This window comes from Meiothermus hypogaeus (assembly GCF_003574035.1).
GTDB lineage: Bacteria > Deinococcota > Deinococci > Deinococcales > Thermaceae > Meiothermus > Meiothermus hypogaeus.
The window spans coordinates 1-52,622 of the sequence record NZ_QWKY01000008.1; the positions used below are offsets into that span (position 1 = coordinate 1).

65 protein-coding genes and 2 pseudogenes (1 of these 67 running past the window's edge) are annotated in these 52,622 nt (G+C 62.1%); 38 read left to right on the top strand and 29 right to left on the bottom strand.

Annotated features, from left to right (window positions below; translation table 11 throughout):
- Nucleotides 1–356 precede the first annotated feature (356 nt).
- Complete coding sequence (locus Mhypo_RS03375; RefSeq protein ID WP_119339899.1) at nt 357–1,163, bottom strand: enoyl-CoA hydratase/isomerase family protein; 807 nt, start codon at nt 1,161–1,163, stop codon at nt 357–359.
- Nucleotides 1,164–1,367: 204 nt separating this feature from the next.
- On the opposite strand from Mhypo_RS03375, the gene truB reads away from it, so the two are divergent.
- Nucleotides 1,368–2,297 carry a tRNA pseudouridine(55) synthase TruB gene (gene truB / locus Mhypo_RS03380; protein WP_119339900.1) on the top strand — a complete coding sequence of 310 codons (930 nt, stop codon included), beginning with the start codon at nt 1,368–1,370 and terminating at the stop codon, nt 2,295–2,297.
- A gap of 31 nt (nt 2,298–2,328) precedes the next feature.
- Here truB and Mhypo_RS03385 read toward each other — a convergent pair whose 3' ends face one another.
- On the bottom strand, nt 2,329–2,778 hold the full coding sequence (locus tag Mhypo_RS03385; RefSeq protein WP_119339966.1) for an Lrp/AsnC family transcriptional regulator: 450 nt from the start codon (nt 2,776–2,778) through the stop codon (nt 2,329–2,331).
- Between the two features lie 109 nt (nt 2,779–2,887).
- On the opposite strand from Mhypo_RS03385, the gene ald reads away from it, so the two are divergent.
- The 6 genes from ald (at nt 2,888) to Mhypo_RS03415 (ending at nt 8,887) form a co-directional block, all read left to right on the top strand.
- The gene (gene ald / locus Mhypo_RS03390; RefSeq protein ID WP_119339901.1) at nt 2,888–3,991 is read left to right on the top strand and encodes an alanine dehydrogenase; all 1,104 of its coding nucleotides are present in this window, start codon (nt 2,888–2,890) and stop codon (nt 3,989–3,991) included.
- A gap of 118 nt (nt 3,992–4,109) precedes the next feature.
- Nucleotides 4,110–4,784 carry a DUF3108 domain-containing protein gene (locus Mhypo_RS03395; protein WP_240637092.1) on the top strand — a complete coding sequence of 225 codons (675 nt, stop codon included), beginning with the start codon at nt 4,110–4,112 and terminating at the stop codon, nt 4,782–4,784.
- 180 nt (nt 4,785–4,964) lie between these two features.
- A complete protein-coding gene (locus Mhypo_RS03400; protein ID WP_119339902.1) occupies nt 4,965–5,306 on the top strand; it encodes an Asp23/Gls24 family envelope stress response protein in 342 nt (113 codons plus the stop codon).
- A complete protein-coding gene (locus Mhypo_RS03405; RefSeq protein WP_119339903.1) occupies nt 5,299–6,897 on the top strand; it encodes a DAK2 domain-containing protein in 1,599 nt (532 codons plus the stop codon). The genes Mhypo_RS03400 and Mhypo_RS03405 overlap by 8 nt, the downstream gene beginning before the upstream one ends.
- 367 nt (nt 6,898–7,264) lie before the next feature.
- The gene (locus Mhypo_RS03410; protein ID WP_240637093.1) at nt 7,265–7,702 is read left to right on the top strand and encodes a 3D domain-containing protein; all 438 of its coding nucleotides are present in this window, start codon (nt 7,265–7,267) and stop codon (nt 7,700–7,702) included.
- A 57-nt stretch (nt 7,703–7,759) separates the two neighbouring features.
- Nucleotides 7,760–8,887, top strand: coding sequence for an ABC transporter permease (locus Mhypo_RS03415; protein ID WP_119339904.1), 1,128 nt, complete (start codon nt 7,760–7,762; stop codon nt 8,885–8,887).
- On the opposite strand, the gene Mhypo_RS03420 is transcribed toward Mhypo_RS03415, so the two are convergent.
- Nucleotides 8,884–10,086: an adenylosuccinate synthase gene (locus Mhypo_RS03420; RefSeq protein ID WP_119339968.1), complete on the bottom strand. Its 1,203-nt coding sequence runs from the start codon at nt 10,084–10,086 to the stop codon at nt 8,884–8,886. The genes Mhypo_RS03415 and Mhypo_RS03420 overlap by 4 nt on opposite strands.
- Nucleotides 10,087–10,374: 288 nt before the next feature.
- Nucleotides 10,375–11,163: a hypothetical protein gene (locus Mhypo_RS03425; protein WP_119339905.1), complete on the bottom strand. Its 789-nt coding sequence runs from the start codon at nt 11,161–11,163 to the stop codon at nt 10,375–10,377.
- 504 nt (nt 11,164–11,667) lie between these two features.
- Here Mhypo_RS03425 and Mhypo_RS03435 point away from each other — a divergent pair.
- The gene (locus Mhypo_RS03435; protein ID WP_240637094.1) at nt 11,668–13,509 is read left to right on the top strand and encodes a transcriptional regulator; all 1,842 of its coding nucleotides are present in this window, start codon (nt 11,668–11,670) and stop codon (nt 13,507–13,509) included.
- 354 nt (nt 13,510–13,863) lie between these two features.
- Here Mhypo_RS03435 and Mhypo_RS03440 read toward each other — a convergent pair whose 3' ends face one another.
- Genes Mhypo_RS03440 through Mhypo_RS03450 form a run of 3 tightly spaced genes read right to left on the bottom strand, consistent with a single transcriptional unit; the run spans nt 13,864 to nt 15,390 of the window.
- Nucleotides 13,864–14,130: a glutaredoxin family protein gene (locus Mhypo_RS03440; RefSeq protein WP_119339906.1), complete on the bottom strand. Its 267-nt coding sequence runs from the start codon at nt 14,128–14,130 to the stop codon at nt 13,864–13,866.
- Nucleotides 14,131–14,188: 58 nt separating this feature from the next.
- Nucleotides 14,189–15,091, bottom strand: coding sequence for an ROK family protein (locus tag Mhypo_RS03445; RefSeq protein WP_119339907.1), 903 nt, complete (start codon nt 15,089–15,091; stop codon nt 14,189–14,191).
- Nucleotides 15,088–15,390, bottom strand: a complete 303-nt coding sequence (locus tag Mhypo_RS03450) for a hypothetical protein (RefSeq protein WP_307724521.1) — start codon at nt 15,388–15,390, stop codon at nt 15,088–15,090. The genes Mhypo_RS03445 and Mhypo_RS03450 overlap by 4 nt, the downstream gene beginning before the upstream one ends.
- 112 nt (nt 15,391–15,502) lie before the next feature.
- Here Mhypo_RS03450 and Mhypo_RS03455 point away from each other — a divergent pair, with 112 nt between their 5' ends.
- Nucleotides 15,503–16,993: a YifB family Mg chelatase-like AAA ATPase gene (locus Mhypo_RS03455; protein ID WP_119339908.1), complete on the top strand. Its 1,491-nt coding sequence runs from the start codon at nt 15,503–15,505 to the stop codon at nt 16,991–16,993.
- Nucleotides 16,994–17,079: 86 nt separating this feature from the next.
- Here the strand turns inward: Mhypo_RS03455 and Mhypo_RS03460 are convergent, their stop codons facing one another.
- Genes Mhypo_RS03460 through lanL form a run of 3 tightly spaced genes read right to left on the bottom strand, consistent with a single transcriptional unit; the run spans nt 17,080 to nt 21,635 of the window.
- Nucleotides 17,080–17,862, bottom strand: coding sequence for an ABC transporter permease (locus Mhypo_RS03460; RefSeq protein WP_119339909.1), 783 nt, complete (start codon nt 17,860–17,862; stop codon nt 17,080–17,082).
- Complete coding sequence (locus tag Mhypo_RS03465; RefSeq protein ID WP_240637095.1) at nt 17,831–18,817, bottom strand: ABC transporter ATP-binding protein; 987 nt, start codon at nt 18,815–18,817, stop codon at nt 17,831–17,833. Before Mhypo_RS03465 ends, Mhypo_RS03460 begins: the two co-directional genes overlap by 32 nt.
- Nucleotides 18,818–18,836: 19 nt before the next feature.
- Nucleotides 18,837–21,635, bottom strand: coding sequence for a class IV lanthionine synthetase LanL (gene lanL / locus Mhypo_RS03470; RefSeq protein WP_119339910.1), 2,799 nt, complete (start codon nt 21,633–21,635; stop codon nt 18,837–18,839).
- A gap of 569 nt (nt 21,636–22,204) precedes the next feature.
- On the opposite strand from lanL, the gene Mhypo_RS03475 reads away from it, so the two are divergent.
- The 5 genes and pseudogenes from Mhypo_RS03475 to Mhypo_RS18855 all read left to right on the top strand — a co-directional run.
- Nucleotides 22,205–22,585, top strand: coding sequence for a helix-turn-helix domain-containing protein (locus tag Mhypo_RS03475; protein WP_170148203.1), 381 nt, complete (start codon nt 22,205–22,207; stop codon nt 22,583–22,585).
- 5 nt (nt 22,586–22,590) lie between these two features.
- A complete protein-coding gene (locus tag Mhypo_RS03480) occupies nt 22,591–23,244 on the top strand; it encodes an IS630 family transposase (RefSeq protein ID WP_240637105.1) in 654 nt (217 codons plus the stop codon).
- Nucleotides 23,245–23,322: 78 nt separating this feature from the next.
- Complete coding sequence (locus tag Mhypo_RS18490; RefSeq protein ID WP_240637096.1) at nt 23,323–23,928, top strand: transposase; 606 nt, start codon at nt 23,323–23,325, stop codon at nt 23,926–23,928.
- Nucleotides 23,915–24,226 carry a hypothetical protein gene (locus tag Mhypo_RS03490; RefSeq protein WP_240637097.1) on the top strand — a complete coding sequence of 104 codons (312 nt, stop codon included), beginning with the start codon at nt 23,915–23,917 and terminating at the stop codon, nt 24,224–24,226. Before Mhypo_RS18490 ends, Mhypo_RS03490 begins: the two co-directional genes overlap by 14 nt.
- A 33-nt stretch (nt 24,227–24,259) precedes the next feature.
- Nucleotides 24,260–24,475 (top strand): annotated as a pseudogene (locus Mhypo_RS18855) (IS256 family transposase); the annotation flags it as partial.
- Here Mhypo_RS18855 and Mhypo_RS18495 read toward each other — a convergent pair.
- Genes Mhypo_RS18495 through Mhypo_RS03500 form a run of 3 tightly spaced genes read right to left on the bottom strand, consistent with a single transcriptional unit; the run spans nt 24,454 to nt 25,270 of the window.
- A complete protein-coding gene (locus Mhypo_RS18495; protein ID WP_240637098.1) occupies nt 24,454–24,582 on the bottom strand; it encodes a transposase in 129 nt (42 codons plus the stop codon). The pseudogene Mhypo_RS18855 and the gene Mhypo_RS18495 sit on opposite strands and share 22 nt — an antisense overlap.
- A complete protein-coding gene (locus Mhypo_RS03495; protein WP_119339913.1) occupies nt 24,579–25,022 on the bottom strand; it encodes a type II toxin-antitoxin system VapC family toxin in 444 nt (147 codons plus the stop codon). Before Mhypo_RS03495 ends, Mhypo_RS18495 begins: the two co-directional genes overlap by 4 nt.
- Nucleotides 25,019–25,270 (bottom strand): AbrB/MazE/SpoVT family DNA-binding domain-containing protein, encoded by a 252-nt coding sequence (locus Mhypo_RS03500; protein ID WP_119339914.1) that lies wholly within the window; start codon nt 25,268–25,270, stop codon nt 25,019–25,021. The genes Mhypo_RS03495 and Mhypo_RS03500 overlap by 4 nt, the downstream gene beginning before the upstream one ends.
- A gap of 225 nt (nt 25,271–25,495) precedes the next feature.
- Here Mhypo_RS03500 and Mhypo_RS18500 point away from each other — a divergent pair, with 225 nt between their 5' ends.
- Together Mhypo_RS18500 and Mhypo_RS03510 are read left to right on the top strand one after the other, a co-directional pair.
- Nucleotides 25,496–25,954, top strand: coding sequence for an excalibur calcium-binding domain-containing protein (locus Mhypo_RS18500; protein ID WP_240637099.1), 459 nt, complete (start codon nt 25,496–25,498; stop codon nt 25,952–25,954).
- A complete protein-coding gene (locus Mhypo_RS03510; protein ID WP_119339915.1) occupies nt 25,944–26,243 on the top strand; it encodes a cytoskeletal protein beta 5 in 300 nt (99 codons plus the stop codon). Before Mhypo_RS18500 ends, Mhypo_RS03510 begins: the two co-directional genes overlap by 11 nt.
- On the opposite strand, the gene Mhypo_RS18860 is transcribed toward Mhypo_RS03510, so the two are convergent.
- A complete protein-coding gene (locus tag Mhypo_RS18860; protein WP_420845994.1) occupies nt 26,192–26,665 on the bottom strand; it encodes a transposase in 474 nt (157 codons plus the stop codon). The two genes, Mhypo_RS03510 and Mhypo_RS18860, sit on opposite strands and share 52 nt — an antisense overlap.
- On the opposite strand from Mhypo_RS18860, the pseudogene Mhypo_RS03520 reads away from it, so the two are divergent.
- The 4 genes and pseudogenes from Mhypo_RS03520 to Mhypo_RS03535 form a co-directional block, all read left to right on the top strand.
- Nucleotides 26,551–26,919, top strand: a pseudogene (locus Mhypo_RS03520) (magnesium chelatase subunit ChlI family protein); the annotation flags it as partial. The gene Mhypo_RS18860 and the pseudogene Mhypo_RS03520 overlap by 115 nt on opposite strands.
- Before the next feature lie 43 nt (nt 26,920–26,962).
- On the top strand, nt 26,963–27,208 hold the full coding sequence (locus Mhypo_RS03525; protein ID WP_119339918.1) for an AbrB/MazE/SpoVT family DNA-binding domain-containing protein: 246 nt from the start codon (nt 26,963–26,965) through the stop codon (nt 27,206–27,208).
- A complete protein-coding gene (locus tag Mhypo_RS03530; RefSeq protein WP_119339919.1) occupies nt 27,208–27,642 on the top strand; it encodes a PIN domain-containing protein in 435 nt (144 codons plus the stop codon). The genes Mhypo_RS03525 and Mhypo_RS03530 overlap by 1 nt, the downstream gene beginning before the upstream one ends.
- Before the next feature lie 38 nt (nt 27,643–27,680).
- Nucleotides 27,681–28,091, top strand: coding sequence for a hypothetical protein (locus Mhypo_RS03535; protein WP_371862150.1), 411 nt, complete (start codon nt 27,681–27,683; stop codon nt 28,089–28,091).
- Here Mhypo_RS03535 and Mhypo_RS18025 read toward each other — a convergent pair.
- The gene (locus Mhypo_RS18025) at nt 28,072–28,212 is read right to left on the bottom strand and encodes a hypothetical protein (protein ID WP_170148204.1); all 141 of its coding nucleotides are present in this window, start codon (nt 28,210–28,212) and stop codon (nt 28,072–28,074) included. The two genes, Mhypo_RS03535 and Mhypo_RS18025, sit on opposite strands and share 20 nt — an antisense overlap.
- A gap of 230 nt (nt 28,213–28,442) precedes the next feature.
- Between Mhypo_RS18025 and Mhypo_RS03540 the strand changes: the two genes are divergently transcribed.
- The 6 genes from Mhypo_RS03540 (at nt 28,443) to Mhypo_RS03565 (ending at nt 32,410) form a co-directional block, all read left to right on the top strand.
- A complete protein-coding gene (locus Mhypo_RS03540) occupies nt 28,443–28,763 on the top strand; it encodes a hypothetical protein (protein ID WP_147075568.1) in 321 nt (106 codons plus the stop codon).
- Between the two features lie 110 nt (nt 28,764–28,873).
- Nucleotides 28,874–29,596, top strand: coding sequence for a radical SAM protein (locus tag Mhypo_RS03545; RefSeq protein WP_170148205.1), 723 nt, complete (start codon nt 28,874–28,876; stop codon nt 29,594–29,596).
- A 25-nt stretch (nt 29,597–29,621) separates the two neighbouring features.
- Nucleotides 29,622–30,014, top strand: a complete 393-nt coding sequence (locus Mhypo_RS18865) for an SPASM domain-containing protein (RefSeq protein WP_119339922.1) — start codon at nt 29,622–29,624, stop codon at nt 30,012–30,014.
- On the top strand, nt 30,011–30,694 hold the full coding sequence (locus Mhypo_RS03555) for a class I SAM-dependent methyltransferase (protein WP_119339923.1): 684 nt from the start codon (nt 30,011–30,013) through the stop codon (nt 30,692–30,694). Before Mhypo_RS18865 ends, Mhypo_RS03555 begins: the two co-directional genes overlap by 4 nt.
- Before the next feature lies 1 nt (nt 30,695).
- Nucleotides 30,696–31,946, top strand: a complete 1,251-nt coding sequence (locus Mhypo_RS03560) for an MFS transporter (RefSeq protein WP_170148206.1) — start codon at nt 30,696–30,698, stop codon at nt 31,944–31,946.
- Nucleotides 31,943–32,410, top strand: a complete 468-nt coding sequence (locus Mhypo_RS03565; RefSeq protein WP_119339925.1) for a GNAT family N-acetyltransferase — start codon at nt 31,943–31,945, stop codon at nt 32,408–32,410. The genes Mhypo_RS03560 and Mhypo_RS03565 overlap by 4 nt, the downstream gene beginning before the upstream one ends.
- Nucleotides 32,411–32,765: 355 nt before the next feature.
- Here the strand turns inward: Mhypo_RS03565 and Mhypo_RS03570 are convergent, their stop codons facing one another.
- The 3 genes from Mhypo_RS03570 to Mhypo_RS03580 all read right to left on the bottom strand — a co-directional run bounded on the left by Mhypo_RS03570 (nt 32,766) and on the right by Mhypo_RS03580 (nt 34,746).
- On the bottom strand, nt 32,766–33,359 hold the full coding sequence (locus Mhypo_RS03570; RefSeq protein WP_119339926.1) for a glycerol-3-phosphate acyltransferase: 594 nt from the start codon (nt 33,357–33,359) through the stop codon (nt 32,766–32,768).
- A gap of 50 nt (nt 33,360–33,409) precedes the next feature.
- Nucleotides 33,410–34,372, bottom strand: coding sequence for a prohibitin family protein (locus tag Mhypo_RS03575; protein ID WP_119339927.1), 963 nt, complete (start codon nt 34,370–34,372; stop codon nt 33,410–33,412).
- A 122-nt stretch (nt 34,373–34,494) separates the two neighbouring features.
- Nucleotides 34,495–34,746, bottom strand: coding sequence for an FmdB family zinc ribbon protein (locus tag Mhypo_RS03580; protein ID WP_119339928.1), 252 nt, complete (start codon nt 34,744–34,746; stop codon nt 34,495–34,497).
- A 150-nt stretch (nt 34,747–34,896) separates the two neighbouring features.
- Here Mhypo_RS03580 and Mhypo_RS03585 point away from each other — a divergent pair, with 150 nt between their 5' ends.
- A complete protein-coding gene (locus Mhypo_RS03585; RefSeq protein WP_119339929.1) occupies nt 34,897–35,442 on the top strand; it encodes a 5-formyltetrahydrofolate cyclo-ligase in 546 nt (181 codons plus the stop codon).
- Nucleotides 35,443–35,511: 69 nt separating this feature from the next.
- Here Mhypo_RS03585 and Mhypo_RS03590 read toward each other — a convergent pair whose 3' ends face one another.
- From Mhypo_RS03590 to Mhypo_RS03605, 4 genes are all read right to left on the bottom strand, one after another.
- A complete protein-coding gene (locus tag Mhypo_RS03590) occupies nt 35,512–36,507 on the bottom strand; it encodes a LysM peptidoglycan-binding domain-containing M23 family metallopeptidase (RefSeq protein WP_119339930.1) in 996 nt (331 codons plus the stop codon).
- Nucleotides 36,508–36,603: 96 nt separating this feature from the next.
- Complete coding sequence (locus tag Mhypo_RS03595; RefSeq protein ID WP_119339931.1) at nt 36,604–37,998, bottom strand: serine hydrolase domain-containing protein; 1,395 nt, start codon at nt 37,996–37,998, stop codon at nt 36,604–36,606.
- Between the two features lie 19 nt (nt 37,999–38,017).
- Nucleotides 38,018–38,383 (bottom strand): HepT-like ribonuclease domain-containing protein, encoded by a 366-nt coding sequence (locus Mhypo_RS03600; RefSeq protein ID WP_119339932.1) that lies wholly within the window; start codon nt 38,381–38,383, stop codon nt 38,018–38,020.
- Between the two features lie 7 nt (nt 38,384–38,390).
- Complete coding sequence (locus Mhypo_RS03605; RefSeq protein WP_119339974.1) at nt 38,391–38,681, bottom strand: nucleotidyltransferase family protein; 291 nt, start codon at nt 38,679–38,681, stop codon at nt 38,391–38,393.
- A 93-nt stretch (nt 38,682–38,774) separates the two neighbouring features.
- Here Mhypo_RS03605 and Mhypo_RS03610 point away from each other — a divergent pair, with 93 nt between their 5' ends.
- From Mhypo_RS03610 to Mhypo_RS03620, 3 genes are read left to right on the top strand one after another with little or no spacing between them, the layout of a single operon-like run.
- On the top strand, nt 38,775–39,338 hold the full coding sequence (locus Mhypo_RS03610) for a cob(I)yrinic acid a,c-diamide adenosyltransferase (RefSeq protein WP_119339933.1): 564 nt from the start codon (nt 38,775–38,777) through the stop codon (nt 39,336–39,338).
- Nucleotides 39,339–39,362: 24 nt separating this feature from the next.
- The gene (locus Mhypo_RS03615) at nt 39,363–40,148 is read left to right on the top strand and encodes a cobalamin-binding protein (RefSeq protein WP_119339934.1); all 786 of its coding nucleotides are present in this window, start codon (nt 39,363–39,365) and stop codon (nt 40,146–40,148) included.
- The gene (locus Mhypo_RS03620; RefSeq protein WP_119339935.1) at nt 40,145–40,450 is read left to right on the top strand and encodes a hypothetical protein; all 306 of its coding nucleotides are present in this window, start codon (nt 40,145–40,147) and stop codon (nt 40,448–40,450) included. Before Mhypo_RS03615 ends, Mhypo_RS03620 begins: the two co-directional genes overlap by 4 nt.
- On the opposite strand, the gene Mhypo_RS03625 is transcribed toward Mhypo_RS03620, so the two are convergent.
- Nucleotides 40,440–42,203, bottom strand: coding sequence for a WD40 repeat domain-containing protein (locus Mhypo_RS03625; RefSeq protein ID WP_240637101.1), 1,764 nt, complete (start codon nt 42,201–42,203; stop codon nt 40,440–40,442). The genes Mhypo_RS03620 and Mhypo_RS03625 overlap by 11 nt on opposite strands.
- Before the next feature lie 148 nt (nt 42,204–42,351).
- Between Mhypo_RS03625 and Mhypo_RS03630 the strand changes: the two genes are divergently transcribed.
- Both Mhypo_RS03630 and Mhypo_RS03635 read left to right on the top strand, forming a co-directional pair.
- Nucleotides 42,352–43,269: a biotin--[acetyl-CoA-carboxylase] ligase gene (locus tag Mhypo_RS03630; RefSeq protein ID WP_119339975.1), complete on the top strand. Its 918-nt coding sequence runs from the start codon at nt 42,352–42,354 to the stop codon at nt 43,267–43,269.
- A gap of 12 nt (nt 43,270–43,281) precedes the next feature.
- Nucleotides 43,282–43,878, top strand: a complete 597-nt coding sequence (locus Mhypo_RS03635; RefSeq protein ID WP_119339937.1) for a biotin transporter BioY — start codon at nt 43,282–43,284, stop codon at nt 43,876–43,878.
- On the opposite strand, the gene Mhypo_RS03640 is transcribed toward Mhypo_RS03635, so the two are convergent.
- Together Mhypo_RS03640 and aroQ are read right to left on the bottom strand one after the other, a co-directional pair.
- Complete coding sequence (locus tag Mhypo_RS03640) at nt 43,850–44,113, bottom strand: hypothetical protein (protein ID WP_119339938.1); 264 nt, start codon at nt 44,111–44,113, stop codon at nt 43,850–43,852. The genes Mhypo_RS03635 and Mhypo_RS03640 overlap by 29 nt on opposite strands.
- Nucleotides 44,110–44,550 carry a type II 3-dehydroquinate dehydratase gene (gene aroQ, locus Mhypo_RS03645; protein WP_119339939.1) on the bottom strand — a complete coding sequence of 147 codons (441 nt, stop codon included), beginning with the start codon at nt 44,548–44,550 and terminating at the stop codon, nt 44,110–44,112. Before aroQ ends, Mhypo_RS03640 begins: the two co-directional genes overlap by 4 nt.
- Nucleotides 44,551–44,709: 159 nt before the next feature.
- On the opposite strand from aroQ, the gene Mhypo_RS03650 reads away from it, so the two are divergent.
- The 6 genes from Mhypo_RS03650 to Mhypo_RS03670 all read left to right on the top strand — a co-directional run bounded on the left by Mhypo_RS03650 (nt 44,710) and on the right by Mhypo_RS03670 (nt 50,478).
- A complete protein-coding gene (locus Mhypo_RS03650; RefSeq protein ID WP_119339940.1) occupies nt 44,710–45,285 on the top strand; it encodes a LutC/YkgG family protein in 576 nt (191 codons plus the stop codon).
- A gap of 190 nt (nt 45,286–45,475) precedes the next feature.
- Nucleotides 45,476–46,897, top strand: coding sequence for a sigma 54-interacting transcriptional regulator (locus tag Mhypo_RS03655; protein WP_119339941.1), 1,422 nt, complete (start codon nt 45,476–45,478; stop codon nt 46,895–46,897).
- 59 nt (nt 46,898–46,956) lie between these two features.
- On the top strand, nt 46,957–48,174 hold the full coding sequence (locus tag Mhypo_RS03660) for a vWA domain-containing protein (RefSeq protein ID WP_119339942.1): 1,218 nt from the start codon (nt 46,957–46,959) through the stop codon (nt 48,172–48,174).
- Nucleotides 48,175–48,574: 400 nt separating this feature from the next.
- On the top strand, nt 48,575–48,820 hold the full coding sequence (locus Mhypo_RS03665; protein WP_119339976.1) for a hypothetical protein: 246 nt from the start codon (nt 48,575–48,577) through the stop codon (nt 48,818–48,820).
- Between the two features lie 73 nt (nt 48,821–48,893).
- A complete protein-coding gene (locus Mhypo_RS18030; protein WP_170148207.1) occupies nt 48,894–49,061 on the top strand; it encodes a hypothetical protein in 168 nt (55 codons plus the stop codon).
- 55 nt (nt 49,062–49,116) lie between these two features.
- Nucleotides 49,117–50,478: a hypothetical protein gene (locus tag Mhypo_RS03670; RefSeq protein WP_119339943.1), complete on the top strand. Its 1,362-nt coding sequence runs from the start codon at nt 49,117–49,119 to the stop codon at nt 50,476–50,478.
- A 43-nt stretch (nt 50,479–50,521) separates the two neighbouring features.
- On the opposite strand, the gene Mhypo_RS03675 is transcribed toward Mhypo_RS03670, so the two are convergent.
- From Mhypo_RS03675 to Mhypo_RS03690, 4 genes are all read right to left on the bottom strand, one after another.
- Entirely contained in the window at nt 50,522–51,106 is a 585-nt protein-coding gene (locus tag Mhypo_RS03675) for a hypothetical protein (protein WP_119339944.1), read from the bottom strand.
- A gap of 96 nt (nt 51,107–51,202) precedes the next feature.
- A complete protein-coding gene (gene paaD / locus Mhypo_RS03680; RefSeq protein WP_119339945.1) occupies nt 51,203–51,697 on the bottom strand; it encodes a 1,2-phenylacetyl-CoA epoxidase subunit PaaD in 495 nt (164 codons plus the stop codon).
- 1 nt (nt 51,698) lies between these two features.
- Entirely contained in the window at nt 51,699–52,457 is a 759-nt protein-coding gene (gene paaC, locus Mhypo_RS03685; protein ID WP_119339946.1) for a 1,2-phenylacetyl-CoA epoxidase subunit PaaC, read from the bottom strand.
- Nucleotides 52,447–52,622, bottom strand: the final stretch of a protein-coding gene (locus Mhypo_RS03690) for a phenylacetic acid degradation protein (protein ID WP_119339947.1). The gene runs 385 nt beyond the window's last position; the window shows 176 of its 561 coding nt (coding positions 386–561); its start codon lies beyond the right edge, outside the window; its stop codon occupies nt 52,447–52,449. Before Mhypo_RS03690 ends, paaC begins: the two co-directional genes overlap by 11 nt.

Here is a 52,622-nt window from a genome sequence, read left to right on the forward strand (position 1 = left end):
CCGGCGCTAGCCGGGGGCCGATGGCCCTTCACTGTCGGTCGGCGAAGAAAGCGTCTCCCTTCCAAGGGGCGGTATCGCCCTCCGCTACGCGGATAACTTCCAAGGGGCGGTATCGCCCTCCGCTACGTGGATAACTTCGGTCGGGTTAGTTCGTCACCAAAGGGTGACGAACTAACCGAATCTGGTATTATCATTTGCCTGGAAGCATTGGTTGTAGCCCTCTTACCCGGCGACACCGGGTTGCCATCAGAAGTGTCCTGTTGGGCAAAACGAGCACCAGGCTAACCGCCGACGACGCCACCCCTACCACAGGGGGAGAGGAATAAGAGAAAACGATAAGAGCCTGATCGCTATTGTTACAGCGGAGACTTCTTTTGAAACCTGGGCCTGCGCTTTTCCTGAAGGGACGCCAGCCCCTCTTTGGCGTCGGGGCCCAGAAAGCCCATAAACTCCAGCGCCAATGAAGTGTCGAAGTTGGGCCCCATCATGCGCAACCAGTTGTTGAGGGCATACTTGGTGAAGCGAATGGCGGTGGGGGAGCCCTGGGTCAGCTTCTGTGCAATTTTGAGCGCTTCGGCATAGACCGCGCCATCTTCCACGCAGCGGGACACCAGCCCAATGCGCTCGGCTTCCTCCCCCGAGAGGGGCTCGTTGAGCAAAAGGTAATACTTGGCTTTGCTGAGCCCACACAGCAAAGGCCAGACCATTACCGAATGGTCGCCTGCTGCCACTCCCAGCCGCACATGCCCATCCACGATGCGGGCAGTTTTGCCGACCACGCTGATGTCGGCCAGCAGTGCCACGGCCAGCCCGGCCCCCACCGCCGGGCCTTCGATGGCCGCCACGATGGGCTTCGAGCAGTTCACCACCCCATATACCAGGTCGCGGGCTTCCTTCCAGACCCGCAGTAGGGCCTCGTAATCGCGGATCATCTCCTCGATCATCTCGAAGTCGCCGCCGCTGCTGAAGGCCCCGCCCTCACCCCGCACCAGCACCGCGCCAATATTTTCATCGGCATCGATATCCCGCCAGACATAGGCCAGCTCGCGGTGCATCTGGCTATCGGCGGCATTCAGGCGGCCTGGATTGGAGAGGATGACCTCGAGCACCCCTTCACTGGGCTGGTCAAACTTCAAACGCTGGTAACGCTGTTGCCAGTTCATGCCAGCAGTTTACGCAATTGGCTGAAAGCCGAAAGCGGAATGTATTGCGGCATCCTGGGTAGGATGGGGAGCCTTATTTTTTTGCGGCAGTAGTTCAATTTTAGAACATGGTGCATCTTCTAGCTTTTACTACTTTCGGCCTGCGGCTTTTGGCGACTTACTGAGCCTACCCCTTTTGGGGGTTTCTGGGTAGAATCCGCTGGCATGGCCCTATTTGCCGTGAACAAACCATTGGGCCGCACCTCGCACGACGTGGTAGACATGGCCCGAAAACTGCTGGGCACACGCCGGGTGGGCCACACCGGCACCCTCGATCCATTGGCTACTGGGGTCTTGATCCTGGCATCGGATGTTTCGACTAAGCTGGTACCATTTTTGTCTGCAGAAGAAAAGGAGTATCTCGCCTGGGTTTCTTTTGGGGCGACTACCAATACTCTAGATGCTGAAGGGCCCATTGTAGAAGAAAGTTCTCGGCGTCCAACCCAACGCGAGATTGAAGCGGCCTTGCCTGCATTTTTGGCCTTGATGGAGCAGACGCCCCCGGCTTACTCGGCGGTGAAGGTGGGGGGCATCAAGGCCTACGAGGCAGCGCGTAAAGGACAGGCGCTAAAGCTCGAGGCCCGCCCGGTCAAGTATCACGAGGTGACCCTGCTGGCTTACGACCCGGCCCCCATTGCCTACCGCATTGCCCACTCGGCAGCGGGCTGGCAACTATCGGAACGGGGTCGCCAGGTGGAGTTGCCTAGGCCCCTTGGCGCCTACCCGACTGCGGTGATACGTCTGGTGGTAGGGCCTGGTACCTATATACGCTCGTTTGCTCGAGACCTGGGCGAACAACTGGGCAGCAAGGCCTTCCTTTCGGGGCTGGTGCGAACCCGGGTAGGCAGGATTGGCCTCGAGCAGGCCCAGGAGATCGATCGCCTGGACGTGAATAAAACCCTGGACGAGCTCGAGGCCCTCTCCTGTCCCAGCGTGGAGCTGTCCCACACCGAGACCAAACGGGTGATGGAGGGCGTACCGCTGCCCATCCCGGCCAAGGGACTGGTGGCCCTGGTTGGCCCCAAGGGCCGCCTGGTGGCCATGGCCGAGGGGGATGGTTTCAAGCTGCGCATCAAGCGGGTATTCAAGGAGTAAGCATCTAATCTCAATCGGCCCTCTACAGCCTTCAACCTACCTCGAAGGTCTCCTTGATAATGGGCTGGGATAAGACCACCGAGGTACGGGTGCTGCCATAGAAGCCAAGCTGCTGGATGAGTTCTTGCAGGTGCTCCACTGAAGGTGTTATGACCTTGGCCACAAAGGAAGATTCGCCGGTCACAAAATAGCATTCGCGCACCGCAGGGGTGGTACGGGCAAACTCGAGCATCTGCTGGTAGCGGCCCGGCGGGGTAGCCACTTCGATCAGGGCGGTGATGGTGTAACCCAGGGCCCCGGGATTGATCCGCGCCCCATAGCCGGAAATAATGCCGACATCCTCCAGGCGACGCACCCGCTCGGTGGCGGCGGGGGTCGAGAGCCCCACCCGTCGGCCGAGCTCGCTATAGGAGATTCGGCCATCTTTTTGTAGTTCATTCAGGATGGCGATGTTGATTTTGTCAAGCAGTTTGGAAGCCATATCGATCATTATGGCTTAAGTACGTAAAGCTAAAGTCCTTATAGTCCATAAAAACTTGCTTTTCTTTGACAGCAGACCGGTCTAAGCTTGAAAAAAACAGGAGGTAGCTATGGTGATTGGTGTGCCCAAAGAGATCAAGACGCTCGAGAACCGTGTAGCCCTTACACCCGGGGGTGTGACCAGCCTGGTACGGCGGGGGCACAAGGTGCTGGTACAGCAGAGCGCCGGGGTGGGCTCGGGGATATCCGATGCCGAGTACCAGAAAGCCGGGGCCGAAATTGTAAGTGCTGCGGAGGCCTGGGCCGCCGACCTGGTGGTCAAGGTCAAGGAGCCCATTGCCGAGGAGTATAAGTATCTGCGCAAGGGGCTCATTCTCTTCACTTACTTACACCTGGCTGCCGACGAGGCCCTCACGAAAGCCTTGCTCGAGGGGGGTACCACCGGCATTGCCTACGAAACGGTGCAGCTCGAGGATGGTTCGCTGCCCTTGCTGCTGCCCATGAGCGAAGTGGCTGGGCGCATGGCCCCCCAGGTGGGTGCCGCAGCACTGGAGAAACCCCACGGCGGGCGCGGCGTGCTCCTGGGGGGGGTGCCGGGAGTGGCGCCGGCGAGCGTGGTGATTATCGGCGGAGGCATTGTGGGCACCAACGCCGCCAAAATTGCCCTGGGCATGGGCGCTCAGGTGACCATCCTGGACGTGAGCAAGGCCCGGATGCAGTACCTCGACGATGTCTTTGGTGGGCGGGTGATTACCCTTTCTTCCACCGAGGCCAACGTGGCGGCTTCCATTCGCCACGCCGACCTTCTTATTGGGGCGGTGCTGATTCCCGGGGCCAAAGCCCCCAAGCTGATTACCCGAGAGATGCTTTCCACCATGAAGGAGGGCGCGGTGATTGTGGACGTGGCGGTAGATCAGGGCGGTTGTGTAGAGACCATTCACCCCACCACCCACGCCGACCCCACCTACGTGGTGGATGGGGTGCTGCACTATGGCGTGGCCAACATGCCGGGGGCGGTGCCGCGCACCTCTACCTTTGCCCTGACCAACCAGACCCTGCCCTACCTGCTCAAACTGGCTGAGAAAGGTTTGGATGCCCTTCACGACGACCCGGCCCTGATGCTCGGCCTCAATACCCACCAGGGCAAGCTGACCTGCTTGGGCGTAGCGGAAGCCTTCGGGTTGCCCTACACCGAGCCCAGGGCAGCTCTATAACAGTCCTGTAGCGTGTTTGTTAGTACTTTTTTGGGAGCGGGGGCCCTTAATAAAACGTGCCCCTGCACCCGCCCTACCCGGAACATCGCAGGCGCTTGCTGTACGCTGGGGAAAGCCTATGCGCTATCGAGGGTGGTTTCTATTGTGGGTGCTGGCGATCCTGGGCCCGCCCGCCCTGGCGCAGGCTGTACCCTGGCTGCCGGGTGAACGGTTGGTTTACAACGTAACCTGGCAGGGACTCGGGGTAGGCCGCCTCTACCTCAGCGCCGATCCCATAGAGGGGGGCTGGCGCTTTCGCCTGAAGCTCGAGACCACCGGACTGGCTCAGGCGCTGGGCTATGGCCTCGAGTCGGAGAGCCAGGTCGGTTACGACTTCTTCACAGATCGCTTCTGGCAAGTCCTGACCGAACCCCTCAAGGGCACTACCCGACTCTATTTCGAGCGCCAGGAGCACAACGGCTCCCGCGCCAGGGTGGTCTATCCTGACGGCAAACAGTCAAGCTGGAACAGCGCCAGTGAAGAGGTGATGGATCAGGTCTCGCTCATCTACTATCTGCGGGTTCGCCCCGAAACCCGCCTGATTCGTGCTGTGGACTACCCCAAACTGGCCGAGGGCCGGCTGGAGGTTCTGCCTGGAAGCAATGGCCTGGTGGGTTACCGCTTCGCCCGCGAAGATTTGCTGGTGGAGGTCTGGTATCGCCTGGACGCCCGCCGTACGCCGGTTCGTATCATCTTCGGGCGTGATTTTGGCCGGCTGGAAGCTACCCTGATCGAAAATGTCAACGGGCGCTAATACCTGTACATAACCTTCATGGGCTAGGGGGATAAACAGTCCTCATTGAAAGCTTGGAAACTGAGTTGGGGTGCGTTATAGTTGCGCCATAAGGGATCAAATCAACCCCGTGCAATAGTTTTCCGGCTATTAGGAGAGGGTGGGGTTGAAGGGTAAACTAGGCAAATCTGGAGGCCAATTTTGAAAGGGAACATTACCGTGACGGAAAGCGCGCTGGCGGCTATCTTGGGCCTGGCTGCGCATGAAGTGCCGGGTGTGCTCGGGATGAGTCCTGCCGGTATCCGCGAATCCATCAGCCGTATCCTGGGTCGCAGTGAGGCCAGCGAAGGGGTGGTGGTCAAGCCCGACCCGAACGCCGCCGGTAAGTATCAAGCCGATCTGTATGTGGTGGTGGCTTTTGGTGCACGCATTCCCACGGTGGTGGATAGCATTGGGGAGCGGGTGCACTGGGCCGCCAAAAGCCTGGCAGGGGCCGAGCTTTCCAGCGTGCGAATCCATGTGGTGGGGGTGAGCCGTGGTTGAGGCTCTTTCGCCTGCTGAACTCGCCAGGGCCTTTCGCTATGCGACCGATTGGTTCGCGGTCTATGTCGAGGAGACCAACGCCCTGAACGTGTATCCGGTGCCGGATGGCGACACCGGTACCAACATGCACCTCACGCTGCAATCGGTGCGGCGGGAGCTAGATCTGGCCGACACCAGCAAGATGAGCGATGTGGCGCGGGCCATTAGCTACGGCTCGTTGCTGGGTGCGCGGGGAAACTCGGGGGTTATTACCTCGCAAATCCTCAAGGGGTTTGCCGAGACAATCAAAGAGGCCAGCGTGGTTTCTCCGGCCCTGCTGGCCCAGGCCCTCGAGGAGGGCTCCCGCATGGGCTACAAGGCGGTGATGAAGCCCGTGGAGGGCACCATCCTGACGGTCTCGCGGGGGATTGCCGCAGGGGCCCGCAAGGCTATGGAAAATGGGGCAGCCAGCCTCGAGGAGGTACTGCAAGGGGCTCTGCAAAGTGGCCGTGAAGCCTCCGACCGCACCCCCGAGCTGCTGCCGGTGCTCAAACAGGCCGGGGTGGTGGATGCGGGCGGCGTGGGGTTGCTGCGTTTTGTGGAGGGCCTCGAGGGCTACCTCAAGGGCCTGCCCTTGCCCGAACCGCCAAAAATCGAGAAGTATGCCCAGACCGCCTTCGAGGAGGAAGAATTCGGCTACTGCACAGAGTTTTTAATGGAAGGGGTGGCCGAACCCGTGGAGAAAATCCGCGAGGCGGTGTCGTCCTTTGGCGACTCCTTGCTGGTGGTAGGGGCCGAGGGCTACGTCAAAGGCCACATCCATACCAACGATCCCGACGGCCTGCTGGCCAGCGTGGCCCGCTACGGCAAGATGGTGCGTACCAAGGTCGAGGACATGTCGCAGCAGCACACCGAGATCCTTTCCATGGCCGGGGCTGCCGACGAAGCCCCCCCGCCCACGGGCCTGGTGGTGGTGGCCAACGGCTGGGGACTGGTCAAGGCCTTCCGGGGGTTTGGGGCCCGCATTGTGGCCGGAGGCCAGACCGCCAACCCCAGCGTGCAGGACATCCTGGATGCCATCAAAAGCCTCCCCAACCCCGAGGTAATAGTGCTGCCCAACAACAGCAACGTGATCATGTCGGCCCAGCAGGCGGCAGGTCTGGCCGAGGGCAAGACCGTGTACGTGATTCCGACCCGCACCATGGGCCAGGGGCTGGCTGCCAGCGTGCTTTACCAGGCCGACCTGCCCTCGAGCGAACTCCTGCCCGAGATGGAAGAAGCCTCCAGGAGAGCGGTCACCCTGGAGGTCACCCGGGCCAGCCGCAGCGTGGAGATTGGCGGGGTGAGCGTGACCGAGGGCCAGCCCATTGGCCTGCGCGACGATAAACTGGCCCTGGCCGCCGACACCCCCGAGGACGCCCTGTTCAATATGATCCAGCTGGCCTCCCAGGAGGGCGACTACGAAATACTGACCATTTTCCACGGTCCTACGGTCACAAAAGACACCCTAAACACCCTGGCGGCCCGGATTTCCCAAGCCTTTCCCGACCTCAGTCTTGAGATTCACCCCGGAGGGCCTGACCTTTACGATTACCTCGCCGTGCTGGAATAATTCGAACCCACCCCCACAGACATGGTCGGATGTTCAAATCCGACAAGGTGTTTCGGGTAAGCGTTACTTTTGTACGCCGCAGGCGTAATGCAAGCCTGTCGATTTTTTGGAGATAAAACTCGTCCAGCACGATGTAAATTTGGTATGCCGATCCATAAACTTTGTCAGGGAGCCGTCATGCTTGAGATGAGAAAACTCAAGAAACCCTTTAGGTTGAACTCATAAAGCACAATCATGAATTACCTCTGTCCAGCAAGCAAAAATTAAAAGAATCTGTTAGTACTCCAGTTAAACCTCACAAATGAATGAGAGGCGTGACGCCTATTTCTAAGGGAACCTGAGAACTGCCCCCCTACCCTCGAGTGGTATGGAACGGCTATTTCGTCTCCGCATTCCGAGTCTAATCCTGCTGTTGGCAGTATTTGGATTGGGCTGGGCCCAGGCCCCTCGGGTGATGACCCTCAAGGCCACGGCCTACACCTCCTCGGTGCGGGAAACCGACAGCACCCCCTTCATCACCGCTACCGGGGCCCGCACCCGCATCGGCATCATCGCAGTAAGCCGGGATATGCTGCGCGAACTGCCTTATGGCTCCAAGGTGATGCTCGAGGACCTGGGCACCCCGGCGGGGGTGGGTAAGGGGCGCTTCAACTACCTCTTCAAAGACCGGGTTTTTGTTGTAGAGGACACCATGCACCCCCGCAAACGGGAGCGGCTGGATGTGTGGCTGCCGGACCGCAGCACCGCCATCCGCTTTGGGGTGCGCAACGTCCGGGTAACGGTGATCCAACGAGGCCGGGGGTAAGATACTCGAGCGTCGAGGGCCGAAAAATCGCAGGGCTCTCGACCCTCGCCCCCATCTATGCGCTTCGTCTGGTTTCTTGCCCTGCGCCAACTCCGCTACCGCCGCACCCAGAGCCTCATCACGCTCCTGGGGGTGGCGGTGGGGATTATGGTGCTCACCACCGCGCTTTCGCTCACCAACGGCTTCATTAAGGGGCTGGTAGAAGCTACCCTCAAAGCCGTGCCCCACCTCTACCTGCAAAGCCTGAACCCCGAGGATAGCCCGGTTCCACCGCCCCACCCGGAGGTAATAGGCCAGGCACCGGTGCTCCTGACCAAGGCCCTGCTGACCCGCCGAGCCGAGGCAGGCCGCTCGGCAGGGGCCGACTTCGCCACCCTGATTGGGCTGGGGGCGGGTGGACAGGCCGTCTACCCCGAGCTCGACCTGTCCAGGCTCAAAGACGGCAGCATCGTTTTGGGGAGCGCCCTGGCCCGCAGCCTGGGGGCCTATCCGGGCGACAAGCTGTTTCTGGTCTCGATCAACCAGAAGCGAATTCAGCTCGAGGTAGTGAGCACCTTCCAGACCGGCAACTACCTGCTCGATGCCGGGTTTGCCTTTACCACCCTGGCCGACACCCGCGAACTCATGGAGCAGCCCGATGCGCTCTCGGGCTATCAGTTGCGATTGCGCAACCCCGACAAAGCCCCCGAGGTGGGGACGGCTCTGGCGGGGCGGGCCTACTTCCCCCAGACCTGGCAGTCCAGCAACCGCACCCTCATAGAGCAACTGGCCCTGCAAAAGCGGGTGATCGGGATTGTGGTCTTCCTGATTGTGGTGGTGGCGGCCCTGGGCATGGCCAGCGTGCTGGTGCTTACGGTGATCGAAAAAACCCCCGACATCGCCCTCTTGCGGGTGATGGGGGCCCGGGGAACCCAGGTAGCCGGTGTCTTTGCCTTGCAGGGCCTTATTCTGGGTGCGCTGGGCATTCTGATGGGCAACCTGCTGGGCTGGGGCCTGTCCAGCTATTTTCAGTGGCGCCCGGTGGAGATTCCCGGCGAACTGTACTTCCTGACCCGCCTCCCGGTAGACATCAAGCCCTCCGACTTTGTGTGGGTCTCAGGCTTTAGCCTGCTGGTGGTGATGCTGGCTTCACTCCTGCCCCTCTGGCGGGCGCTGCGCATCAAGCCGGGGGAGGTGTTGCGCTAAACCCAGCTTACCGCGCCGAAGGTGTCCTCGCGCCGGGGGCTGGTGGAGAACATCACCACCGGGGTCTGGGTATAGTCCTCAATTAGTTCGATGAAGCGCTTGACGCTGGCGGGCAACTGTTCGCGGCTCCCAATGCCCGATAGGTCGCCCCAGCCGGGGATGGCCTCGTACTTCACGCTACCATCCGGAAGGTGCTCGACGCCCACCTTCACGGTGGGAAAGCCCGAAAGCACGTCCAGTTTGGTTATCACCAGCCCATCGAAGCCGTTGACCTCGCAGGCGTACTTGAGCAGCACCAGGTCGAGCCAGCCGGTGCGCCTTGCCCGGCCCGTAGTCACGCCGAACTCGCCGCCTTTCTGCCTTAAAAACTCGTCCTCTTCGCCGTGGAGCTCGGTAGGGAAGGGGCCGTTACCCACCCGGGTAGCATAGGCTTTGGCCACCCCATAGACCTTATTGATGGCCTTGTGGTTTACCCCGGTGCCCACAATAATCCCACCTACGGTGGGGTGTGAGCTGGTCACGTAGGGATAGTCGCCGTAGTTGAGGTCGAGCAAAGTGGCCTGGGCGCCCTCGAAGAGTACCTTTTTGCCATGCTTGATGGCCTCGCGCAGCAGGTGGCCGGTATCGGCGATGTGGGGGGCCAGAATTTCGCGCATCCGCTCGAGGTCGGCCAGGGCTTTGGCGGGGGTGTCCCAGCCGGCTTCCCGGGTCGAGTTGGGTTTCTCGGTGAGCAGGGTCTCGACCCGCTCGCGCAATACCGCCTCGTTCAGCAGATCGCCCGCCCGAATGCCTACCCGCCGGGCCCGGTCGGAGTAGGCCGGCCCGATGCCCCGTTTGGTGGTGCCCACGAAGTTGTTACGCGACTCCACGTGCTTGTGGTGGGGGAGCACCAGATGGGCCTTATCTGAGACCAGCACCCGGGGCTCTAAACCCTCGGCGCGGATGTTCTGCATCTCCTCGGCAAAGCGGAAGGCGTCTATCACCATCCCGTCGCCCAGGATGTTGGTGGCCTGGGGGTGGATGACCCCGGTGGGCAGGAGATTCAGCTTGAAGGTTTTGCCCTGGGCTACCACGGTGTGGCCGGCGTTGGCCCCGCCCTGGTAGCGCACCACAAAGTCGGCATTCTCTGCGAGGGCATCGGTTACTTTACCTTTTCCTTCGTCGCCCCACTGGGCTCCAATGATGGCAATTCCTGGCACGAGATATAGCCTAAAGCCAAAGGCCGAAAGCGCAAAGCCCAATGCCAGGGCAGGTTCTTATCATTTGCTTGGAAGCATGGGTTGCAGCCCCCTCACCCGGCAACACCGGGTTGCCATCAGAAGTGGCCTGTTGGGCAAAACGAGCACCAGGCTAACTGCCGGTGACGCCACCCCCTACCACGGGGGTAGAGGGAAAGGGGAAACGATAAAAGCCTGAATGCCAGGGCCAATACAAAAACAAGCCCCAGAAGACACGCTCTAAGGGGAATGGGTTGGCTCGAGCTTCGCTTAGCGGGGGTTTAGCATCACCCGGCAACCGCTCTGGCCCCGGCTGCCCTGCTGGCCCTGGCTGTAAAGTTTGGCCTCGCCGCGCAGCACGCCGTCCACGGCATTCTGGAACTGGTCGTCCAGCAGACATGAGATGAGGGCTTGCCCCACGGAAACATCCAGGCGCAGGGTGCGGCCTACATAGTACAGGCGCATGGCCCAGTCGGTAGGGAGCAGGTCGCCGCTGCGGTTTTCCACAATTTTGGCACTGCCCGAGAACCCGTCGCTCTCGGCCTTGCTCAGCGTAAGGTTCCAGGCCACGTTGAAGGTCTCGAGGCGCCAGGTCTGGCCTACTACCGGCTCCTTGCGGGCTTCTTTGAGCCAGATGGGGGCGCTGGCGCTGCCCGACGTGCCGGCGGCGGCGCTGCCCAGTGTGGCCGAGCAGGGGATTCCGGCCAGGGCGACCGTGCCCTTGCCGTCCGGCTGGATGAGGCAGGTAAAAGGCGAGGTAACGCTCGAGGCCGTTGTGGGGGCCTTGAAGTCGAACACCAGCACGTTTTTGTAGTTGGTGCCGGGCAGGGTCTCGGCGAAGTAGGCCACCTGGGCGGCCCGGGTGTCCACCCCCTGGGCCTGGGCCTCGAAGATGCCGTTCTGGGCTGTGCCCAGTCGCACGTTCCAGGCAAGGCGCTGGCCCTGGACCTCGATGACGAAGTTCCATACCTGGCCTTGCTCGAGCCTTGGAGGCCATGGACTTTGGGCCAAAGCCGCGTTGAAGATGGCTAGAAGAATCAATGCCTGGATGTGTTTCATAGGGGTGATTGTCCTACAGTACCAACGTTTGGGGTGTTTATTCATCACAGCGGTGCAGGCTGGAAGGGAAAGCGGCATAGCGCTGCGGTTGCTTTAGATTTGAAATAGGCCCAGCAGAACGTAGTGAGTTGCTGTATGGAGGATTGTTGCGCTAAGAGCAATTACCTTTTGATTAACGACCGGCACCCCCAAAAAGGGGTGTGACCTGGGTTGTGCATTTTGACCACGAGATTCCCTTTCACCGTGTTACTCTGCATGAGAGGTTTAACGAAGGAGTTCACGCTTGAGAAAGGGAGGTAAAGAGCAAAAGACTCGAATCGGTGACGATCGTCACCGGGCTACGTCTATTTCCCGGCAGGGGTTGTGGAAGCAATCCCGTGCTAAATCGGCCCTGGTCGTATACCCCAATGCACTCATGCTCCGCGAATATCGCGGATATTGCCGGCAAGGGATTTGCACCGGGACTTTAGCCACGCCCCAGGGGGATTTGCAAGGAGTGTAGACATGAATAAAGCTGGAGGACCAATCCAACTCAAACTATGGGGGCCAGCCCGGCTGGAGTATCAAGGCCGCGAGCTAAAGCTTCAGCGCAAGGGTTTGGCCATCCTGTACTACCTGGCCCTGGAAGGAGCCACCCGGCGTGAAGTGTTGGCCGACCTGCTGTGGGGACATTCGGCGGCCTCGCAGAACCTGCGGGTCGAACTGCATCGCTTGAGCCAGGCCTTGGCCCCCCTGGGCTATACCCTGTTCAAAGCAGGCGAAGATCCCTTGCAACTTCCGCCCTTTGTCTCCCTGGATCGTACCCCTTCGCCCGGGGCACCCATGGAAGGGCTGGAGGAGCTCTCGGTGGAGTTTAGAGCCTGGCTCGAGGGCCAGCGTTCACAGCTCATGGCCAATAGCTCGGGTACCGTCGGACGCGAACGCCTGGTGCAGGAGGTGGCTTCACAACTGACCCTGCCCTCGGTGCTGATCCTGATGGGCCGGCCTGGCTCGGGGCGCACGGCTTTTGCCCAGGCCCTGGCCAAAGCCCTGGGGATGCCTTTCTTGGAAGGCCCCAGGGGGGGTGGCAAGGCGCTGCACTACCTGCGCCCGCCCTACACCGATGTCTCCATGGAGCGTATCCTGACCGACCGCGATGGGCTGTGGGTGGTTGAGCGCTCCTCCTATGGGGAAGACCCCAAGCTGATCCTGGAGTTGCGCAGCCACTATCCCGCCGAACGCACCCGCTACATCACCCTGCCGCCCCTCTCGTGGGCCGAAGCCCGCGCCTCGATGCTCGCAAACCTGCCCTTTGCCCAGGCGGCGCGCCTGTTCCTGGCCTCGGGGGGCTCGCCCGGCCACCTGCGCGAGCTGCTGGCGGTGCCCCATACCGGCGCCGAAGTGCCCCTGCCCCAGCGGGTACGGGCCCAGGTACAGCTCGAGGCCCGCATGCTTTCGCTGGAGGCGCGCCTGGCCCTCGAGCGCCTCTCGGTGCACCCCGGCCCCTACAGCCAGGGCTTGCTGGATGCGCTGGAGGCCACGCCCTATCTGGACGAGCTCGAGCGCCGGGGCTGGCTGGTTTATGCCGGACAGTGGCAGTTCTCCGACGATGCCAGCCGCCGGGTTCTGTACCTGGGGCTGCAGCCGGGGCGCCGCCAGCAGTACCACCGCCAGGCTGCCCTGCAATGCGCCATGGAAGAACAGCGCATGGCCGAGGCCTACCACCGCCTGATGGCCGGTGACACCGCCGACTGGGGCACTTTTGTGAATACCCTGCCGGGCTGGACCCGCTACGGCCTCAAGGCCTGGCTGGGCATGAACGAAGCCCTCCCGATGGGGCCGAGCGTGGGTGAGATGGCCCGGGGCAGCGAGCTGGCGCTCTTAGAAGAAGCCCGTTTTGGCCAGGGCTTTGAAGTGGACGGCCGCCATGTGCGCTGGGTACGTACCCCTTCCCAGGCCACCACCTCGGGCATTATGTGGGCCAGCCACGATGAAGCTTCCCTGCTGCACCTCAAGGGTCACGTGTATGTGGAGAACCCCCTGGGGGTGGGCATTTCGGGCCGTGCGGCGCCCCTCATGCTGGAGATCCAGGAGCCCCGCGAGGCCCGGGTGATTTTCCTTCATGGCATCCAGGCCGGGGCTCTGGCCGACAATGCCTTGTTGCTGCCTTTGCAAGAAGAGCTCGACCTCTGGTTCCGGGTTCCGGCGGGGGCCAGCATCCGCCTCACCAGCAGCGCCGAAAGCGGCCTGATTGACCTCGAGGTCACTTCCTACCGCATCGCCCCGGCAGCCCAGGCCCAGTCTGCGCCAAAAGTAGAGGTGCTCGAATTTTTTCGTAGCGCGGTAGAAGCCGCGAGGAAATACTGAATCCTCCAAAACAAAAACCGGGGCGTGGAGCTCCGGTTTTGATCTGGCTGGACGGCTCTTTGGAAACCGTAACGACCTTATACCGGATTCAAAAAGACAGTTTACAAAACCAAAAAACACCAGAGGCTGTCTTTTTGAAATCCTAGAGCACCCCCCTCCCTTGAGTACCGGCGCTAGCCGGGGGCCGATGGCCCTTCACTGTCGGTCGGCGAAGAAAGCGTCTCCCTTCCAAGGGGCGGTATCGCCCTCCGCTACGCGGATAACTTCCAAGGGGCGGTATCGCCCTCCGCTACGCGGATAACTTCGGTCGGGTTAGTTCGTCACCAACGGGTGACGAACTAACCGAATCTGGTATTACGTCTGGTAGCTGCCTGCATGAAGGCCCACTTGCTCGAGCCAGCTCTTGAGCTTGGTAATGGAGAAACGGCTCATCGAGGTGGCGTGGTTGCCATAAACCAGGGTCGGTACGCTGCGCTTGCCGTTGTTCACCTTCATCACCAGTTCGGCAGCGCTCGAGTCCTGCTCGATGTCCACTTCGGTATAGGGCAGGCCGAGCGTCGAGAGGGCTTGTTTGGTAGCGCGGCAGTCGGGGCACCAGGAGGTGGTGTACATGATAATCATAGCCAGCAGCGAGTGTACGTGGGCCCTGGATGAAATAGTGTGCTTTTGACAACGCTGGCTAGGCCTCGCCGACCTCGAGGGCCGCCGTTAGGGCCGCACCCAGCAGCCCGGCCTCGCTCCCTAGCTTGGCCAGGTGGACGGGCGGGATGATCCAGTTTTCCATGTAGCGATGATACGAGCGCATCACTTCGTCCAGATAAGCTGGGCCGGCGTTGAGCGCCACCCCGCCCCCCAGCACCACCACCTCGGGGTCGTAGCACTTCACCAACGAAGCTAGGGCAATGCCCACCCAGCTTGCGGCCTGCAACACGATCCGGCTGGCCCTGGGATCGCCTTGTTGGAACAGGGCAAAGAGTTCGCGGGTGCCCATCTCTCGCTTGAAGGAGGCCAGGGCCATCCGCTCCATGGCGGGGCCTGTCGCCAAGGCTTCCAGGCAGCCATCCAGCCCGCAGCCGCACAGGGGGCCGCCGGGCTGCATGGTGATGTGCCCGATCTCGCCCCCCTGGCCGTTTACGCCACGTAGCACCTTGTTGCCCCACACAAAACCACCCCCGACCCCGGTCGAGACCGTCATGTAGAGGGTGCTCTCGGCGCCCTGGGCTGCGCCCAGCTTATGTTCGGCCAGTGCGGCCGCGTTGGCGTCGTTTTCCATGTAGACCTTGTAGCCGGTAGCCTGCTCGAGCAGCTCCACAATGGGAAAATCGGTAAAGTTGGCAATGTTGGGCGCAAACTTGATGCGGCCCCGCTTGAAGTCCAGCGGCCCGGGGGTGCCCAGACCAATGGCCTGAACCACCACCCCTGCGGCTTCGATGGCGGCTCGAGCGGCCTGGGCCATGGCCTCGATAACGGCCTGGCCCCCTTCTTCTGGTGTGGGCACCGTAACCCTGGCCTTGATGACGCCTTCGCAGAGCACCCCCGCCATAATTTTGGTTCCGCCCAGGTCTATCCCCACTACGCTCATGATGGCTCTCCTTGGTGGTCGCGTTCCACAATCAGCACAGCTTCCTCGTGCAATACCTCGGGCACCCAGAGGCTCACATCCCCGGTGTAAGTGCCCAGGTAGGCTTCGGGCAGGCCAAAGCTGGTAAAAGGGGTCTCGAGGTAAACCGGAATCCGGCGCTGTTCCAGTCGCGCCTTGATGCCCTCGGCGATCATCCTGGGCGCCGAAAGAAGCAGCACATAGGCTACTTCCCCAATCAGGCGACGGGGAAGGGTGTTTTGGACCGGGTCTTGCTCATCCATGTCGGGATGGTCGTTCATTGGCTAACAGCATAACAGCCCAGGGGAAGGGGCCCCTGCCTTGCCTCTGGTCGGAACCTTCCCAATTACCCAGAATTTGCAAACCGGCCCGCTAAGCTATAAGTCGGTAGCTATGCTGGCGCAAGTACGAACCTATAGTCTATTTGGCCTCGAGGCCCAGCCCATCACGGTGGAGGTGGATGTTTCTCAGGGGATGCCCTTCTACGCGGTGGTGGGCCTGCCCGATAAGGCCGTGGAGGAATCGCGCGAGCGCGTGCGGGCTGCCCTCAAGAACGCAGGCTTTCCTTATCCGCAGGGACGCGTCGTCATTAACCTGGCCCCGGCAGAACTGCGCAAGGAAGGCACCCATTACGACCTGCCTATCGCCCTGGGGTTGCTTTGTGCCCAGGGGAGCATTCCGACCGAAGCCCTGCAAGGCTTTGCGGCGGCGGGCGAGCTGGGGCTGGATGGCGAACTGCGCCCGGTTCCGGGGGCGGTGAACCTGGCCCTGGGGGCGCTTCAAGATGGATATAAGCTCCTCATGCCCCACGCCTCTGCCGAGGAAGCCGCCCTGATTGAAGGGGTGCAGGTTTTTGGGGCGACCCACCTGGCGCAACTGGTGCGCTTTTTGCTGGGGCAGGAGGAGCTGCTAATGGCCCGCTCGAGCCCTGGAATCGAAGCGCTGGAAACCTCGCTCGACCTGCTTGATGTGAAGGGCCAAGCCAAAGCCAAGCGGGCTTTGGAGATTGCCGCGGCCGGAGCCCACCACCTGCTGATGAGCGGCACGCCGGGCTCGGGCAAGACCATGTTGGCCAAGCGGATGGTAAGTCTTTTGCCACCCCTGAGTTCTGAGGAGGCCCTCGAGGTCACCCGCATCCACTCTGCCGCCGGCCGGCCAATGAAGGGCCTCATCAAAACCCCGCCGTTTCGCAGCCCCCACCACACCGTCTCCGATGCCGGGCTCATCGGCGGCGGTACCATTCCCAAGCCTGGCGAGATTTCGTTGGCCCACCGGGGGGTGCTGTTCCTGGACGAGTTCCCCGAGTTCTCCCGCGATGCCCTGGAGGTGTTGCGGCAGCCCCTGGAAGATGGCGTGGTCACCATCTCGAGGGCCCGGGCCAGCTTTACCTACCCGGCCCGTTTTTTGCTGATTGCCGCCATGAACCCCTGCCTCTGCGGTTGGCACGGTGACCCGGAAAGGCCCTGCACCTGCACACCCGCCCAGCGCACCCGGTACGTGAACCGCATCAGCGGCCCCCTGCTCGACCGCTTCGACCTGGTGGTGGAAGTCCCCCGCCTCACCCCCGCCGAACTCGCCCGCGCCCCCGAAGGGGAGTCCACAACAGCGGTGCGAGAACGGGTGCTGGCGGCAAGGGAAAGGATGAAGGCCCGCCAGGGGAAGCTCAACAGTGAACTCTTCGGTAGAGCGCTGCGCCAGCACACGGTGCTTTCCCCTGCCAGTGAGGCCCTCTTGCAAGCGGCCACCAAACGCTTGGCCCTCACCGCCCGCAGCTACGACCGCATCCTGCGGGTGGCCCGCACCATCGCTGACCTGGCAGCCTCGGAGCGCATCCAGGAGACCCACCTGGCCGAAGCCTTGACCTACCGGCGGAGCCTGGGGTGAAAAATTCGTGCTACTTTTAATCCCGGGATTTAGGAAAATAGGCTGCCGCTCGAGCGTAGTCCACCCTTGGCGACGGCCGTGGCAGATCAGTAGCCGCTGAGCTTTCCGCTGCGCCGCACCCTCCGCTCGGCCCAGCGGTAGAACAGCAGCCCCAGGGCGAAGTAGGTCAGCCCGTTAGCCGCCGCTGCCGCCCAGGGGGTCTCGGGCAGAGGCACGCCTTGGGCCATCAGCTGCCGTAGCACCTCGGCAGCGGGAACCAGGGGGAATAGATGGTACGCCGGCTGCAGCGCAGCGGGCCAGGCCTTAGGCGGCACCGCGATCAGCAGGATCACCAAGTATTGGGCCAGGTTGATGGTGCCCACAATGTTCTTGTAGGTCACTGCCAGCCCGGCCAGGACGAAGCCCAGGCCGTTGACCCCCAACAGGAAGGGAAGGGCGGCCAGCAGGCTCTCCGGCGGCACGAACAGGCGGCGACCGGTCAGCAGCAGCATTGCCGCCAGCAGGATACCGGTCAGCACCAGCTGCAGGGTGGCGAAGGCGGCCACCCGGGCCACCAGTACCCGCCACAGGCCGTGGGGGGTGAGCCAGAGCTGCTCGAGGGTGCCTACCTGGGCCTCGGTCTGGATCCCCCAAGCCATGCTGCCCAGGCCGATCACCGCCAAGTACCAGAGCACAAAGCTCACAATTAGGGCCTCCAAACCGCTGCCCAAGGCCAGCGGGCCAGCCGTCGCGCCCTGGGCCCCCATTACCACAGCGTAGAAGAGGATGGTGAAGGAGGTCATGCTGGCGAAGGCCTCGTTGGGGTAGCGGCGGAAGTTGAGCCATACCCGCCAGACCTCAGCGGACAGCAGCCGCAGTACCGGAAGCATCGCTCTCCTCCTTGATAAGCTGCAGGAAAGTCTCGGTCAGCGTCGCACGATCGCGCTGCACCGCCACCACCTCTGCCGGCCGGATCGCCTCCATCACTTGCCAGAATAGCTGGGCATCCCCCCGCAGGGTCAGCTTGCGCGGCTCGGGGTGCGCGACGCCCAGCTCCTCCAGGCGGCGGGCTATGACGGCATCGAGGGGCTGGGCGAGCTCCAGAACATAGGTTCCTGCAGCGAAGCGCGCGGTGAGCGCAGCTGGGGGCCCCTCAGCCACCAGTTCCCCCCGCCGGATGATGGCTACCCGGTCAGCCACCTCCTCGGCCACGTCGAGCTGGTGGGTGGTCAGCAACACGGCTTGTCCAGCGCGGGCCAGCTCGCGCACCATGCGCTTCATGGCGATGGCCGATTCCACGTCGAGCCCCAGCGTGGGCTCATCTAAAAGCAGCAGCGGTGGGCGGTGGATCAGCGCCATTGCCAGAGCTAGTTTTTGCTGCATGCCCCGCGAGAGGCTCTGGGTCTTCTCGCGAACCTTATCGCCAAGGCCCAGCTGCGCCAGCAGTTCCCACCCGCGCTGGCGGGCCTCCCGGCGGGGTAACCCGCGGATCATGCCGTAGTACTCGAGGTTCTCTATCGGGGTGAGGTGCCAATACAGGTTGCGGTTGCCCTCCAGCACGGCCCCGACGTGCCGTAGGGCCCGGGAGCTCTGCATCGGGTTCTCTCCTAGGATGCGCACTTCCCCTTCGTCGGGTAGGACCAGGCCACAGATCATCTTAACCGTGGTGGTTTTGCCCGCTCCGTTTGGCCCCAGGAAGGCCAGCACCTCGCCCGCGTCAATCTGCAGCGAGACCCCCCGCACCGCCTCGACCGGCCCCTGCTTCCCCACGTAGCGCTTTCGCAGGCCGGTCGCCTGCAACACGGGTGTGCTGCTCGAAACCACCGGACTCAGCATGATATTCATTATCACAATTATCACATCCTCAAGCCGGGAGCAAGGTCGCAGGCTCACTTTCCTTTTGCCGGTGCCACCCCCTCTGATCGAACAACTCATCTGCCATCAGCATCCGGGGTCCTGCAGCCAGGCATCGACTGAGGAAGTATCCCACCCCTGCCATCCCGGTGCCAAGGTCGGCCTGCAGACGCAGCATCCCCTCTCCCGGGAAGGCACAGCGGCCGCGGTAGTAGATTCGATGCAGGTAGGCCAACCAGGCCAAGTGCAAGGCCCAGCGGCGGAAGCGGGGGTCGCCGCTGGCCTCCCATAGGTCCAGCAGGAGCTCCCCGTTGCCCGCCAGCCCATGGCATTGAGTGAGGGTCGAGCCCCACTTCTCGGCCATAACCGCCCGTGCCGCCCCCATCGCGGCCTCGAGGTAGCAGTGCTCGCCCGTGACCCGGTAAAGGCGTATCAACGCAGTGCCCACGCCCGACGAGCCGTTACACCAGTGGGGCCAGCGGCGGGGATCGCCGGGGCCGAAGTCCCAGTACCAGCGGCCTCGCACACGCTGGGCTGCTCGCAACAAGGTGTGAGCTCCTTGGACGGCCAGATCAAGCCAGCGGTCCTTACCGCTGGCCAAGCTCAGGTAGATGAGGAAGGTGACGATCCCCGCCACGCCGTGGGCATAACCGTAGTACTCCTTGCCGCTAAACTCGCGGATGTGGGGCTCAGCAGGGATGGGCCAGGCCAGCGAGCCGTTGAGCACCCGGACCGTGTGTGCGAGGTATTCGCCCACCTCCATCGCCTTGTCCAGGAACTGTATCTTCCCTGTGTCAGCGAACAGCATTAGATGGGTAAGCCCGATCCCGGCCGCCCCATGGGCTATGTCAGGCAGCGGGTAGTCGGTGGGCAGCCCAGCTACTAGTCCGGCGGCCTGTTCCTCCATCGCACCGTCACCTAGTTGGCGGGCAGCTCGGTGCAAGAACAACAGGGGCCCCGCCAACCCGAAGTACAGGCCTGGTGGCCGGTTGGGCTCGGCCGAGAGCCGGGCTGCGCACCATTCAGCGGTTCGGCGCAATAAGGGTTCGAGATCGTTGCGGCCGTGAGCCTGGATGGCCCGTAGCAAGAAGAGGCCCACCCCGCTGGCACCGAACTGTATGCTGATGGGATCGGCCTTGTAGCCGACCCAGTTGGTGGGCCAAGGACAGTTCACCCGGTGGTGGCTGCCTCCGGAGGGCGCGAACTGCGCCTTGTCGGCGATATAGCCGATGACTCCCGCCAGGCCTTCCGCCAGTTCAGCCTCGCGGGCGATGCGCAGGCAGCCTGAACGACGTGCAACCAAGGTCTCGGGTAGAGCGTCCACGCGCCGAGCAACCTCCTCAAGGGTGGGACGCCGCCGGGGGTCATCGTCCATCAGCTCCAGCACCAGCGCCGCGGCCTTTGCTGGTAACCCCCGCTCGGCGGCAATAGCCCAGAGGATCGGGCCGAGTTGCTCAGGGATGCTACGGCCAGGGGCTTCGTCGCGCATGTGCAAAGTAGGGTGGCGGCCGGTGAGGACGAAGTGCAATACCGCACCCAGACTGAACAGATCATCAGCCACTGTGGGTGGGTGCTGGATACTACGCTGAGGAGAGATGTATCCGGGCGTACCACCGAAGATGTAGATGCCCCTTGCGGTGTCGAAGGCTAGCTCGAGGTCGATAAGCCGCAAATCGCCTTCAGGGGTGACCATGACGTTGTTGGGGGTGAAGTCCTGCAGCACCACTCCTCGTTCGTGAGCCACCCCCAAGAGACGCACCAGCTTCCTGATCAGACCTTTGACCTCGATCCAAGGCTGGTTCGAAGCCGCATCTAGGTGCTTGCGCAGGGTGCGACCAGGTACCAGCTCTTCAGCCGCGAAGGTGTGTCCCCCGTACTCGAAAAGGTCTAGCGGCCGGGGCACCGTCCCCGTAGAGGCCAGCTTCTCCAGCATGGCGTACTCCTGCTGCAGCCGGAACACCGCGTCGTACCCCTGCGGATCTGTGCCCACGTGCGGCCGGGCCTCCTTGAGGATTACTTCCATACCAGTGTGGATGTCAAGGGCCTTGTAGAGCCCACCCTTGTTGCTAAAATGCAGTGCTTTCAGCACCCGGTAGCGCTCTTTCAACACCAAGCCGCCCTGGCTCGACGGCTGAGACACTGGTTGGGGGGCCTGGGGCTGTGGCGGTCGGAAGGGATCCCGGGTCCAGGGGGGCGCGGAGAACCAGGGATTGCGCTTGTCCTCCACCTCCTCCCCGCTCGGGCTCACCATCACCGGCATGTAGAATCCGTCGGCGCCCAGCCGGAACAGGGGCTTGAAGGCGCCATAGCGGTAGAACACGATGCCGTCAGGTTTGTAGGGGCGGTCGGATAGCACTCGAGGCCCCTCCAATCCTCGCGTGAGTTCGTAGCACCGCTCAGCTAGGTAACGCAACTCCGGCTCCTCGGTTGGGTAGATGGTGATAAACTTGCCAGAGATACCTCGAGGCCAATACGGTGCGTTGACCACGTAGAGTAGGTCCGTGCTCACGATGAACTTGAAGAGGGTTCCCACCTCAAGCAAAACGGGAAGGACACGCTCGAGCACCTCCGGCGCTGAATGGGGGGTTGCCGAAAGGTGCAGCTTCCAGCCTTGGCCAGGCAGCGCCTGGCCTGGGCGTAGAACGTAGGTCCAGATGCCCTCGATCTCATAGCGCCACCCGGACGTGCTGGCCAGGTGGCTTTTTAGGATCTCAAGCAGCGCCCGCGAGCGCCAGGGATAATAGTCGATGGTCTCAAACTGGTAGGGGTCGGCAATGGTGAAAGGAATAACTTCCCCGTTTGCATTCATTGCAGTACCACCTTGAGTCGGCAGATCGGCCGTCGGGAGGGCCGCAACTTAGGACTTCAAGCGAGGTAAGAACTGGTATGACCGCAGCTAATCGAGCAAGTGTGGTCGCAGAAGTCCCAATCTCCGTAATCCTCTTCCTCTAGCGACTGCATGGCTTGAAGCTGTATGACGTTTTCGAACTCTTCCATACGACCTCCTTTCTAGCATACGGAAACCGAGGCCGATCTGCCCTGAGCTAAGCACAGCAAACTCGACTTTCGTAATGGCAACGGAGTGTAAACGCTATTGCCTCGAGACTAATATATTGGCGTAAGTCCAGTCAACAGCACGATCTTAATACAGCGTCGTATAGACCCCCATACACTGCCTACCCTCCCCTGCTAGGGGAGGGCAAGGGTGGGGTTGTCTTGGAAAGGCAAATCCCCAGGTATAGCCATCTCTACGACGGTGTACTTAATACACAGTCGTAGAAATACCCGTACACTGAGAACATGTAAAAGCAACTATACCCAGTACAGCTGCAAAGGAAAGAGCGCAGCAGCCTGCTGCACCTGTGCAAAAAGCGCACCGTGGAGGTACGGGTCTACAAACGGGCCCGAGCCCTGCTGCTGGCCCATGAGGGGTTCAAGGATCAGGAGATCGCTCAGCAAGTAGGCCTCAGCCGCGTCACCCTGGTCAACCTGCGGCGGCGTTTTCAGCAAGAACGCCTCCAGTGCATCTACGACCGGCCTCGCTCAGGACGCAAGCCCCTGTTCGATGGAAATCTGCGGGCCAAGATCACCGCCCTGGCCTGCAGCGACCCTCCCGAGGGGTATGGCCGATGGAGCTTGCGGCTGCTGGCCGATCGGGTGGTGGAGTTGGGCTGGGTGGAGGGTATCCACTTTGATACGGTAGGACGCATCCTCAAAAAAACCAACTCCAACCCCAACAGGTCAGAAGCTGGTGTCTAGGCAAGCTGGACGCGGGCTTTCTGGCCCGGATGGAGCACCTATTGCACCTGTACGCGCTCCACCTGTACGCGCTCCCCTATGATCCCGCGTATCCCCTGGTCTGCTTTGACGAACGCCCCTGCTTCCTGATTGGCGAGGTACTGAGTCCTGTGCCGATGGAGCCAGGGCAGGCTAAACGGCAGCACTACGCCTACCAGAAGAACGGAAGCTGTAGTCTGTTCGTGGCCTTTGAGCCGGCCACCGGGCAGCGCTGGGTTCAGGTCTATGCCCGGCGAAGCGGCCGGGAGTACACCCAGTTCATGCAGTATCTGCAGAAGCAGTTTCCCCAAGCCCAGCGGATTCGCTTGGTGCAGGATAATCTTTCCACCCACAGCCCCGCCTCCTTCTATGCCCATCTGCCCGCGGAGGAAGCCTTTGACCTAATGGAGCGGTGTGAGTGGAACTACACCCCTCCCAGGGCTAGTTGGCTGAACATGGTGGAGATCGAGCTGTCGGCCCTCTCCCGGCAGTGTTTGCAGCGCCGGATTGGGACACAGGAAGCGTTAGAGCGGGAGGTACGCGCCTGGGTGGCTGAGCGCAACCGACGGAGGGTCACGGTGCGCTGGCAGTTCACGGTACACGATGCCCGGCAAAAGTTCGCCAATAAATATGTGGCGTAAAGGGAATAATACGACGGTGTACTACGCCAATTCGGAAAAGGACTTGACACCTACTAGAAAATAAGGGACAGGTTAGCCATGCGATACTACCCGTCCCTGCAAGAGATTGTAGCAGCCATAGAAGCCCTGCTGTTGCCCAGACGCAAGAAAGCCCCGCAAGGACGTAAGCCCTGCTACAGCGATGAGCTCATCATCGCCCTGGCTGTCTACCAGCATCTCTGGCGCTTCCGCTACGCCCAGGTTCTGCTGCTCTGGCTGCGAAGCCAGGGGGAGCCAGTCCCTGCACCCTCTACCTTCTGTGAGCGCAAAGCCCAGCTGCTCGGCCAGATGGTGCTGGCCGTCAAGGCCCTGGCGGCTCTGCTAAACCCTCCGCTGCGCCTGCGCATGGATTCCAAGAAGTTGCCCACCGCTGCCCTGGCGCGGGCTAAGCGGGTTAGACTCCCCGGCCGTATCGGGCGGGATCATGCCAACCGCACGCACTTTTACGGATTGCGCTTGCACGCCCAGGTGGACGACCGGGGCTATTTGCGCCGGGTGCTGTTGCGCCCGGCCCAGGAGCATGATGTGACGGTGGCCGTGCGGCTGCTACGGGGGTTGAAGTATGGGGTGGTCCCAGGAGACAGGGGCTACCTGAGCCGAGGGCTCAAGGCGGAGGTGGCCCGAACGGAACATGCGGCCCCATAGCGAGCGGGAGCGGCGCCTGAGTACCGGCCTGGCCGGACCGCTGGAGCGGCTTCACTTGTTGCGAGGGCATCGGATCATCGAGAGCGTCTTTTCCAGCCTGGATCGACTGGGGCTGAGCGAACGCCCCTACCGCAAAACCCGGGGGCTGATCTTTCACATCTATGCGGTATTGCTGGGCTACGGTCTGCTCAAGCGGATGGAGCACGACCTCGCCTGGAAGCTCCTGATCTCTTATGGGCGCAGGTTGGAGATAGGGTGGGGTCGTTTTTCCGAATTGGGGCTGGGGAAAATTGTGTAAAGGGTGCTGAGGATGGATAGGAGGTTGAGGAAGATGCCGAAGGCAAAGGAACGTGGCGGGGGCAAGCCCCTGCAGACCCAGGCTCCAGACTGGCTGGACGGCCTAGTGGACGAACTCTACGGCCGCATGGCCCAAGGGGAGCATCCGGGCTTCGCCTTCCTTCTAGAGGCCCTGTTCAACAAGGTCATGGAACGGGCCCGGGCCCGCTTCCTGGCCTCCCTGAAAGGTCAGGGGAGCAGGCCAACTGGAGTGAGGAGGGTGCGGAATGTGGGGTGCAGGAAGTCGCGGCGAACATTGGCGATGCGGGCATAAATGCGCTGAACTCTTGCTTTCTTCCAGTTGCTGCTGAACTTCACGCCTTCTTCCCCGCTACAAGAACCACGGCCTCAACGTCTTGGCCCAACCTGCGGAAGTGGCTGGGGTTGAGGGTGAGCAGCCGCTCGGCCTTGGCCTTGAGGGCAGCTTGGGCGATCAGGGCATCGTAAATGGCTCCGCCCACAAGGTTCAGCTTTTCCAGCCGCTGCAGCACCGCCCGGTAATCGGCTGCGCTCAGGGCTATGGTCTGGAAGCCCCGGAGGTTTTCTTCGATGAGCTGTAGGGCTACCGGGGGCGGGATAGCGGGGCGCAGGGGCAGGCGGGTCAGCACCGCGTACAGCTCGGCCAAGGTATGGGTGGCTACCACGCCGTCGTGAGCCCCTTCGAGGGTCTGCTCGAGCCATTCCCAAGCCGCGGTGTGGGCCGGGTGGGACTGGACAAAGGCAGCAACCAAGCTCGAGGTGTCGAAGAGTAGCTTCATCGGGAGAGTTCGTCCAGGCGTTCTTCCCTCAGATGGTTCAGGGCTTGGCCGAGGTTCGCCGTGGCCCCGCTCTCCACCACCAAGACCCGTCCCTTGCGGCGCAAAGGGGGTGGGGTGCGCTGAGGCAGCAAGGTCAGCTTGCCGTCCTCGAGCTGTACCTCGAGGACATCATCAGGCTTCAAGTCCAGGCGCTCGCGCAGCTTTTTGGGGATAAGTATTCGCCCAAACTTGTCCAGGGTGATTTGCATATTGCCAATATTAGCATATTTTTGCCAAATTGACCTTCATTGCCGTCCCCCGGCTAAACTGCGTGATGACTCCTCGGACTGGAAGTCCGCTGCTTTGCACAGCAAACACGTCCTTGTGGCTTCTCGGTTCACAAGGCACAGGCTTGCGCCCGTGACCACGGGACGGCCCATGCCGTTCCCATCCCCGCAGGCCCCGTCCAGGCCTGGTGGCGTAGTTTCGCAGCGATGGCCGGGTGGCCACCGCCCCTCCTCCAGCCTTCGGCTGGGCAGATCTGTCCGAGCCCAGCAAAAACCTTGACACCCCGCTTCGCGGCGAAAGAAGCTTCGCGGTCGCATGTAGCTTCGCTGACCCATGTATCCAACGGACTAGTTGCTTGGCCCGAAGGGCCAACACGTCTTGAAGGTCCGGGGGATTATAGCTCCCCCACACCCCCTCTTTGCTCTAACCCCAGGGACGACCCCCTCTCGGGACGGGCTGCGCCCGTACACCAGAGAAACCCGGCCAACCCGCCTACTACCGGGACGCCGCGGCCCTCGAGTCCCCCTACCCCCGCACCCTCGGGCGCCTACTACCGCAATTGCGCCGAGGCCCGCGCGGCTGGGGCCGCTCCCATCTACCGAGGGCAGCCGGGATACCGGAAGGGGCTGGATCGGGACGGCGACGGGGTGGCGTGTGAGCGCTGAGCCGTTGCTCGGGCCGCAAGGACGCGGGCGGCTTGAGGCTGTTCTGCGCAAAGCGCTCGAGGAGACCAAAAGTCTGGAAGAGAATATCCAGAAAGCTCTGGTGGCGCTCGAGGCCCTGGAGCAGGAAGACCGGGCCCTCGGCCTGCTGTACGCCTCCATACCTCGTCTGGGGCACAAAGTTCTCGAAGAAATCCTTCTGGAGATCCAGCCGCGGCTGGTGGCGCTCTGCCACCCCCTTCAGGAGGTGCTGGAAGAAGTATCAGCGGGACGGGGCGAAGGGGGTGCATAACCCACCAGCATCCGCTCCACCTCCGCCCACACCCCCCGGCTCACCCAGTTCCTATAGTGCCAGTAGACCATCTTCCCCGGTGGGTAACCCGGAGGAGTATCCCCCCAGGGCCGCCCCTCCCGCAACACCAGGAAGATGGCCTCCACAAGGGAGCGCCTGGCGTAGCGGGGTGGGGCTCCCTTGCCTTTGCCCTGAACCAGGGACGCTAACCGCTGCCACAGCGCATCGGGTAGGGGATAGGGGTAGCGAGGGTCAGGAGCCTCTCTTGAGAAGGTTGCGCTTCCCGTATACCCACCTCCAGGCCGTCCCGCTGCTCGACCTCTTCGATCTGGTGGTAGAAGTGCCGCGCCTGACGCCGCAGGAGTTGTCCCGGGCCCCCGAGGGGGAGTCCACCGCGCAGGTGCGGGTGCGGGTGCTTGCAGCCCGAGAGAGGATGAAAGCCCGCCAGGGGAAGCTCAACAGTAAGCTGCTGGGCTGGGTCCTGCGCCAGCACACCCCCCTTTCCCCCTCCGGTGAGGCCCTCTTACACGCGGCTACCAAACGCTTAGCCCTCACCGCCCGCAGCTACGACCGCATTCTGCGGACAGCCCGTACCATCGCCGACCTGGCAGGGGCCGAGAACATCCAGGAGGCCCACCTGGCCGAAGCCTTAACCTACCGGCGGGGGTTGGGGTGAGGGCTCATGGGTATTTATCTGATTTTCTGCTATTCTGAAATACGTGAAGATCATCGCCCAACTCTCGCCCAGGGGCCAGGTGACCCTGCCAGCCGCCATACGGAAGGCCCTGGGCCTCAAAGCAGGAGATGCCCTGCTGCTTAGGGTAGAGGAAGGAAGGGTAGTGCTGGAACCGGCCCAGGTGCTCCCTGTGGAAGCCTATACCGAGGAGCGTATCCGGGAGTTCGCCCAGGCCGCTGAGGTAAGCGAGGAGGAGCTGGCGGCCTTCCGAAAAGCCTGGGGGCTGTAGTGCGGGTTTTTCTGGACGCCAACGTGCTCTTCTCGGCGGCGCTGGGGGGCGAGGTGTTCCAGCTGATCTGGCTTTTGGTTGAGCAGGGGCGGCTCGAGCTGTTCACCAGCCCGCTGTGCCGTATGGAAGCGACGTTCAACCTCGAGCGCAAACGCCCCCAGGCTGCACCCCGGCTCCCCTTGCTGATGCAGCGGGTACAGCTGGTGGCAGAGCCCGAGGAAACCGACCCTCATTCCGATGAACCCCTGAAAACCCTGTTCCAGTCGCTACCCGAAAAAGATCGCCTGGTGCTGCAAGCTGCCCTGTGCGCGCAGGCCCAGATCCTGCTCACCGGCGACCTCAGGCACTTTGGCCCCCTGATGAACCGGGGAGACCTGCCCTTGCGGGTGCTAAGCCCGGGGGATTTCATCCGGCAGGTACGGCCCGGCCCCTAATACCGATTCCGACCATCCAGTTGGGCTATACTCCCGCTATGGACGCCCTGGCCCTTTACCGGCGGGGCCGCTACCGGGAGGCCCTGGCGCAGGCTCAACAGCGGGGTGAACTCAAGCCCGCTGCGCTGGCCTTGCTTGCCCTGGGTAAGGTTGCCGAGGCCCAGACCATTTTGGAGACCTGGCAGCCCCAAGAAAGCGTTGCCGAGGCCGAACGCCTCACCCTGCTGGGCTTTGCCGCCTTCCGAAGGGGCGATCCCCTCACCTACCGCCGCCTGGCCCTGGCCGCGGCCCAGGCAGCCCAGACCCCCTTGACGCTGTACCACCTGGCCCAGAAGCTGCCGGACGACCTCACCCTCTGGGAGGCCCTGCTGGCGCGCCTGCCCGAGCAAGACCCCCGCTACCCCGCGGCCCGATCCTGGGTTAAGAGGCTCAGCGCCCGGTACCGCTAGGCCCGCCGGAGCGCACCACCCCCGGGGGCGGGCAGTCGGGGTGGGTGCAGGCGTAGCCCAACTCCTTCCAACCCAAAGCCAGCAGGAGCAGCAACAACAAAAACCACCTCACCCTGCGCATACCCTCACCCTAGCAAGGGTAAGGTAACCAAAACCGTCAAAAGGTAACCAAAATGAGTTAAGAAGGTCACCATTCTGAGAGGGGGTTTGGTTACCGGGGGGGTGGTAGGGTGAAAGTGCCCTAGGGACTTCAAGTGCAAGGGGGTGAAATCGCATAGTGCATATTGATTTGTATAAATGACGACAAAGAGCATGGTGGCAAACGAGATACGACAGAGAGGTTTGGTGCATATGGAAACCGTAAAGGATCTCGAGGCTAAAATGGCGGTTGCGACTGACCCTGTGACACGGGAGGCAGACGAGCTTTTAGTCGAGCGCCTGAAATTCGACCATGAGTTCGTTACACGCTTGCTTCTGAATGCTGATGTCAAGGGGCTTATCGCCGAGGCGGGCTTTGAGTCTTCGCCCAAGATGCTCGGCTATGTCGAAACGGCCATTAAGAAGATCCGCACCTACATCACCGATCAGGTTCACGGCCTGGAAACTAAGAAGGAACAAATCCATTCCACAGTAGCCGTAATTAACAGCGGCAACAGTGCTGTTGACTGGTGAAAAAAAGTGATGGCGTTTATGTAGTCCAAGAATAGGGCTCACCAACAGTCCATTCTTGGACTACATATTGGCTCCTTGGGAGCCAACGCCCGATGAACAACGAGGTGGTCATGGACGAAGTGCTCTACTACCCCGAACTTGTGCGCCTAGATGCTACCTGGCGCTGCAACCTTCGCTGCAAGCACTGCCAAACTGGTATGTTCCGTGAGCCGGGAAGTCACTACAGCGACCTTTCAACTGAGGAACTAGAGGAATTATTCAAGCAACTAAGTCGACTGGGTACCAAACAGGTCGGATTCCTTGGCGGGGAACCCCTGCTTCGGCATGACCTGGTGAGCTTGGCGAGAACCCTTCACAGCTTAGGTATACGTCCTTCCATCACCTCTAACGGATGGTTGATCAATGATCGTATAGCGTACGTGCTAACGCAGGAGGTACCTGTAGACATAGCTGTGAGCCTGGACGGCCCTGACCACTCAAGGCACGATAACATTCGTGGTAAAGGAAGCTTTGAGAGAGCCGTCAAAGCGCTTCAACGATTGGTTAATTACCGTGGGAGATCGCGTACGGTTTTAATCGGCATCAGCGCGGTTATCCATCGATATTGTCAAACTAACGTCATCGAATATCTCGATCTAGCTAACGAACTCGGCGTGGACTACATGGTGATGGCTATTGTGCATCCAGTGGGTACTGCTAAGCAATACTGGGATGAGCTGAGTATCGACCAGGGACAGGTTCTCCCTCTGGCCCGCACTATTTTGAAGCACTTCCAGTCAGGCAAATTCAGCTTTTCACTGCGCCTTAACTTTACTTACTCCCGCTATGCGTGATCTGCTGAGTGGTGAAGGCTGATCCTTGAGAGGTATTGCACCTTACTACGACCGCGCCGGCTTATATGAATGCTATATTCAGTGTGACGGTCGGGTTTTCCCTTCACAGAAACTATCCGAGATGGTTCCAGAAGCACTAGCCTCCGCTGCTCATCTTGGCCTCGACTTTTCGGATAACTCGATTCGCAATAAGTCTATGCAGGCTATCTGGTTCGGTCCTTCCTTTGAGGCTTACCGTCGACTGGTTCTAAGCAAGGTGCATATTGCCAACTATCAGTCCTGCCAGCGTTGTCCATTCTCGCAAAGTAGCTGTTTCCCCACGGCCGTGCCGTTTTTAGAAGGCGCCCCTCATGCGCAAGATATTTGCGCATACCTCTATAACTCAGGTCTCGGTCCGTTTCACTCAAAGGTTGCATGAACGGTGATCCTCGCTACCAGATAGCCTACTCATCAGGTATGGCTTTCCTCAACCCGCATGACCCGGACCTGTGGTTGCTGAGGCTGGCCAAAAGATTGCACCGCGGAGCTACCGTGCTAGAGATTGGCTGCGGTGAAGGGTTCGAGGCATCTGCGCTGGCTCAGCTGGGGCTGGAAGTTATCGCTATCGACGCGAGTCCCTGGGCAATCCGTCGTGCGCAAGAAGCTCACGGCAACAGCAGAGTGCGTTTCCAGGTCGGACTCTGGCCTGATGACCGATCAACCCTCGGTAAATCTTTTGACCTCGTAGTGGATATCGGCTGTCTACATACAGTCGAAGTCTCCCTAGAACGTGAGCGATACCTGAAGGCTGTCGGTGATGCACTCACACCTAAAGGCCAGTTCTACTTCCGCATCGGTACCGATGAACTTACTGCGAACGCGAACTTTGTTCGACGCCGCCCTCCCTCGCTGCCCGTATGGTGGGAGCTGCCAACTGGCGAGACGCTTGTGCTGCCAGCGCCCGCTAGGGGCTGGCGTCCGTCCCAGCATGAGTTGGAGGCGGTCTTTGCGGATGCGGGTCTAAGGATTTTGAATTTTTCGCTTGTCCGGGGGATCACGTACCCCTGGGAATATGCCGGTATTGCGGTTAGAGAGCCTTTTAGCGAATCGGGGGTCTAACTTGAGAGCAAATCCCATCCGTGCCTGGTTAAACCGACACTACCCTGCGCTGGAGCACCCCCTGTACGTCCGGCTGCTCTGGGCCACCGCTTTCTCGAGCCTGGGCAGTCAGTTCACGGTACTGGCCCTGAGTGTGGCTGTTTTCACCGCCACCGGGTCGGTGGCCTCGCTGGCTGGCGTATGGGCGGTGCGGGTGGCCTCGAGGCTCCTGATCCAGCCTTTCACCGGCGCCCTGGCCGACCGCTGGGATCGGCGCCAAACCCTGGTGGGGGGCTACCTGCTGAGCGCGCTGCTCTCGGCCAGCCTGATCCTGGTGCTCATCGAGCCCCTGTTGGTCTATCCCCTGGTCTTCCTGATCCAGAGCGTGGAAGGCCTGGTGAGCCCCACCATGGCTGCCGTGGTACCCTCCTTGGTTCCCAAAGAGACCCTGGTCTCGGCCAACGCCCTGAGGGTGGTCCTAACCAAGGTTACCGCCTCGCTGGGCCTGGCCCTGGCCGGCCTGCTTTACGGCCTGGTGGGCCCGGTCTGGCTGTTCATCTTCGACGCCCTCACCTTTGCCGGTGTGGCCTACGCTGTGCTCGGCCTACCGTCGGCCCTGGTTACAGTTCCCAGCCGACGCGGCGGCTCCGTTTGGGCCGAGGCGGCCGAGGGGGTACGTTTTGCTGTGACCCGCCGAACAGTAGTCATAATTTTGGCGCTCTCCATGCTCACATCCTTGTTCTGGCGGGTGGTGGAGATCGTGATGGTGCCCATCTCACTGGAGGTGGCCCAGATTGGGGCCGCGGGCCTGGGGCTCTTGTATACCAGCCTCACCCTGGGGGGCGTGGTCGGGGTGGCCACTCTGGGGGCCCTGAAGAAGGGCATACCCGGCCTTGCCTGGGTTGTCTTGCTCAACACCCTGCTGGCTGTACCCATGCTGCTGGGAGCGACCTTCCCCACGTTTCCGATGCTTCTGGCGGTTTTCTTTTTGAGCGGTATCCTGTTTGACATATCCGGCGTGGCCACCCAGTCGCTGTTGCAGGCGGTAGTGCCCAAGCATTTTCTGGGGCGGGTTTTCAGTCTGGTGAATGTGAGTCTGGCCCTGGGCGTGCTGCCGGTACTGGCGCTGGTGGATCCGTTGGTGCGTTGGCTGGGCTCTGCTGGGGCCTTGCAAATCACTTCGCTGGCTGTTTGCAGCCTGGGGGTTGTGCTGTACATTGCTGCAAAGGTTCGTGACGGTTCGGTAGAGAAAATGGAGGAGCCTGCAGGATGATTACGACTCGTCGGGAGTGTGTACAGCTGCGGCCCGTGGCTCTTAGCGATGCAACTGCAATCCAGAGGTGGTACACCGAGCCGCAGGTGGTGGAGTATGCCATCATCCAGCCATTCCTGGGGTATTCCCTCAGTGAGGTACAGGATCTGATTAAGAAGTGGCTTGGTCGCGATGACCGCAAGCTATACGTGGTGCAAGCCTTGAAGCAAAATTGTGATGCTGGCCTGGTATTTCTAGAACATATTGACTGGAAAAACCGTGCTGTGAAAATTGCCTTGCTCATAGGCGAGCCCGAGCTGCGGGGGCTTGGCTTAGGCCAGGCCGCGCTTCGCTGCGTGGTTCAACTGGGTTGCCACGACTGGGGGCTCCATCGCTTGGGAGCTAACTGCCTAGCCACTAATACTGGATTCAAAAAGACAGTTTACAAAACCAAAAACCCCATAGGCTGTCTTTTTGAATCCTAGAGCACGCCCCTCCCTTGAGTACCGGCGCTAGCCGGGGGCCGATGGCCCTTCACTGTCGGTCGGCGAAGAAAGCGTCTCCCTTCCAAGGGGCGGTATCGCCCTCCGCTACGCGGATAACTTCCAAGGGGCGGTATCGCCCTCCGCTACGCGGATAACTTCCAAGGGGCGGTATCGCCCTCCGCTACGCGGATAACTTCGGCCCTGTTGATTCGTTACCAAACGGTAACGAATCAACCGAATCTGGTATCACTGCCTCCCACCTTCTAGTGTTTGGCAGGTGTTCAAGCAAAAGTGGTCTGAACCCCCTCAGGAAAGCCTGCCCGGTTGGTGCCTGAGCACTGGGGCGGTAAGCAGCTCATGGCCCGGATTTTGCCTTGGGCTTGGCGGGCAACTGCCCCGGTGGGCGGTTCCACTCGGCTAGGTGCTTGAGCAGGATGGGCACCGCCACACCAAAGCCAAACCATAGGTAGCCGAGGCTACCCCCAACTGCGCTCGAGGCCAGCGGAAAGGCCAGTGCGGCCAGTATCACGCTCCGGTAGGGGTTGCGGGTCAGCAGGTAGGCCAGCCCAAAGGCCCCGCCCGCCATGGCCAAAAGCCAGGGGTTGATGGCAAACAAGGCCCCCAGAGCGGGAGCAATGCCCTTGCCGCCGCGCCCCAGCAGCCACACCGAGTAGCAGTGTCCCAGCACGGCCAACGCGCCCCCCAGCAGCCCACCCCCGGGGTCGCGGGCCAGAAATTCGCCCAGCGCAACTGCCATAAGGCCCTTGGCCACGTCCAGGCTCATCACCATCAGCCCGGGTACTGCACCCAGTACCCGCCAGGCGTTGGTGCCCCCCACATTGCCCGAGCCCTCGGCGAGGAGGTTTTTGTTTTGCAGAACGCCAAACCAGTAAGCAAAGGGCAACGAGCCAAACAGATAGCCAGCCAGGGCCGCATACACCCATTCCATACCGCACAGGCTACCAAATGGCCCGGCCCATCGCTCTGCCAGTCCCGCTTTTAGCGTGCGGGTTGGGCGGGCTGAGCGGGGCTTTGCAGGCTCCGCAAGTCGAGCAGGAAGTTGCCCGTGGTGGGCACCATAATGGTCTGGATATTGGGGGCCAGCTTTTCGGCCACCGTAAGCTGAACTACCTGGGGGCTTTGCCGCAGGGCTTCGCCGCGCAGCCGGATGGCCTGGGCCTCGCCTTCGGCCCGCAAGATGGCGGCGTCGCGTTCGCCCTTGGCCTGCACCACTGCCCGCTGGGCGGCAATTTCGGCCTGCTGGCGGCGGTTGACCTCGACCTGTACCTGTTGCTCGGCGGTCTGCTTTTCCTCAATCACCTTGGCAACCGAGGGCGGGATGTCAATCCGGCGCAGGAGTACCGAGATCAGTTCGATGTGCTGAGCGCCCAGGTCTTCGCGCAGTTCCTTGGTTACGGCGGCCTCGAGCTGGGTTCGCTGCGTACTGATGAGCTCAGCAGCGTTAAAAAGCCCCACCGCGTCGCGTACCTTGCTGCGAATTTGGGGGGTAATGAGGGTCTCGAGGTAATTGGGTCCCAGGTTGCGGTGGAGTTGCGGCGCTTCGTCCCGCTTAATGCGATACTGCACGGTTACATCTACCCCGATATCCAGACCCTCTTTACTGCGGGCATTGATGGCATCCTCCCCTGGGGTAGTGGCCCCGGATGGCGCGGGCCCCTTGGCGAGCGTGACTTCTTTCAACCGGGCGTCGTACAGAATCACGCTTTGGATGCCCGGAATCACAATGCGAAAACCTTCCCCCAGTGGCGTGGGCTGCACACCGCCAAACACATTGAACACCACGCCCACATTACCTGCCGGAACCACCACAAAGCTCTGCGAGATGGCCGCTATGGCCAGGCCGACCAGCAAGAGCGGCACCCCCAAAGCCCGCCGACCTCCAGGTTGAGCCAGCAAGAAGATGCCTAAGACCGCCACAACGATGCCCAAGAGTAAAAACATGCTCACCTCACCCCTTTCAGCTTACGCTACCAGTATCCGGGATAGAGCACCTCCTGCAAAAGAAGCAGATGAAAGCCGCAAGCTCTGGCTTGCGGCTAGAGACATCAAGCGGTAAATGCCGCTCAGTCGGCTGCGGCCGAACAAGTGCCGGTAGCGCAGCTCGAGGTTTCCTTGGCTGGAGAGGAAGCAGTGGAGGAGGCTTTGGAGTCCTTGACGTACCAACCCGTGCCCTTGAATACCACGGCCGGGGCAAAGATCAGGCGTTTGATGGGAGCGCCGGTCTCGGGGTGGTGGGTGTAGGCGGGGTCGTGGAAGCTCTGTTCGAACTCGTACTGTTCGCCGGTCTCGAGGTTCTGGTAAACGTATCTGGGCATAGCTGACTCCTGTGGGACAATTTTGTCTTGAGGGGTCACCTCCCTCACCCCGGCATTTTGACAAACAACCCTCGTGACTGTCAACGTGGGTTTTTTTATGACCGCCATAACTTTTCTTTAGCGCCACCCTCGCGTGGAATACTGGTGGGTATGAACAAGCCCGAACGCCGAAGCTGGGCCAAGGAGGTGCGCAAAGGGTTGCCGACAGCGCAGTTATCCGCGCGGGTTGCGCAGCACCTGGCCCGCTTTTTGGCCTCGCATCAGGCCCGGCATATCCTGCTCTACAGTGCATTTGGCACCGAACTCGACCCTGCCGAGCTAAAAGTGCTTTACCCTGCTACTTACTACCTACCCAGGGCCCGCACCTATCAGCTCGAGGTGCACCCCCTGCCCTGCAAGCTGGTCAAACACAAATATGGTTTCTGGGAGCCTGCCGCCGAGACCCCTAAAGTAGACCCCGAGATTCTGGATGCGGTGTTGGTGCCGGGGCTGGCCTTCGACCCCTGGGGCCACCGGCTGGGGTATGGGCAGGGCTTCTACGACCGTTTTCTGGCCCAGCTACCGCCCAGGACCCTGACCGTTGGCCTGGTAGCCGAAGCGCTGGTGGTGCCTGAACTGCCCCACGACCCCTGGGATGTGCCGGTACAGTTTCTGGCCACCGAGCAGGGGGTGCGGGCCGCGTTGGAAGCGCCGTAATGCAGAGCAGTGTTGCAAAATGTCGCAGGCCAGAAGGTTAGATGCGCCTGTGTGCGTGAGATGCCCCGTTCAAGGAACCGCCAGATACCAGGGCGCGGGGTTGGTGGGAATGCCGCGCACGCGGATTTCGAAGTGCAGGTGGGGGCCGTTGGAAAGGCCGGTATTGCCCGAGTAGCCAATCAGGTCGCCGGCCTTTATGGTCTGGCCGGGCCGCACGGCGATGCGCGAAAGATGCCAGAAGCCGCTGCACACCCCCAGCCCGTGGTCGAGGGTGACCGCGCCCCCCCGCACGAAAAGCGTTTCGGCCAGGCCCACCACGCCGGGGGCTGGGGCGTAGACCGGGGTGCCCTCGGGAACGCCGTAGTCGAGCCCCTCGTGGTAGGAGTAGGTGCGCCCCTGGTCGTAGCTACGGCGGGTGCCGAAGGGGTCGGTGATGCGGTTGGTCTGGATGGGCTTCTGGAAGGAACCATGCCACTGCTGGGGGCGGTTGAAGTCACACGAACCGACCACCCGCAGCCGCTCGGCCCGGAGCTTTTCGGGTACCAGCAGGGCCCGGCGTTCCGGGGGCAGTTGCAGGATGAAGCGTCCAAAGGTTCCGGCCACGACCCGAACCTCGAGCCTCACCGCCTCGCCGCCCACCCGCAGCAGGGCCGGGTAGACCCCAGGGGCTTGCAGGGCCGGAATCGGGAGCAAAACGCGGTTTTGCTGAATGGGATAGGTGCTGTTCAGGAAGCGCACCTCGCCCTGTACCGGCTCCGGGGCAATAATCCGGACCACGGCCAGATGGCCCTGAACGGTCTGGCGGGGCCACTCGAGGGCCTCGATGGGAGCCGGGGTCTGGGTCAGCCGGTAGACGCTAACACTGGGCTGCCCGCTAATGCGTAAAACCTGTCCCACCCGAAGCTGGGTGGGGTCGCTGAGGTTGTTGAGCACCTGTAGAGCTTCCACGGTTGTGTCGTACTGCTTGGCAATACGGTAGAGGGTCTCGCCGGGCCTGACGGTATGGGTGGTCTGGGCCCACGCCAGGGAATACAGGGTAAGGAGGGCAAAAAGCCAGCAACGCATAAGGTCAGTCTAGCGGCTAAGCGGTGGTTTGGGGTCAGGAACAGCCGAGGGTCGAATGCGGAGCCGTTTGGGCTATTGGTTAGGGGCTATCAATCCTCAAAAGCAGTCGTACTCGGGCCAGTGCCGCACGGCCTTGGTGGCGTTCTCCAGGCCCCGCCGCAACTCCGCGATAAAGCTCCAGTCGTTCCAGGGGCGGCTGTTGAAGAGGGCTGCCAGGACCACCCCCTCCGGTAGGCGCAGCAGCAGGGTACGGCTTCCGGCGAAAGCTCCGTCGTGGCTCCACTCGAGCTGCTCGGGGGGCAGGGAGAGTACTGGGGACATTTTGGCCGGTGGGTTGCGGGGGTCGCTGCTGCCCTGGCCGGAGGTTTTGCCGGGTGGCAGGGCCTGGGCCTGGGGCTGGGGAACCCGCACCCCCCAGCCCAGGGCGTAATAGCGTGGGGTCTTTTCGTACTGGGGCAGCTTGGGGCGGCGCAGCATCTCGCGCAGAGCTTCGTGGGAGAGAAGAGTCGGCCCACGCCAGCCTTCCAGGGCCACCACCAGGCGCACCAGGTCGGGGGCCGAGGCCACCAGGCCGCCGTTGGCGGTGTGGGCCTCGAGGTAGAACTCGCCATAGGGCCGGTTGACCAGGCTACCGTCCACCACCGACTTGACCAGCGGAGCACCCGGAAAATCGTAGTAGCGCACCTCGCCTTTGAGGCGGTCTTGCAGACGGGTTTTGCCCGCGCGCACACTATAAATGCCCAGCGGTTGCAGCATGGATTGCACATAGACTTCGTATGGCTGGCCGCTCAGCTTCTCGATGACCTGTCCCAGTACGGCATAGCCCAGGTTGGAATAGGCCGAGCGGCTGCCGGGGGCAAACTGGAGCTTGCGGCTCATCATGAAGGCGATTAACTCCTGGCTGCTCAGGCGCTCGGGCCGCTGCATAGCCCTGGCAATGTCGGTCAGGGTGGGGCGGAACATGGGGTCGCCGGCCCAGCCCCGATGCCAGCCCCCGGAGTGTTGCAAGAGATCGCGCAGGGTGATGTTTTTCAGGCGGGGGTCGGCTATCTGGCCGCCAAAGGGGGGCATCTTAACCAGATCGAAGGCTTTTTCGTGCAAAAAGCTGTTCAGGTCGGGATAGACCCCCCTGGACACCAGGCTCTCGCCCAGATGGAGCACTGCGACGGCCGTGATGGGCTTGCTAAGGCTGGCCAGCCGAAAAAGCGCGTCGGGTTGCACCGGTTCTTTGGTTCGCACATCGGCCAGCCCGTAGCCCCGCGAAAGCACCAGCCGCCCGTCCTTGGCCACGGCCAGGGCTGCACCGGGAATCTGGTAGCGCTCCAGGAGCCTTTGCATCACCCGGTCATAGGGCTCGAGGCTTGCCGCGCTGTAGCTGGTGATGGGGCGGCCGGAGGGATAGGTCGGCGCAGGGGGTATGCAGAGGGTCTGGGCCAGGCTCCAACCCACCAGAAGGGTCAGGCCAAAGAGCCATTGGGGAGGGCGTGTCATCTGCTTTCTACCGATTTTGTCAGGTGGTCTCCTGGAGGTTTTCCTCCAGTATGACCAGCCAGTAGGGGAGGGTGCGCTGGATCAGGTCCCAGAGAATCTCGTCCTGGATGCCAAAGTGTAGACGTCCCACCAGGTCGGGCAGGTCCAGGATGCTGCGCCAGTCGAGCTCGGCCAGCGCCTCTCGCTCGCTTTTATGCAGGGTGGCGGCAATTACGCCGATCTGCTGCAGGTTGTATCGCACGGCGTCCTGGGTGCGCCCATCGGCGGCAAACTCAGCAAACTCCATGCCGGCGGTATAGTCCAGGATGCGCTGGGCGGTTTGTTGCATCTGCCCCAGGTGCACCTGCTTCAGCAGGTGGGGGTTGGGGAGATCGGGGTTGCGCATAAGTACCCTATACCAGTTGCAGCGCATCGGCCTCGATGTGCGGACGCAGCTCGGCGGGCACCTTTTTGGCGCTGACCAGATCTACCTTGCAGCCCAGCAGGTCTTCTAGCTCGTGTTTAAGGCCGATGTAGTGTTCGAAGGTGGGAAGCTCCAGGCGCACCAGAAAATCCACGTCGCTTCTGGCATTGGCTTCGTCGCGGGCGGTGGAGCCAAACAAATACAGGCTTTTGATCTGATAACGTTCGGTCAGGCCTGGCAGGCGCTCTTCCAGAATGGCCAGCACGCTTCCCCTGCGCATGAGACCATAGTACAGCCTGGCCCTGGCGACCATCGAGGCGGGTATGTCAGTCCAGACCCACTCGAGCCCCATCGAATGGGGTTAAATGAGTGCATGAAAATCTACACCAAAACCGGCGACGCGGGCGAGACCGGCCTCTACGGGGCCGACCGGGTGGGCAAAGATCATCCTCGGGTAGAGGCCTACGGCACTGTGGACGAAGCCAACAGCGCCATTGGGCTGGCCCGCGCGGCCCTGCCCGCCGCCCATGCCGATGTCCAGGCCGACCTCGAGTACCTCCAGAACGCCCTTTTCGACCTGGGGGCCGACCTCGCTACCCGCAAGGGTGGCCCCTACGAGCGCAACCTGGCCCGCATGGACGCCGCGGATGTGGATAAGCTCGAGGCCCTGATTGACCGCTACCAGGAAGAAGCCCCCCGCTTTACCGGCTTCATCCACCCCGGCGGCCACCCGGCCTCGGCGGCTTTGCACCTGGCCCGCACCATCGCCCGCAGGGCCGAGCGCCGGGTGGTCGAGCTGATGCGCACCGAGGAGGTCAACCCGGAGGCCCTGCGCTACCTCAACCGGCTCTCCGACCTGCTCTTTACGCTGGCTCGAGTGGTCAATAAGCGCGAAGGCTTCTCTGAAGAGAAGTGGCTGGTCAAAAAGCGCAGGTAGACGGTAGCCTTCAGATATGACGGTATGCGCCTCGTAAGCCTTACCTGCTCCAACACCGAGATTGTCTGGGCCCTGGGCTGCTTGAACTGGCTTGTGGGGGTGGACAGCAACTCCGATTTTCCCCCCGAAGTGGCCCGCCTGCCCCGGGTAGGGCCCGACTTGCAAATAGACCTGGACAAGGTCGAAGCCCTGCGGCCCGACCTGGTGCTGGCCAGCCTGAGCGTGCCGGGGATGGAGCGGGTGGTGGAGGGTCTTGAAAAGCGAAAAATACCCCACCTGGTGCTTGACCCCCAGACCTTGCAGGACGTGTACACCGATATCGAGCGGGTGGCCCGGTGGCTGGGGTTGGAGCAGCAGGGCCGCTTTGTGGTGCGGGCCATGCAGCAGCAAATAGCCCAGGCCCGTGGCACCCTGCCGCACTGGGTGCGGCCCCCCAGGGTGATGGTGGAGTGGTGGCCCCGACCCATGATTGCTGCCGGACGGGATAGCTGGGTCACGCAGATGCTGGCAGCGCTGGGTGCAGAAAACGCTTTTGCCCACCTGCCGGTGCGCTCCAAGCCCCTCACCCCCGCCGAGGTGGAGGAAGCCCAGCCCGACCTGATCACGGTCTCGTGGTGCGGCGCCAAAAAACTGCGCCCGGAGGTGGTGTTCAGTCGGAAGCTGGACATTCCCGCTCTCAAGAATCGGCAGGTCTATGCCCTCGAGGAAGCCTACCTGGGCCGGCCTGGGCCGCGCCTGGCCGAGGGCGTGAAAAGGCTGGCCGAACTCTTACGAAACGTGCCGGTCTGGCAGCACGGGGGAAGGCCATGACCCCCCTCAAAGCGGTCACGCTCTGGGTGCGCCCCAAAGGCGAAGCCCCTTTGCCCGAGGCCCGGGTTTTGCTGGAGGGCCTTTTGGCGACCTTTTACGAGGCCTTTCCGGAATACGGGGGAATGCTGGTGTTTAGCCAGTCTCCGCGCCTACCCTGTTATGTGTTCGTCTATGTGCGCCAGGGCTGCACAGGTTTATACCCCAGCGCTGGGCAGTTCTTGCAGGGGCTGTTACAGCAGGCCTTTCCTCAGGCGGAAGTGCGGGCGTATGGGCGGGTCTGGCAAGAGGTGTTTAACGCCTGAACAGAGCGACCGTTCCAGCTTTTCGCAGCGTCCCGCTGCCCGCAGCCAGGCGCCCGTCCTTGCTCCAGGCCACGGCGTAGAGGGGGCGGGCAAAGCCGGGGATGGTCTCCAGTAGCTGGCCCTGCACACTCCAAAGCCGCAAGGCTTTATCCCAGCCTACGCTGGCGATCCGCAAGCCATCGGGCGAGAAGGCCAGGGCCTGGGCGGCTTCGGTATGGCCTTGCAGGGTTCGTAGCAGTGCGCCCGAGCGGGCATCCCAGAGCTTCAGGGTTTGGTCGTGGCTGGCGGTGGCCAGGGTGCGCCCATCGGGGCTCAGGGCCAGGCCGTAGATGCCCCTGGCATGGGCCATGAGGCGGCGCTCGAGGCGTACCCCTTCGGGACCGAGCGCCCACCAGGCCAGACTTTCATCGCTGCTGCTGCTATAAAGCGTTCGGCCATCCCGGCTCCAGGCCAGGCCCGTGAGGTGCGACTCGTGGGCGCGAAACTCGAGCACCTTCTTTCCCGCTTGCCAGTCCCAAACAAAGAGCAGCCGGTCGCGACCCCCGCTGGCCAGGGCCCGCCCGTTGGGGGCAAAAGCCAGGGCCCCCACCCCGTTTCCGTGGGCCCCCAAGGTCTGTAAGAGCCGCCCGCTGGCCACCTGGTAGATGCGGGTCAGGCCGTCGCGGCTGCCTGCGGCCAGGTGCCGCCCATCCGGGCTGAAGGCCAGCGCGGTAATCTCTAGCTCGGCCCCAGTGAGCCTTCGCACGGGCTGGCCCCTTTGGTTCCATAGCCAGACCTCGCCCTCCCAGCCTCCGCTGGCCAGGAGGCTGCCATCCGGGCTGAAGGTTAACACGGCCACCGAGGCCGCGGGAGGCTCCTGGGTCTGGAGCAGTGCCCCCTGCAGGTTCCATAGCCGGGCTCGCCCATCGTCGTGGCCGCTCAGAAGCTGGTTCCCGGACACCGCCAGGCTCAGCACCGAAGTGGTCTGTAGCCTTCGCAGGGGCTGCTCGCCCTGCCAGAAGATAATCTGCCCGTCCTGACCGCCACTAATGAGCTGCCCGTTGCCACTCCAGACCAGGGCGCTAACCGCAAGGCTGTGGGCCCTAAACTGCCGGACAAAGCTACCCCTGGCATCCCAGAGCTGAATTCGCCCATCGCGGTCTCCCGTGGCCAAGCGCCCATCACGCCCCCAGGCCAGGGCCCGCACCGAGAGCCGCCCCAAGAGAGGAAGGCGGCTGCCATCGCGGGGGTTCAACAAAAGCGCCCCGTCCAGCCCGCCTGCTGCCAGCAGCGTGCCATCGGGCGAGAACCCTACTCCATAGATCCAGTTGCGCCCCAGGCTCAGTTGCTGCGCCTGTCCTTGCCTTGTCCACAGCCACAGTTCCCCGTCGGCGCTGCCGCTCAGAATGTGTCCGCCGTCCGGGCTGAAGCGGGCCGACCAGACCTGATCGCGGTGCCCTTGCAGCACCCCCATGCTGGCTCCGCTGCCGGGGTTCCAGAGTCGCAGGGTGGTGTCGGCAGCACCGCTCAACAGGGTTCCATCCGGGGCCACATCTAATGTATGCACGGTGTCGGCGTGCCCGCTCAGGGTGCGCACCAAACGCCCATCGGGCCGGTAAAGCTGAACATAGGCGTCGGCCCCCACCGCCAGAACGCCACCCGGGCCTATAGCCACAGCGCTCACTGGGGCCCGATGCCCGGCCAGGAGCTGCACGGGCTGCTGGGCCAGCGCACAGGTCAGGCCCACCACCATCCAACCAAGCCATTTCCACACCCCTATAGCTTATTCAGTGGCCTGTTAGAACAGGGTGTACAAAGGAGGGAGGCCTCGAGTCCTCCGAAGGAAGGAGGGTTGGTCGGGAACGCCTTCGGGAGTAATCGCCACTTGCACTTGTCAACCCGTGAAAGGTATTTTAGTTGACGTGCCCCCACTGCTGACCCACCTCACCGACCAGTACCAGAGCGGTGAAAGCCTGGCCCGGCGGCTTGGCGTCAGCCGTGCAGCGGTGTGGAAGCAAATGGCCGTGCTCCGGCAGGCTGGATACCCCGTCGAGACCCAGCGAGGCCTGGGGTATCGGTTGGCCCCCGGCACCCCCACCCCAGCCGCCCTGGAAGCCCTGCGAAAGGGTAGCTTCGGGGCCTTTTATGCCTACCTGGGAACGGTCAGCAGTACCCAGGATGTGCTCAAAAACTGGGCCCTGGACGGGGCCGTGGAAGGCTCGGTGGTGCTGGCGGAACGCCAGGAGAAAGGCCGAGGGCGGCGGGGGCGGGCCTGGGCCAGCGAACCTGGCCACAGCCTGACCTTCTCGGTACTGCTGCGCCCCAGGCTACCCCTTTCCAGCCTGCCGCTTTTGCCCCTGGCGGCGGGGCTGGCCCTGTGCGAGGCGTGCGGGGTGGGCGGGCTCAAATGGCCCAACGACCTCCTGTCCCCCGATGGGCGCAAGCTGGCGGGGGTGTTGTTGGAAGCCCAGGTGAGCGGGGAAGAGGTGGCCTATGTGCTTTTGGGCATCGGCCTTAATGTGCACCGTGCGGCCGGGTTGCCACCCGAGGCCGCGGCCCTCGAGGAGTTTGGGGCAGTCTCCAGGGTTTTGGTGCTGGCCCGTTTGCTGGAGCGGTTGGAGGTCTGCTACGCCCGGCTCGAGGCCGACTCCCAAGGGCTTTTACGCGACTACCGGGCCAAGAGCCACACCCTGGGACACCAGATCAGGGTACAAACCCCACAGGGCGAAATCCGGGGCCTTGCTACCGACATCGCCCCGGATGGCTCGCTGGTAGTAGAACGCTCAGGTCAAACGCACCGCATCGGTGCGGGAGATGTTCAGTTGGTGGGGGTTTTGTAAAGGAGCTTAATTATGAATCCGACCCAAAGTCTGCCGTATCTACCGCTTTCCAAGTCCCTTTTCCCGGCCCGCAGCCTCACCCGCGACGTGCTGCTGGTGCTGGGGGGCAGCCTGATCATGGCCCTGGCCGCCCAGGTAGCCATTCCAACCCAGCCCGTACCTATCACGCTGCAGACCCTGGGGGTGCTGTTGGTGGGTGCGGCCCTGGGCAGCCGTTTGGGTTTTTGGGCGATGCTGGCCTATCTGGTACAGGGCCTGGTGCTCCCGGTTTTTGCAGGTGGAACCACCTGGTTCGATCCCGGCAAGCTGTTCACGGCTGGCTACCTGATTTCCTATCCTGTGGCGGCTTTTGTGGTCGGTTGGCTGGTCGAGCGCTACGGCACCGACCGCAGCCCGCTCAAGACCTTCGCCGCGATGCTGCTTGGCAGCCTGATTATCTACGCCATCGGCGTGACCTGGCTGGGTTTTGCCCTGGGCAGTGTGGGGCGTTTTTCGGGCCTTTCGGCGCTGCTCTACGCTGGGATGACCAAGTTTTTGCTGGGCGACCTGGTCAAGGCCGCCATCGCCGCAACCCTGCTGCCTATGGCCTGGCGCTTGGTTCGTCGCTAGGATCTGGATTTTCGTCCTCCCTCCCGGTGGGAGGGGGGCTTTCTTTTGGGAGACCCCTGGCCGCCCAGCGAATTACCCAGGGCATCAGGAGCTGGTAAGCCACCCCTGCCAGCAAACCCAGCGGCAGGCTGGTCAGCAGCGACAGCCAGAAGCCCTTCTGCTGGATTTGCGATACGACGCCAAAAATCCAGACGATGGCCGCTACCATGGCCACTTCCTGCCAGTGTACCTTCACGGCTGGGCCTCTAATAGGTCTGCCAGGTAAACCAGCGCCATTCTGTAAGACGTGGGGCCAAAGCCCGAAACCAAGCCTTTGGCCCCGGCTGCCGTCACCGAGCGGCTACGGTACTCCTCGCGGGCATGGATGTTGGAAAGGTGTACCTCGACTACCGGCAGGCGCTGCCCCCGGATGGCATCGAGCAGGGCCAGGGAGTAATGGGTGAGGGCCCCAGGGTTCAGAACGATGGCCTTGAAACCCTCGTCCGCGGCTTGCTGAATCCACTCCACCAACTGCCCCTCGAAGTTGGACTGGCGGCAGGCCACCCCCAGGCCCAGCTCGGCGCCCCAGGCCTCGCACAGCTCTTCTAGCTCCTCGAGGGTCGTATGACCGTATATCTCGGGTTCACGCCTGCCCAGCAGGTTCAGGTTGGGGCCGTTGAGAATCAGGATCATTTGCTTCTATGCTAAGGGGGCCGCATTGCAATGGGCAATTGCGAAACAGACATATACCCCGGGCTTGAGCATTGTTTGGTTCGAGCCAAATGTCGCAGGTTGGGGCTGGGACTGCGATCAGAAAATGGGAACTCAGGGTCTGGCCGTTATACTTGCTGTATGCGCGAGCGAATTTTAGGCCGCATCCACCGCGCCCTCGAGCACCGTCCCAAGACCCTGCTACCTGAGCCACTGCCAGCGGTCAGCCTGCCTCCTGCAGAAACCCTGACCCTCTTTACTGAGCGCCTGAGTGGGAACGGGGGCGAGGTGGTACGGCTGGAGAACCTGGAGGCCGCAGCGGAATGGCTGGGCCACTTTGCCCAGACCTTTGCCGGGGTAGCAGTAGGCCAGACCGTCCCTCCAGTGCTTCATCCTAAACTCCCAGTTTTGCCCCCCGAGGAGGCTCCGCTGGGCGTCTCCTGGGCGCTGGGGGCAGTGGCCGAGACCGGTACGGTCGTCCTGAGCAGCCAGGAAGGCCGCCGCAACCAGCTTTTGCCCCCCGCCCACCTAGTCTTTGTGCCCGAAGCCCGCATTTACCCCACCCTTTTTGAAGCCCTGAATGCCCTGAAGCCCTCGCTGCCATCGGCTATTGGGCTGCACTCCGGCCCCAGCAAGTCCGCCGACATTGGCCAGATAATGGTGAAGGGGGTACACGGGCCGGGGCGGCTGGTGGTGGCTGTAATATCTGGCAAATGAAAACCAACGCGGAGGCGAATTCCTCCATAAGCCACAAGCCACAAACCACAAGCTAATACAGCGGCCCTGGGCGCCAGACCCTTGACCTGCATTGAGCTTGCGACCTGCGATATGTGACCTGAAACCTGCGACCTGCTCAATCCCAATCTGATTTACACAATCTTGGGCCATACCGGACTACACTTGAGCAATGACCAAGGCCCGAACCCTCGGCGAACTCAAGCGCACCTACCCCCTGGAAAAGCTCCGCCGCAGCGTCAAGGACGAGGCGCGGGAAAACCTGATTGGAAAGCTTCGGGCAGGGGAGAGGCTATTCCCTGGTATCCAGAGCTACGACGACTCGGTAATTCCCAGCCTGGTCAACGCCATTCTGGCGCGGCATAACTTCATTTTGCTGGGCCTGCGCGGTCAGGCCAAAAGCCGCATTTTGCGCCAGCTTACCGAGCTCCTGGACGACGAAGTGCCGGCCCTGCCCACCGAGATCCGCGATAACCCCCTGTTCCCGCTCTCGGCCGAGGCCAAGCGCATGCTGGAAGAAGCCGGCGACGAAGCGCCCATCGTCTGGATTCCCCGCTCCGAGCGCTACGTGGAAAAGCTGGCCACCCCCGACACCACCGTGGCCGACATCCTGGGTGATATTGACCCCATCAAGGCCGCCAAGCGGGGCACCGGGCTGGGCGACCTCGAGGCCGTTCACTACGGTCTGTTGCCCAGGGCCAACCGGGGCATCTTCGGCATCAACGAGGTGGCCGACCTGGCCCCCAAGGTACAGGTGGCCCTCTTCAACATCCTGCAAGAAGGCGACGTGCAGATCCGGGGCTACCCGGTGCGCCTCGAGCTAGATGTCTGGATTGCCTTCACCGCCAACCCCCAGGACTACACCGCCCGGGGCAAGATTGTCACCCCCCTCAAAGACCGCATCGGCTCGGAAATTCGCACCCACTACCCCCGCACCCTCGAGGAGGGCCTCTCCATCACCCGCCAAGAAGCCTGGATTGCCCGCGAAGAGGGCATGTACGTACCGCCCTATGTGGCCGAGGCCTCGGAGGCGGTGGCCTTTGTGGCCCGGGAAGACAAACGCGTAGACAAGACCTCGGGGGTTTCGCAGCGCCTCTCGATTAGCCTGCTGGAACTCGTAGCCTCCAACGCCGAACGCCGGGCGTTGCTCCTGGGCGAGCATCCGGTGGCCCGGCCCCTCGACCTCTATGCCGCCCTGCCGGCCATCACCGGCAAGATCGAGCTGGAATACGAAGGCGAACTCCAGGGGGCCGAGCGGGTAGCGCGCGACCTCTTGCTCAAGGCGTTTGGCCTGGCCTATGGTGAACGGGCCCGGGGCCTGCAGGTAGACGAAATTGTGCAGTACTTTGCCGACGGCAACCTCCTGACCCTGCCCGAGGGCAGCTCTAAAGCAGTGCTGAAGGAAATGGAAAAAGTGCCGGGCCTGCTGGCTGCTGCAAAAAAATTGGAACCCCAAAACACCCCTGAAGCCCTGGTGGCCGCCGGGGAGTTTATCCTGGAGGGTTTGGCAGGCCGCCGCAAGATTGCCCGGGGTGAGGAGAGCTACAGCGCCCCTATCGAGCGGGAGCGCGAGCGGTGGGGGAGTGGAAATTGACGTACATGGTATATAGCCAGTAGCTCATAGCAGAACCAAAAAGCCATCAGCGAGGAAATATGCCTGTCCGATACTCCAAATACGAGCCCGGCTTCGACGACCTCAGTGGCGCCGACCTGATGGACATGATTCAGGACTTCCTGATGGACTCGGGCTTTTCCGACCCCTACAACCGCTACCAGCCCGACCCCAACCGAGGCCCCACCGCCGAAGACCTGATGGATGCCCTCCTGCAAGCCCTGCTGGAGCAAGACCGCATTCCCGAGGAGTGGCTGCAAGAGGCCCGCAATGCCCAGAACTTTCAGGAAACCCGACTGGGGCAGGAGTTGCAGCGCCTGATGCAGCGCCTGCAAGACGAAGGCTTTATCCGACTTCCCGGCAACGACCCCACGGAGTCGGGACAGGGCTTTCAGGGCGAGGCCCAGGACACCCGCCTCGAGCTCACCAACAAATCGGTAGACTTTCTGGGCCTCAAAAGCCTGCGTACCCTGCTGGGTTCGCTGGGCAAAAATGCCCCCGGCGCCCACGTCACAAGGCACTACGCCTCGGGGGTAGAGTCGAGCGGCGAGACCAAGCCCTACGAGTTTGGTGACCAGCCCAACATCAACATCGGCGAGACCCTCAAAAAGGTGATCATGAAGGGGCTGGAAAACATCGAAGAGGGCGACCTGACCATCGAGCTGGCCGAGTACACCGCTGCCATGAACACGGTGGTGCTGCTGGACTGTTCCCACTCCATGATTTTGTATGGTGAAGACCGCTTCACCCCCGCCAAGCGTGTGGCCCTGGGCCTGGCCCACCTGATTCGCACCCAGTACCCTGGCGATCAGGTGCGCTTTGGTGTGTTCCACGACAGCGCCGAGGAGGTACCGCTGGGCCGGCTGCCCACCGTGCAGGTCGGGCCCTATCACACCAACACCGCAGAAGGGCTCAAGCTGGCCCGCAAGATGCTCAAAAAGATGAGCGGCGAAATGAAGCAGATCATCATGATTACCGACGGCAAGCCTTCCGCGCTCACCCTGCCCTCGGGCCAAATTTACAAGAACGCCTGGGGCCTCGACCCGGTGATTCTGGCTGAGACGCTGAAGGAGGCCACCCTGGCCCGCAAGGAAGGTATTCCCATCCACACCTTCATGCTGGCGCGAGAGCCCGAGCTCCTGGCCTTTGTCAAGAAGCTGACGCAAATTACCAAGGGCAAGGCCTACATGACCACGCCGGGGAATATCGGACGATACGTGCTGATGGACTTTTTGAACCGCAAGGTGAGCCGGAACTGAAATCTCGAGGCAGTCATATCGCGCCTTTCACAGACGTAGCTGCCCATCCAGGCGACCACTGGTTTTTACAGGACAAAGCTTTCTTGAAGTCGGATGGCTCAAAATAGGTGAAGAGCGCACTTAATACCGGATTCAAAAAGACAGTTTACAAAACCAAAAACACCAGAGGCTGTCTTTTTGAATCCTAGAGCACACCCCTCCCTTGAGTACCGGCGCTAGCCGGGGGCCGATGGCCCTTCACTGACGGTCGGCGAAAAAGGCCTCACCCTTCCAAGGGGCGGTATCGCCCTCCGCTATGCGGATAACTTCGGTCGGGTTAGTTCGCCACCCTTTGGTGACGAACTAACCGAATCTGGTATAACTCATCCTTCCTTTGCTGTTTCTGGCTACACTACCCTTTGTGAAATCCGCCCGAACCTGGGGAATTGCTGCTTATTTAGCTCTCCTCATTGAGCGTATCTCGCAGGCCGTACAGTTTCGGCCCCGGCCCGCCTTCAATCCGGCGCAAATCCGCCGCTACGAGGGTGCAACGCGGGAGTTACGCCTCGATATGCCCTATTACCCTGCGCAGAGCGCCAAGGGCTATGTGCTGATTCCCAAAGATGGCTACTTTCAACAGGCCGAGGAAGTTCTGGAGCAGCTTTAGGTGTAGCCGGGCGCTTGGGACAAAAGCCTGTTTTTTGCGTGTTGTGCAACGTAACCTTAAACGGTGCAGCGCTGTGCGCTGGAAACCTTGCAGCCCGGCACCAACCGCGCTTACTTCGCTCTCGAGCCTGGCCGAGCTGGACGCCGCTACCCAGCCCGCTTACTTCTACGACTCGGCTGCCCAGCATATTTACCTGAAACTGTTTGGCAACACCAATACCTCGCTGCTGGTACGGCGTTAGCTGCAACGTGTACTGAACCCTACCCACTCTAAGTTCTATCCCGTACCCTGGGCTCATGCACCGGGTGTGGGCGGCAAGGCGGGCCTGGCGGATGCGGCTCTTGCTGGCTGCAGGGCTGGCTCTTTTGCTGCTTCCGCTGGCCTGGCTGGTGCATCCGGCCTGGGTTTTGTTTTCGCTGGTAGGATTGCTCTATCCCACGCGCTGGGAAGAGCCAAAAGCCCTGGCCGAACTCGACCGACGTTATGGCCTGGCCTACCGCAGTGTGCTGGAGGCGCCCGTCAACCACCCCTGGCGGGGCCAACTGCAAACCGAAGCGGAAGCCAGCTTGCGCGGGGCTCGACCCCCGGCTTTGCCCTGGGCTTTTGCGGCCCTCTACCTGGCCCTGGTGGGTGTGGTGTGGGTCTTGCCCCCGTTACAACTGCCCTTTGGACCGTCGCCGGTAGGGGCTCCTACCCCTTCCAGACCGCCCCCCCCTAGCTCGCCCCCGACGACCAGCCCGGCCCAACCCAATACCAGCCCACAAACCGGACAACCCCTGTCGCCCGAAGGTTCGTCGCAAAGCCAGCAGCAAGGCCCGGAAGCAGACAGGCCTTCGGAAAGGCCCGAAAGCTCAGGTAGCCAGGAGGCGCAGGATCGTGCGGGCGCGGCCTCGAGCCGGGAAGACACCCAGGACGCAGCCCGCCCCAGCGGGAGCCCTCAAAGCCGTGAACAGCCTGCATCCAGCCCAAACGGTCAGGGCTTAACACAACCGCAAAACACACCAACGGGGCAGCCCCAACCCGACCAGACCGGGCAACCGCAGACCGGCCAGCCTGGTCAAAATCCACCCGCATCCCAACCTGGACGAGCACAGCCCTCTCAACCTGGACAAGCACAGCCCCAACAACCGGGGCAAGCGCAGCCGTCTCAAACAGACCGTTCGCCCTCCGAGCAAACCCCGCAGGGGCAAACCGCGCCTGGTTCCCAGGGAAGAGAGCCCAACCCGTCCGGGCAGCCCTCCCAACAGCCCGGACAAGCACAGCCACCCCAACCTGGGCAAGCGCAACCCTCACAACCAGGGCAGGCTCAGCCAGGTTCGCAGTCCAGACAGGGCCAGGCTTCCCGAGAGAACCAGGGGCAGAATACCCAGGGCCAGGCTCAGCCAGGGGGCAGTGAGCAGGGCGGCACCGGGGCCCAGGGTCAGCAGGCCCGCCCCCCCCAGAGCGCTCCGGCCAACCCCCAGCGTCCGGCGGGCGAAGCGCCCCTCAGCCGGGGTGAAAACCGGCAGGGAAGACCCCAGCCCCTGCCCAGCCCCTGGCAGTCAGGCCAGCCCCCGCAAAATGTGCAGCGGCAGGCCGAAAAATACCTCGAGTCCGAACCCCTGCCCCCCGAGGTGCGCGACGTTGTGCGGCGCTATTTCGAGCTACCCCAGCGATAAAAACCCACTCCGCTAGGAGTGGGTTTTAGCGTACTGAAAAACGCTAGAACCTGAGAACGCCCTGTCCACCGCCCCAGGTGATGGTCATGGTGCAACCAGCCAGATCGGGGGAGCTCATGGTGGTGATCTGGGCTGCGAGCACAGCGGTGTTCGTTCCACCGTTTTGGATGATGGGCAGGATTTGGCCAACGTTGAGGTTGAGGGTACCGTTTGTCAGATTGCCTACCGTGATTTGACTGCCGCTGCTAGTAAGGGTGAATTGTACGTTGTTGGCCGAAGCAGTGCTGCTGCGGGCAGTAGCTCCGCTACCATCTGAGACGGTCAGGGTAGCGCTCAGGGTGACGTTGATGGGCGAGGGAATGGTCGCAGGGCAGCCCGCACCAAAGCTCACGCTCTGGATGGCCAGGTTATAGGTGAAGCCGCTTGGGTTGGCGGGAAGGTTGAGGTTGGTGAGGTCTTCGAAGGTAGCGGTTACATTGGCCGAACCGGTAGCGGACGCCGAAACCAGGTTAAAGGTGGTGCTCTTACCTCCTAACTGGAAGGGGTTATCGATGGGGGGGCTGCTGATCAGCCCGCAACCCGCAAAAGCCAGAGCCAGCACGCTGCCGAGTAGCGCTAAACGTTTCATAGATTCCTCCTGACCGCTTATAGCGCTCTAATTGTATACCCAAGCATTGGAGGAACGTAGTTACATTTGACCTGAAAAGGGTTTGCCGGTGTTACACTAGACCGTTTTGAAGCTCTCGAAGGGTTCTTTGCAGTTGTTGCACACATAAATGGCCTTGCACAGGGTGGGGCCAAAGGTGTTCTTGACCGAAGTGTCGAATGAGCCGCAGCGCGGGCAGCGGGTAGGGGCAGCCTCGAGCGCAATCAACGAACCCTGCTCCTGCGCCGGCTTGGGAGGTGCAATCCCGTACTGGCGCAGCCGCTCCTTGGCCTCGGGGGTAATCCAGTCGGTGCTCCAGGGCGGCGAGAGCACGGTTTTCACCTCGACCTCGGCAAAGCCCAGCGAGCGGGCGGTCTTTTCAAGCTGCTCCCGGATCAGGTGCAAAGCTGGGCAGCCTGAGAAGGTGGGGGTCATGCTGATAATGGCCTTGGGGCCCTCTATCTGCACCTCCCGCACAATGCCCATCTCGACGACGTTGATGACCGGAATCTCGGGGTCGGGAATCTGGGCCAGGGCCTCCCAGACTTGCTCGGTGTTGGGCAGGGTGGTCATATCACCAGACCTTGGCCTCGGCGTCCCAGCGGGCGGTGGACTGCATCTCGGCCAGGATGCTCCACAGGTGCTCGGTGTGGTAGGCGCGGGAGGTGGGCTGGTAGCCGGGGTTGATGGGCAGCTTGAGGCCAGCGTTTTGCAGGTGGCGGGTACTGTGCTCGAGCCACCGCTCTCTTAAGGGAAGGAGGTCGGGTACGATGCCCTCGGCCACCAGCAGCTCTTCGCCGGGGATGGGCACAAAAAGCTGCTGGGCGTAGCCCCACTGCATGTCCAGGGCCTGCTGCAAGCGGCGGTTGGATTCGTCGGTGCCCTGGCCCAGCCGCTCCACCCAGGCCTGGGTGTGCTGGAGGTGGAAGCGCTCCTCGCGCATGATTTTTTGTACCGCTTCGGCCAGGGGCTTGTACGTGCTGTGCTGGGCGGCCTCGAGCCAGAGTGCTTCGTACAGGTCGTACAGGTACTGCCGCAGCATGGTGAAGGCCCAGTCCCCCTTGGGCAGCTCGACCAGCTCACAGCAGCGGTACCCGTAGGCATCGCGGAAAAAAGCCAGCTGGTCGGGGTCGGAGCCATCGAGCTGCTGGCGCAGGCCGTACCACAGGGTAGCGTGACCCAGCTCGTCCTGCACGATGTTGGCCAGGGCAATGTCCTCCTCCAGAATGGGCCCGTGGCCGGTCCACTCGCTGCCCCGGTGGGCCAGAATCACCTCGTCGTCGGCCAAGGCGGTCAGTTTGGCAATCAGGGCCTCACGAACCTCACTCCTCATCTTCCACCCCCCGCCCCACTTTGTGTTTGCTGATGTGGGAGCCTACCGTGGCGTAGTACTGCTGCTGTTTATAGGTTTTGTCCTTGGCTGGGGCGAACCAGCTCTGGATGGTTTCTGGGCTGGGGTCGCTTTTGTACACCCTGTCGGCGGGCACAATCCACCAGG

Coding starts and splice junctions, on each gene's coding strand:
- Mhypo_RS03555 (WP_119339923.1), top strand. CDS start 30,011: ATGAACGGTGATCCTCGCTACCAGATAGCCTACTCATCAGGTATGGCT.
- Mhypo_RS03650 (WP_119339940.1), top strand. CDS start 44,710: ATGCGCGAGCGAATTTTAGGCCGCATCCACCGCGCCCTCGAGCACCGT.
- Mhypo_RS03660 (WP_119339942.1), top strand. CDS start 46,957: ATGCCTGTCCGATACTCCAAATACGAGCCCGGCTTCGACGACCTCAGT.
- paaD (WP_119339945.1), bottom strand. CDS start 51,697: ATGACCACCCTGCCCAACACCGAGCAAGTCTGGGAGGCCCTGGCCCAG.
- Mhypo_RS03585 (WP_119339929.1), top strand. CDS start 34,897: ATGAACAAGCCCGAACGCCGAAGCTGGGCCAAGGAGGTGCGCAAAGGG.
- lanL (WP_119339910.1), bottom strand. CDS start 21,635: ATGAATGCAAACGGGGAAGTTATTCCTTTCACCATTGCCGACCCCTAC.
- Mhypo_RS03580 (WP_119339928.1), bottom strand. CDS start 34,746: ATGCCCAGATACGTTTACCAGAACCTCGAGACCGGCGAACAGTACGAG.
- Mhypo_RS03450 (WP_307724521.1), bottom strand. CDS start 15,390: ATGAACGACCATCCCGACATGGATGAGCAAGACCCGGTCCAAAACACC.
- Mhypo_RS03615 (WP_119339934.1), top strand. CDS start 39,363: ATGCGCCTCGTAAGCCTTACCTGCTCCAACACCGAGATTGTCTGGGCC.
- Mhypo_RS18490 (WP_240637096.1), top strand. CDS start 23,323: ATGCGATACTACCCGTCCCTGCAAGAGATTGTAGCAGCCATAGAAGCC.
- Mhypo_RS03635 (WP_119339937.1), top strand. CDS start 43,282: ATGAATCCGACCCAAAGTCTGCCGTATCTACCGCTTTCCAAGTCCCTT.
- Mhypo_RS03610 (WP_119339933.1), top strand. CDS start 38,775: ATGAAAATCTACACCAAAACCGGCGACGCGGGCGAGACCGGCCTCTAC.
- Mhypo_RS03500 (WP_119339914.1), bottom strand. CDS start 25,270: ATGCAAATCACCCTGGACAAGTTTGGGCGAATACTTATCCCCAAAAAG.
- aroQ (WP_119339939.1), bottom strand. CDS start 44,550: ATGATCCTGATTCTCAACGGCCCCAACCTGAACCTGCTGGGCAGGCGT.
- Mhypo_RS03540 (WP_147075568.1), top strand. CDS start 28,443: ATGGAAACCGTAAAGGATCTCGAGGCTAAAATGGCGGTTGCGACTGAC.
- Mhypo_RS03535 (WP_371862150.1), top strand. CDS start 27,681: ATGGACGCCCTGGCCCTTTACCGGCGGGGCCGCTACCGGGAGGCCCTG.
- Mhypo_RS03455 (WP_119339908.1), top strand. CDS start 15,503: ATGCTGGCGCAAGTACGAACCTATAGTCTATTTGGCCTCGAGGCCCAG.
- Mhypo_RS03590 (WP_119339930.1), bottom strand. CDS start 36,507: ATGCGTTGCTGGCTTTTTGCCCTCCTTACCCTGTATTCCCTGGCGTGG.
- Mhypo_RS18500 (WP_240637099.1), top strand. CDS start 25,496: ATGGCCGGGTGGCCACCGCCCCTCCTCCAGCCTTCGGCTGGGCAGATC.
- Mhypo_RS03575 (WP_119339927.1), bottom strand. CDS start 34,372: ATGTTTTTACTCTTGGGCATCGTTGTGGCGGTCTTAGGCATCTTCTTG.
- Mhypo_RS03620 (WP_119339935.1), top strand. CDS start 40,145: ATGACCCCCCTCAAAGCGGTCACGCTCTGGGTGCGCCCCAAAGGCGAA.
- Mhypo_RS03495 (WP_119339913.1), bottom strand. CDS start 25,022: ATGAAGCTACTCTTCGACACCTCGAGCTTGGTTGCTGCCTTTGTCCAG.
- Mhypo_RS03465 (WP_240637095.1), bottom strand. CDS start 18,817: ATGAATATCATGCTGAGTCCGGTGGTTTCGAGCAGCACACCCGTGTTG.
- Mhypo_RS03545 (WP_170148205.1), top strand. CDS start 28,874: ATGGACGAAGTGCTCTACTACCCCGAACTTGTGCGCCTAGATGCTACC.
- Mhypo_RS03445 (WP_119339907.1), bottom strand. CDS start 15,091: ATGAGCGTAGTGGGGATAGACCTGGGCGGAACCAAAATTATGGCGGGG.
- Mhypo_RS03600 (WP_119339932.1), bottom strand. CDS start 38,383: ATGCGCAACCCCGATCTCCCCAACCCCCACCTGCTGAAGCAGGTGCAC.
- Mhypo_RS03395 (WP_240637092.1), top strand. CDS start 4,110: ATGCGCTATCGAGGGTGGTTTCTATTGTGGGTGCTGGCGATCCTGGGC.
- Mhypo_RS03460 (WP_119339909.1), bottom strand. CDS start 17,862: ATGCTTCCGGTACTGCGGCTGCTGTCCGCTGAGGTCTGGCGGGTATGG.
- Mhypo_RS03435 (WP_240637094.1), top strand. CDS start 11,668: ATGAATAAAGCTGGAGGACCAATCCAACTCAAACTATGGGGGCCAGCC.
- Mhypo_RS03415 (WP_119339904.1), top strand. CDS start 7,760: ATGCGCTTCGTCTGGTTTCTTGCCCTGCGCCAACTCCGCTACCGCCGC.
- paaC (WP_119339946.1), bottom strand. CDS start 52,457: ATGAGGAGTGAGGTTCGTGAGGCCCTGATTGCCAAACTGACCGCCTTG.
- Mhypo_RS03385 (WP_119339966.1), bottom strand. CDS start 2,778: ATGGCTTCCAAACTGCTTGACAAAATCAACATCGCCATCCTGAATGAA.
- ald (WP_119339901.1), top strand. CDS start 2,888: ATGGTGATTGGTGTGCCCAAAGAGATCAAGACGCTCGAGAACCGTGTA.
- Mhypo_RS18025 (WP_170148204.1), bottom strand. CDS start 28,212: ATGCGCAGGGTGAGGTGGTTTTTGTTGTTGCTGCTCCTGCTGGCTTTG.
- Mhypo_RS03565 (WP_119339925.1), top strand. CDS start 31,943: ATGATTACGACTCGTCGGGAGTGTGTACAGCTGCGGCCCGTGGCTCTT.
- Mhypo_RS03375 (WP_119339899.1), bottom strand. CDS start 1,163: ATGAACTGGCAACAGCGTTACCAGCGTTTGAAGTTTGACCAGCCCAGT.
- Mhypo_RS03490 (WP_240637097.1), top strand. CDS start 23,915: ATGCGGCCCCATAGCGAGCGGGAGCGGCGCCTGAGTACCGGCCTGGCC.
- Mhypo_RS03440 (WP_119339906.1), bottom strand. CDS start 14,130: ATGATTATCATGTACACCACCTCCTGGTGCCCCGACTGCCGCGCTACC.
- truB (WP_119339900.1), top strand. CDS start 1,368: ATGGCCCTATTTGCCGTGAACAAACCATTGGGCCGCACCTCGCACGAC.
- Mhypo_RS03670 (WP_119339943.1), top strand. CDS start 49,117: ATGCACCGGGTGTGGGCGGCAAGGCGGGCCTGGCGGATGCGGCTCTTG.
- Mhypo_RS03410 (WP_240637093.1), top strand. CDS start 7,265: ATGGAACGGCTATTTCGTCTCCGCATTCCGAGTCTAATCCTGCTGTTG.
- Mhypo_RS03675 (WP_119339944.1), bottom strand. CDS start 51,106: ATGAAACGTTTAGCGCTACTCGGCAGCGTGCTGGCTCTGGCTTTTGCG.
- Mhypo_RS03655 (WP_119339941.1), top strand. CDS start 45,476: ATGACCAAGGCCCGAACCCTCGGCGAACTCAAGCGCACCTACCCCCTG.
- Mhypo_RS03570 (WP_119339926.1), bottom strand. CDS start 33,359: ATGGAATGGGTGTATGCGGCCCTGGCTGGCTATCTGTTTGGCTCGTTG.
- Mhypo_RS03595 (WP_119339931.1), bottom strand. CDS start 37,998: ATGACACGCCCTCCCCAATGGCTCTTTGGCCTGACCCTTCTGGTGGGT.
- Mhypo_RS03425 (WP_119339905.1), bottom strand. CDS start 11,163: ATGAAACACATCCAGGCATTGATTCTTCTAGCCATCTTCAACGCGGCT.
- Mhypo_RS03605 (WP_119339974.1), bottom strand. CDS start 38,681: ATGCGCAGGGGAAGCGTGCTGGCCATTCTGGAAGAGCGCCTGCCAGGC.